The 57,671-nt window shown below is 46.9% G+C and carries 52 protein-coding genes, 1 tRNA gene and 3 pseudogenes (1 of these 56 running past the window's edge); 25 read left to right on the top strand and 31 right to left on the bottom strand.

Features of this window, described 5'->3' with window-relative positions:
• The 4 genes in view from Q0144_RS00590 to Q0144_RS00575 are tightly spaced (each overlapping or abutting the next) and all read right to left on the bottom strand, a layout consistent with a single transcriptional unit that may run on beyond the window.
• Positions 1-432, bottom strand: the 5' portion of a protein-coding gene (locus tag Q0144_RS00590) for a 2-oxoacid:acceptor oxidoreductase family protein (RefSeq protein WP_298060884.1). Its footprint begins 114 nt before the window's first position; only the first 432 of its 546 coding nucleotides appear in the window; the start codon lies at positions 430-432; its stop codon lies beyond the left edge, outside the window.
• Entirely contained in the window at positions 429-1,274 is an 846-nt protein-coding gene (locus Q0144_RS00585) for a 2-oxoglutarate ferredoxin oxidoreductase subunit beta (RefSeq protein WP_298060883.1), read from the bottom strand. The genes Q0144_RS00590 and Q0144_RS00585 overlap by 4 nt, the downstream gene beginning before the upstream one ends.
• Positions 1,275-2,396: a 2-oxoglutarate synthase subunit alpha gene (locus Q0144_RS00580; protein WP_298060882.1), complete on the bottom strand. Its 1,122-nt coding sequence runs from the start codon at positions 2,394-2,396 to the stop codon at positions 1,275-1,277. It lies immediately after the preceding gene.
• Entirely contained in the window at positions 2,396-2,707 is a 312-nt protein-coding gene (locus Q0144_RS00575) for a 4Fe-4S binding protein (protein ID WP_297943095.1), read from the bottom strand. The genes Q0144_RS00580 and Q0144_RS00575 overlap by 1 nt, the downstream gene beginning before the upstream one ends.
• A 198-nt stretch (positions 2,708-2,905) precedes the next feature.
• Here Q0144_RS00575 and Q0144_RS00570 point away from each other — a divergent pair, with 198 nt between their 5' ends.
• Positions 2,906-3,067, top strand: coding sequence for a hypothetical protein (locus Q0144_RS00570; protein WP_297990369.1), 162 nt, complete (start codon positions 2,906-2,908; stop codon positions 3,065-3,067).
• 33 nt (positions 3,068-3,100) lie between these two features.
• Here the strand turns inward: Q0144_RS00570 and Q0144_RS00565 are convergent, their stop codons facing one another.
• Both Q0144_RS00565 and mltG read right to left on the bottom strand, forming a co-directional pair.
• Positions 3,101-3,982 (bottom strand): malate dehydrogenase, encoded by an 882-nt coding sequence (locus Q0144_RS00565; protein WP_298060881.1) that lies wholly within the window; start codon positions 3,980-3,982, stop codon positions 3,101-3,103.
• A 108-nt stretch (positions 3,983-4,090) separates the two neighbouring features.
• On the bottom strand, positions 4,091-5,041 hold the full coding sequence (gene mltG, locus Q0144_RS00560) for an endolytic transglycosylase MltG (RefSeq protein WP_298060879.1): 951 nt from the start codon (positions 5,039-5,041) through the stop codon (positions 4,091-4,093).
• Between the two features lie 127 nt (positions 5,042-5,168).
• On the opposite strand from mltG, the gene Q0144_RS00555 reads away from it, so the two are divergent.
• Complete coding sequence (locus tag Q0144_RS00555) at positions 5,169-7,760, top strand: AsmA-like C-terminal domain-containing protein (protein WP_298060878.1); 2,592 nt, start codon at positions 5,169-5,171, stop codon at positions 7,758-7,760.
• On the top strand, positions 7,757-8,818 hold the full coding sequence (locus Q0144_RS00550; RefSeq protein WP_298060876.1) for a tyrosine-type recombinase/integrase: 1,062 nt from the start codon (positions 7,757-7,759) through the stop codon (positions 8,816-8,818). The genes Q0144_RS00555 and Q0144_RS00550 overlap by 4 nt, the downstream gene beginning before the upstream one ends.
• Positions 8,819-9,763: 945 nt before the next feature.
• Here Q0144_RS00550 and Q0144_RS00545 read toward each other — a convergent pair.
• The 4 genes from Q0144_RS00545 to Q0144_RS00530 all read right to left on the bottom strand — a co-directional run bounded on the left by Q0144_RS00545 (position 9,764) and on the right by Q0144_RS00530 (position 13,494).
• Positions 9,764-10,408 (bottom strand): ferritin family protein, encoded by a 645-nt coding sequence (locus tag Q0144_RS00545; RefSeq protein ID WP_298060875.1) that lies wholly within the window; start codon positions 10,406-10,408, stop codon positions 9,764-9,766.
• A 403-nt stretch (positions 10,409-10,811) separates the two neighbouring features.
• Positions 10,812-11,486: a histidine phosphatase family protein gene (locus Q0144_RS00540; protein WP_298060872.1), complete on the bottom strand. Its 675-nt coding sequence runs from the start codon at positions 11,484-11,486 to the stop codon at positions 10,812-10,814.
• A gap of 44 nt (positions 11,487-11,530) precedes the next feature.
• A complete protein-coding gene (locus Q0144_RS00535) occupies positions 11,531-12,088 on the bottom strand; it encodes a rhomboid family intramembrane serine protease (RefSeq protein ID WP_298060870.1) in 558 nt (185 codons plus the stop codon).
• 770 nt (positions 12,089-12,858) lie between these two features.
• Positions 12,859-13,494, bottom strand: coding sequence for an NlpC/P60 family protein (locus tag Q0144_RS00530; RefSeq protein WP_297895564.1), 636 nt, complete (start codon positions 13,492-13,494; stop codon positions 12,859-12,861).
• A 125-nt stretch (positions 13,495-13,619) separates the two neighbouring features.
• Here Q0144_RS00530 and murA point away from each other — a divergent pair, with 125 nt between their 5' ends.
• The 9 genes from murA (at position 13,620) to Q0144_RS00485 (ending at position 24,737) form a co-directional block, all read left to right on the top strand.
• Positions 13,620-14,888 carry a UDP-N-acetylglucosamine 1-carboxyvinyltransferase gene (gene murA, locus Q0144_RS00525; protein WP_298060867.1) on the top strand — a complete coding sequence of 423 codons (1,269 nt, stop codon included), beginning with the start codon at positions 13,620-13,622 and terminating at the stop codon, positions 14,886-14,888.
• A gap of 234 nt (positions 14,889-15,122) precedes the next feature.
• Positions 15,123-16,304, top strand: coding sequence for a molybdopterin molybdotransferase MoeA (locus Q0144_RS00520; RefSeq protein ID WP_298060865.1), 1,182 nt, complete (start codon positions 15,123-15,125; stop codon positions 16,302-16,304).
• Between the two features lie 61 nt (positions 16,305-16,365).
• A tRNA-Gly gene (locus Q0144_RS00515) sits at positions 16,366-16,440 on the top strand.
• Positions 16,441-16,516: 76 nt separating this feature from the next.
• On the top strand, positions 16,517-17,071 hold the full coding sequence (locus Q0144_RS00510; RefSeq protein ID WP_298060862.1) for a UbiX family flavin prenyltransferase: 555 nt from the start codon (positions 16,517-16,519) through the stop codon (positions 17,069-17,071).
• Positions 17,071-17,547 carry a pantetheine-phosphate adenylyltransferase gene (gene coaD / locus Q0144_RS00505; protein WP_177387474.1) on the top strand — a complete coding sequence of 159 codons (477 nt, stop codon included), beginning with the start codon at positions 17,071-17,073 and terminating at the stop codon, positions 17,545-17,547. The genes Q0144_RS00510 and coaD overlap by 1 nt, the downstream gene beginning before the upstream one ends.
• A 71-nt stretch (positions 17,548-17,618) precedes the next feature.
• On the top strand, positions 17,619-18,707 hold the full coding sequence (locus Q0144_RS00500) for a hypothetical protein (protein ID WP_298060859.1): 1,089 nt from the start codon (positions 17,619-17,621) through the stop codon (positions 18,705-18,707).
• Between the two features lie 830 nt (positions 18,708-19,537).
• Complete coding sequence (tmk, locus tag Q0144_RS00495; protein WP_298060857.1) at positions 19,538-20,164, top strand: dTMP kinase; 627 nt, start codon at positions 19,538-19,540, stop codon at positions 20,162-20,164.
• 315 nt (positions 20,165-20,479) lie between these two features.
• Positions 20,480-21,067: a hypothetical protein gene (locus tag Q0144_RS00490; protein ID WP_298060856.1), complete on the top strand. Its 588-nt coding sequence runs from the start codon at positions 20,480-20,482 to the stop codon at positions 21,065-21,067.
• 643 nt (positions 21,068-21,710) lie between these two features.
• On the top strand, positions 21,711-24,737 hold the full coding sequence (locus tag Q0144_RS00485) for a TonB-dependent hemoglobin/transferrin/lactoferrin family receptor (protein WP_298060855.1): 3,027 nt from the start codon (positions 21,711-21,713) through the stop codon (positions 24,735-24,737).
• An 887-nt stretch (positions 24,738-25,624) separates the two neighbouring features.
• On the opposite strand, the gene ychF is transcribed toward Q0144_RS00485, so the two are convergent.
• The 12 genes and pseudogenes from ychF to secA form a co-directional block, all read right to left on the bottom strand.
• Positions 25,625-26,728 carry a redox-regulated ATPase YchF gene (ychF, locus tag Q0144_RS00480; protein WP_298060854.1) on the bottom strand — a complete coding sequence of 368 codons (1,104 nt, stop codon included), beginning with the start codon at positions 26,726-26,728 and terminating at the stop codon, positions 25,625-25,627.
• Positions 26,729-28,189: a leucyl aminopeptidase gene (locus tag Q0144_RS00475; RefSeq protein WP_298060850.1), complete on the bottom strand. Its 1,461-nt coding sequence runs from the start codon at positions 28,187-28,189 to the stop codon at positions 26,729-26,731.
• Entirely contained in the window at positions 28,164-28,781 is a 618-nt protein-coding gene (locus tag Q0144_RS00470; RefSeq protein ID WP_005870565.1) for a DedA family protein, read from the bottom strand. The genes Q0144_RS00475 and Q0144_RS00470 overlap by 26 nt, the downstream gene beginning before the upstream one ends.
• 2 nt (positions 28,782-28,783) lie before the next feature.
• Complete coding sequence (locus tag Q0144_RS00465; RefSeq protein ID WP_291937052.1) at positions 28,784-29,332, bottom strand: adenine phosphoribosyltransferase; 549 nt, start codon at positions 29,330-29,332, stop codon at positions 28,784-28,786.
• Positions 29,329-29,571 (bottom strand): hypothetical protein, encoded by a 243-nt coding sequence (locus Q0144_RS00460; RefSeq protein WP_177388948.1) that lies wholly within the window; start codon positions 29,569-29,571, stop codon positions 29,329-29,331. The genes Q0144_RS00465 and Q0144_RS00460 overlap by 4 nt, the downstream gene beginning before the upstream one ends.
• Before the next feature lie 650 nt (positions 29,572-30,221).
• Positions 30,222-30,464: pseudogene (locus Q0144_RS00455) on the bottom strand (RpiB/LacA/LacB family sugar-phosphate isomerase); the annotation flags it as partial.
• A gap of 348 nt (positions 30,465-30,812) precedes the next feature.
• A pseudogene (locus tag Q0144_RS00450) lies at positions 30,813-30,977 on the bottom strand (RpiB/LacA/LacB family sugar-phosphate isomerase); the annotation flags it as partial.
• A gap of 9 nt (positions 30,978-30,986) precedes the next feature.
• The gene (gene lepB, locus Q0144_RS00445; protein ID WP_297882772.1) at positions 30,987-31,832 is read right to left on the bottom strand and encodes a signal peptidase I; all 846 of its coding nucleotides are present in this window, start codon (positions 31,830-31,832) and stop codon (positions 30,987-30,989) included.
• The gene (folD, locus tag Q0144_RS00440; protein WP_298060848.1) at positions 31,833-32,690 is read right to left on the bottom strand and encodes a bifunctional methylenetetrahydrofolate dehydrogenase/methenyltetrahydrofolate cyclohydrolase FolD; all 858 of its coding nucleotides are present in this window, start codon (positions 32,688-32,690) and stop codon (positions 31,833-31,835) included.
• Between the two features lie 222 nt (positions 32,691-32,912).
• Positions 32,913-33,104: a hypothetical protein gene (locus tag Q0144_RS00435; RefSeq protein ID WP_298060846.1), complete on the bottom strand. Its 192-nt coding sequence runs from the start codon at positions 33,102-33,104 to the stop codon at positions 32,913-32,915.
• Positions 33,105-33,157: 53 nt separating this feature from the next.
• Positions 33,158-34,348 (bottom strand): ABC transporter permease, encoded by a 1,191-nt coding sequence (locus Q0144_RS00430; RefSeq protein ID WP_298060845.1) that lies wholly within the window; start codon positions 34,346-34,348, stop codon positions 33,158-33,160.
• 756 nt (positions 34,349-35,104) lie between these two features.
• A complete protein-coding gene (secA, locus tag Q0144_RS00425; protein ID WP_298060844.1) occupies positions 35,105-37,723 on the bottom strand; it encodes a preprotein translocase subunit SecA in 2,619 nt (872 codons plus the stop codon).
• A gap of 120 nt (positions 37,724-37,843) precedes the next feature.
• Between secA and lolA the strand changes: the two genes are divergently transcribed.
• The 5 genes and pseudogenes from lolA (at position 37,844) to Q0144_RS00400 (ending at position 41,226) form a co-directional block, all read left to right on the top strand.
• On the top strand, positions 37,844-38,356 hold the full coding sequence (lolA, locus tag Q0144_RS00420) for a LolA-like outer membrane lipoprotein chaperone (protein ID WP_298060841.1): 513 nt from the start codon (positions 37,844-37,846) through the stop codon (positions 38,354-38,356).
• A 6-nt stretch (positions 38,357-38,362) separates the two neighbouring features.
• Positions 38,363-38,922: pseudogene (locus Q0144_RS00415) on the top strand (low molecular weight protein-tyrosine-phosphatase).
• A 65-nt stretch (positions 38,923-38,987) separates the two neighbouring features.
• Positions 38,988-39,440, top strand: a complete 453-nt coding sequence (locus Q0144_RS00410) for an FxsA family protein (RefSeq protein ID WP_298060838.1) — start codon at positions 38,988-38,990, stop codon at positions 39,438-39,440.
• Positions 39,437-40,366, top strand: a complete 930-nt coding sequence (hemC, locus tag Q0144_RS00405; protein ID WP_298060835.1) for a hydroxymethylbilane synthase — start codon at positions 39,437-39,439, stop codon at positions 40,364-40,366. Before Q0144_RS00410 ends, hemC begins: the two co-directional genes overlap by 4 nt.
• A gap of 95 nt (positions 40,367-40,461) precedes the next feature.
• Positions 40,462-41,226 carry a hypothetical protein gene (locus tag Q0144_RS00400; protein ID WP_298060834.1) on the top strand — a complete coding sequence of 255 codons (765 nt, stop codon included), beginning with the start codon at positions 40,462-40,464 and terminating at the stop codon, positions 41,224-41,226.
• A 247-nt stretch (positions 41,227-41,473) separates the two neighbouring features.
• On the opposite strand, the gene Q0144_RS00395 is transcribed toward Q0144_RS00400, so the two are convergent.
• From Q0144_RS00395 to Q0144_RS00370, 6 genes are all read right to left on the bottom strand, one after another.
• Positions 41,474-42,280: a hypothetical protein gene (locus Q0144_RS00395; protein ID WP_298060832.1), complete on the bottom strand. Its 807-nt coding sequence runs from the start codon at positions 42,278-42,280 to the stop codon at positions 41,474-41,476.
• Positions 42,281-42,322: 42 nt separating this feature from the next.
• Positions 42,323-42,679, bottom strand: a complete 357-nt coding sequence (locus tag Q0144_RS00390) for an MmcQ/YjbR family DNA-binding protein (protein ID WP_298060829.1) — start codon at positions 42,677-42,679, stop codon at positions 42,323-42,325.
• Positions 42,676-43,878: a replication-associated recombination protein A gene (locus Q0144_RS00385; RefSeq protein WP_298060827.1), complete on the bottom strand. Its 1,203-nt coding sequence runs from the start codon at positions 43,876-43,878 to the stop codon at positions 42,676-42,678. Before Q0144_RS00385 ends, Q0144_RS00390 begins: the two co-directional genes overlap by 4 nt.
• A gap of 703 nt (positions 43,879-44,581) precedes the next feature.
• A complete protein-coding gene (gene cysK / locus Q0144_RS00380; RefSeq protein WP_298060825.1) occupies positions 44,582-45,496 on the bottom strand; it encodes a cysteine synthase A in 915 nt (304 codons plus the stop codon).
• Between the two features lie 9 nt (positions 45,497-45,505).
• Positions 45,506-45,919 carry an Rrf2 family transcriptional regulator gene (locus Q0144_RS00375; protein WP_298060823.1) on the bottom strand — a complete coding sequence of 138 codons (414 nt, stop codon included), beginning with the start codon at positions 45,917-45,919 and terminating at the stop codon, positions 45,506-45,508.
• Entirely contained in the window at positions 45,919-47,190 is a 1,272-nt protein-coding gene (locus tag Q0144_RS00370) for an aminotransferase class I/II-fold pyridoxal phosphate-dependent enzyme (RefSeq protein WP_298060822.1), read from the bottom strand. Before Q0144_RS00370 ends, Q0144_RS00375 begins: the two co-directional genes overlap by 1 nt.
• Positions 47,191-47,382: 192 nt before the next feature.
• Between Q0144_RS00370 and Q0144_RS00365 the strand changes: the two genes are divergently transcribed.
• The 7 genes from Q0144_RS00365 (at position 47,383) to Q0144_RS00335 (ending at position 54,088) form a co-directional block, all read left to right on the top strand.
• Entirely contained in the window at positions 47,383-47,742 is a 360-nt protein-coding gene (locus Q0144_RS00365; RefSeq protein WP_298060965.1) for a hypothetical protein, read from the top strand.
• On the top strand, positions 47,743-48,657 hold the full coding sequence (locus tag Q0144_RS00360) for an HAD family hydrolase (protein WP_298060820.1): 915 nt from the start codon (positions 47,743-47,745) through the stop codon (positions 48,655-48,657). It begins immediately after the preceding gene.
• A gap of 127 nt (positions 48,658-48,784) precedes the next feature.
• Positions 48,785-49,000 (top strand): hypothetical protein, encoded by a 216-nt coding sequence (locus Q0144_RS00355; protein ID WP_298060817.1) that lies wholly within the window; start codon positions 48,785-48,787, stop codon positions 48,998-49,000.
• A 593-nt stretch (positions 49,001-49,593) separates the two neighbouring features.
• Entirely contained in the window at positions 49,594-49,839 is a 246-nt protein-coding gene (locus Q0144_RS00350; protein ID WP_291936998.1) for a DUF2018 family protein, read from the top strand.
• Between the two features lies 1 nt (position 49,840).
• On the top strand, positions 49,841-50,833 hold the full coding sequence (locus tag Q0144_RS00345; RefSeq protein ID WP_298060814.1) for a polyprenyl synthetase family protein: 993 nt from the start codon (positions 49,841-49,843) through the stop codon (positions 50,831-50,833).
• The gene (gene hemA, locus Q0144_RS00340) at positions 50,833-52,389 is read left to right on the top strand and encodes a glutamyl-tRNA reductase (RefSeq protein ID WP_298060813.1); all 1,557 of its coding nucleotides are present in this window, start codon (positions 50,833-50,835) and stop codon (positions 52,387-52,389) included. The genes Q0144_RS00345 and hemA overlap by 1 nt, the downstream gene beginning before the upstream one ends.
• A complete protein-coding gene (locus tag Q0144_RS00335; protein ID WP_298060810.1) occupies positions 52,379-54,088 on the top strand; it encodes a proline--tRNA ligase in 1,710 nt (569 codons plus the stop codon). The genes hemA and Q0144_RS00335 overlap by 11 nt, the downstream gene beginning before the upstream one ends.
• A 96-nt stretch (positions 54,089-54,184) precedes the next feature.
• Here the strand turns inward: Q0144_RS00335 and Q0144_RS00330 are convergent, their stop codons facing one another.
• Together Q0144_RS00330 and Q0144_RS00325 are read right to left on the bottom strand one after the other, a co-directional pair.
• Positions 54,185-54,601 (bottom strand): cyclophilin-like fold protein, encoded by a 417-nt coding sequence (locus Q0144_RS00330; RefSeq protein WP_298060808.1) that lies wholly within the window; start codon positions 54,599-54,601, stop codon positions 54,185-54,187.
• 54 nt (positions 54,602-54,655) lie between these two features.
• On the bottom strand, positions 54,656-55,675 hold the full coding sequence (locus Q0144_RS00325) for an alpha/beta hydrolase (RefSeq protein WP_298060805.1): 1,020 nt from the start codon (positions 55,673-55,675) through the stop codon (positions 54,656-54,658).
• A 226-nt stretch (positions 55,676-55,901) separates the two neighbouring features.
• Here Q0144_RS00325 and Q0144_RS00320 point away from each other — a divergent pair, with 226 nt between their 5' ends.
• Complete coding sequence (locus Q0144_RS00320; RefSeq protein WP_298060802.1) at positions 55,902-56,807, top strand: AraC family transcriptional regulator; 906 nt, start codon at positions 55,902-55,904, stop codon at positions 56,805-56,807.
• Between the two features lie 90 nt (positions 56,808-56,897).
• Here the strand turns inward: Q0144_RS00320 and Q0144_RS00315 are convergent, their stop codons facing one another.
• A complete protein-coding gene (locus tag Q0144_RS00315) occupies positions 56,898-57,476 on the bottom strand; it encodes an NAD(P)H-dependent oxidoreductase (RefSeq protein WP_298060799.1) in 579 nt (192 codons plus the stop codon).
• Positions 57,477-57,671 lie beyond the last annotated feature (195 nt).

Below are 57,671 nucleotides of genomic sequence, written 5' to 3'. Positions count from 1 at the left end.
ACAGCGGCTAAGCTCTACTGCGATCGCTAGAGCCACGACACTTTGAGTGATGACATTTCCGACTTCGTATTTTGCGATGGTGATAATTGGAATTTCATAAATTTTAAAGTTTATCCTATCCTCATCGCTCGGTGCTACTAAATTCGGCTCGATTACGATCACGCCGCCTTTTTTCACGCCGTTTTTGAAAGCATCGTAGCTACTCTGCGCCGTTGCGAGCATGAAATCGATCTCGCCCTCGCTTGCGTAAGGATATAGAATTTCTTCATCGCTTAAGATAATATCCACTTTCGTAGGTCCGCCGCGTACCTGAGAGGTATACGTAGATGCCTTGATTCCATAGCCACCGTGCGCGATCTTTGCCGCAGCTAGAATCTCACCTGCTAAGATCACGCCTTGACCGCCCACTCCCACAAATCTTAATTGATTCATCTTAGTCCTTCAAAATTTATCGCTTCGCCGCTTTGTGCCGCGTCTATCACCTTTTGATACGCCTTTGTGTATTCGGTATGCTCATTATCTTCATGTAAAACCCCAAGCGGAAATAGCCCTGCACGCTCATCCTCGCTAAGAGCGTCAAATTTTGCTTTGGAAATCGTGCGCGAATCAAGCCACTTTAGCATTTGCACTGCCTCGCTCATTTTATTTTTACGACCCAAATTTACGTGGCAATTGCTAAAAATATCAAAAAAACTATAACCCTCGTGCTCAAAGCCCTTGGCTAGAAGTCGCTCGATTTTTTCGGGATTTGTCACGCTCTCGCGTCCGACAAAAGTTGCTCCGGCAGCGATCGCAAGTTTCGCCGCATCAAAGCTGGGATCGACATTGCCGTATTGTGCCGTAACCGTCCAAAACCCGCGCGGTGTCGTAGGACTCGTCTGCGAGTTTGTAAGCCCGTAGATGAAATTGTTTACTAAGATATGATTTAGATCGATATTGCGGCGGCATCCATGGATCGTGTGATTGCCCCCTATCGCAAGCCCATCGCCATCGCCAGTGACTACGATTACGTGTTTGCCTGGATTTGCAAGCTTGATACCCGTAGCATAAGCTATCGCGCGTCCGTGCGTCGTATGGACGGTATTGCAGTCTATGTAACTCGACATCCTGCCACTACAGCCGATACCGCTTACCACGCACACATCGTCCATGCTCCAGCCTATGCGGTCAATCGCGCGGATGATCGCTTTTAAGATTACTCCGTCGCCGCAGCCCCAGCACCAAAGCGTAGGCATCTTGTCCGTTCTTAGATATTTGTCGTAATCAAACGCCATTTAAAGCTCCTTTACTTTCTCGATAATCTCGCTAGGGCTGATCGGTCTGCCGTTTGCCTTAAGAAGCGTCTTAAAATCATCCCTCAAGCAAGCGCGTTGCACCTCTAGCAGATACTGCCCTAAATTTAGCTCGGCGATTAAAATTTTATTAAATCTCTCCCCTAGCTCCCTTAGCTTGCGCGCAGGGCTTGGCCACAGCGTGATCGGGCGGAAAAGCCCCACACGCACGCCTTGCCCCCGTAGCTTTAAAATCGCGTCTTTTGCTGCCAGGCTAACGCTGCCATAGGCGATGATGCAAGCATCAGCGTCATCTAGCATAAATTCCTCATATTGCACGATCTCATCTTCATGCGCCGAAATTTTATTAAAAAGCCTTTTTATAGAGCGATCCACGATCTGCTCGTTTTCGGTTGGAAAGCCCTTCGCGCCGTGATGCAGCCCCGTTATGTGATAGTGATATCCCCTAAAAAATGGATTTAGCACCGCAGGCTTATCGGGTGCAGCGTCGTAGGGCTCATAATCTTTCGGACTACCTTTAAATTCCACCCTACGCTCGATTTTTAGATCCGAAATTTCAGGCAGCATCGCCTTAGCCTGCATATGCCCAAGCGTCTCATCAAGTAGCAAAAATACCGGCGTCATAAACCGCTCGGCTAAATTGAAGGCGCGCACGGTTTGCGTATAAGCCTCCTTTAGTGAGCCCGGGCACAGCGCGATGCTTTGAAAATCACCGTGAGTGGGATTGCGAGCTTGCAAAATATCGCCCTGCGCCACTCGCGTAGGAAGCCCGGTGCTAGGACCTCCGCGCATAACATTTACGATTAAAAGCGGAATTTCAGCGATAAAGCTAAGTCCAATCTGCTCTGATTTTAGCGAAATTCCAGGACCGGAGCTTGCCGTCATCGCCTTCGCACCGCTCATAGACGCGCCTAAAGCTACAGAAATGCCCGAAATTTCATCCTCCATCTGGATAAATTTACCTCCGACCTTAGGTAGCAAGCGACTCATCTCGTGCGCGATCTCGCTGCTTGGCGTGATCGGATAGCCGCCAAAAAAATTACAGCCGCAATCAATCGCTGCGCGCGCAATTAAGGCGTTGCCTGTGGAAATTACCTCTTTCATTATGCGTCCTTGGGTTTCATAAAATTATTGTTTTTGATTTTTTCAGCCATCTCTCTAGCCTGCGAGCTTAGACGAGCGAATTTAAAGCCTTTGGGCGCAACGAAAATCGCAAAATCAGGGCAGTGCAACTCGCACTCCCTACAGCCGATACAGGCGCCCTCATCCACCACGTCGATCATCATGCCTTGCACGGCGCCCTCGTCCTGTCTCATCGCAATCGCGCCGCTAGGACAGACGCTTACGCAGATGTTGCACGCCTTACAGCGGCCCTCATCCGTCCAGACGGCGCGCTGGCTCTCATTTTCGCTCATATTTTCTCCTTAATTTATCAAAATCTGCACTAAATACCGCCTCGCGATTTAAAATTTGAAATTTTGCGGCGCAAGCCCGCTTTGATCGCATTAAAGTCCTCTCGTTTTTAAATTTTGCAGAGTTTAAATTTTAAAATTTTGTGGCGTTTAAAAATTTTACGTCACGCAAAATTCTGCGCCAAAGTAAAATTTTAATCTATGAAATTTCACAGCGGGCAAAATTGCGCAAATTTTAAAATTCCGCAGCGAATGAAATTTTACGCTACACAATTCCGCGAGCTTAAATTTCTTACCAAAGTGAAATTTGATGCTGCAAATTCTATCGCAAGAATTCTGCGCTTTAAAATTTTAGCTCTGTAAATTCCGCATCGCGTCGAATTCGCTTTATTTCCACTAAAACTTCAGTTCCGCTATCCGCTCACGCATCCGTTCAAGCTGCTCGTAAAACTCGCCCGAGTAGGCGAAATTTCTCTCTATCGCACCCATTTTACCGACGCTTACGAAGCGCCCCAAAGGCACTCCCGATCTATCCGCGACGCAGCAGGCGAGCGTGCCGCAGGTATCAAAAAGGATATATTTTATGATCTTTACGATCCCAGCAGCGGGCGCCAAATACGCCGACGTGCCCAGCAGCTCGCCGATCTGCGCGCCGGCGCGTTTGGTATTTTGCATCGCGCGCTCGAAAATTTCATCCGAAATTTCAAATCCCAGCTCGTTTTTAAGCGCGATCATCTCTTCGCTATGCGGGCCCACGATCGCGCTTCTCATCGATGAAATTTCCTTGCCGCTCGCTCGCGCGAGTTCAAATTTAAGCCGCGCGCCGTCTAGCTCGCCCGCCATGCCGATGACGCGCTCTTTCGCAAACCCGCTAGCCTGCAGCGCCGCATAGACCATCATATCAAGCGGATTGGTAACGACGACGATAATGGAGCTAGGCGCGTATTTTGCGGCATCTCGCGCGCATTGCGCGACGATGGCGGCGTTGCTGCCAAATAGCTCCTCCCTGCTCTGCCCCGCCTTTCTTGCGTGCCCCGCCGTGATCACGACGATGCCTGCCTCCGCTATGTCGCCGGGCTCCGTGCTGCCGCTTATGCGCAGGTCGCGCTCATAGACCGCCGCCGTATGGGCTAGATCGAGTGCCTTGCCGCGCGCGATCCGCTCTACAGCATCCACAAGCACGATGCTATCTATCTTTTGGCTCAAAGAATCACTTACGATAAGATCGTTCGCTACCGCTGCGCCGATGTTTCCCGCGCCAAATATCGCTATTTTCATTGTTATCTCCCAAATATCGGCCCGCATTTTTATAATTGCGGGGTTTAAATTTTAAAATTTAAAGACGAAATCTCGTTTTTAAATTTAATACCGAAACGGACTTAAATTTTACCTCTGCGCCTTTACGTTGCGCTCGTGCTCGGCTTGCGTGCGCGCAAAATCGTGAAGCCCCGTCTTTTTATTTCGCATAAAATACAGATACTCGCTCTTTGCGGGCGCGAAAACGGCGCGTATCGCATCGCGAGAGACTACGCACACGGGCTCTTTGGGAAGTCCGTCGTTGAGGTAGGTGTTGTAGTGGCTGGTGTCGGTGCGGATGCGCTGCGGAGTGATTTTGACGTGCGAAAACTCGCCGTAATTCAGCGTGCCGTCCATCTGAAGGCGCATATTTTTGGCTAAGCGGTTGTCGATGACGGAGGCTACGAGGGGCATTTCATCTGCGTTTGCGGCCTCTTTTTGAATGACCGAGGCCTTGATCAGCACCTGCTTCCACGCCGTGGCGTTATAGTCGCCGCTAAGCTCGCGCGACAAGTCTTCGTGGAATTTTTGCGCGCTTGAGATGAGATGATCGATGATATTTTTTTCGCTTTCGTTTTTGCTAATTTTGTAGGTTTCAGGCACCAGAAAACCCTCGTAAAACGGCGCCGTGGCGTTGTATTCGCGCTCAAGCTCGCTAAAGCTTAGCCCGCGATCTTTTGCAAGCTGTTTTAAAAACACGATCGTCGTTTCTCCTGGGATCAGCTTGATCTCGTTCATCACGGGCTTTGCGACGCTTAGCTCATACAAAAATTGATATTTGGGCAAATTTTCGCCGCTAAGCTCCAGCTCGCCGGTTTTTGCGCCGCCGTAAAAAGAAAGCAACCTCGCGTCGAATTTGCTAAATTTAGGATAGCTCTTAGAGAGTTGCGATAAAATTTTGGTTGAGCTGCCTTGTCCTATCTGCACGGTTGCCGCGTTGCCGACGCGCTCGTGTAGATCAAAGCCCACGGCTAAAAGCACGATAGCCGCAAGCTCGATACAAATGCACGCCGCTTTGATGAGCTTTATAAAGAATTTCATGCGTTCCTTTCAAAATTTAGCTGAAATTATAGGCAAATAAGCCAAAATTTTGAATAAATTTCATATTATAAGCGCAGTTTTTCGGCACGCCCGATTTGATTTTGGGGCGGAGTTTTTTAATGAGGCGATGATGTTTAGAACTTTGGCTAGATTTTTTTTGTGCATAACCATACTTTTTATAATCTGTGCGGTAGGCCTAAAGCACGGTATTGCGATTTCGCAGCTGGACGTGGGCTTTGCAAAGCTTGAGGGGTTTTATCTCAAGCTAAATAAAAGTCTCGTGCTGCGTATCAAAAATCTTGAAATTACGCAAAATAATACACAAAATTTAGAGCAAAATTCCACCGATCTGCGCACGCAAAGCGAGAAAATTTTAGAATTTAGCAAAAAAATCTCGCTCATCAACTCCTTTTTTGAAGAGATCGACGTAGACAATATGAAAATAAAAGGCGAAAGCCTGAAACTAAAATACAAAAGCGACGTTTTTTACGCCGACACGCAGTTTTTTAGGCTAAGCTCAAAGATCATGCCGAGCGCAAACGGGCTGAACTTCGATCCGATCGAGCTTGAGCTAAATGATTTTAATCTCACTCTGCACGGCACGGCACGAGCAAATTTCAGAGCCGATACGTATGATTTTAACGGCACCTTCGCTTCGCACGAGATCGCGGGCGAGCTTGACGTGCACAATATCGGCTCGGAGTTAAATATCGAGATAAACCGCGCTTCGGCCTTGAGTCTGAAAAATTTTATGAATGAGCTGGGCGCGCTTACGGGGCTAAATCCTCTTGCGAATGAGTGGATCTACGGCAAGGCGGTCGCGCAAAACTACTATATCGAAAACCTCCACGCCAAAATTGATCTGAAAGATCCGCGCCCGATCGCCGAAAACGTCAGCGCCACGGCCTACGCGCAGGATCTTACGATAAAATTTCAGCCGCAAATCGAAGCCGTAACGGTAAAAGACGCAAACATCACGCTCAAAAACGATTATCTAAGCTTCACGCTGAACGAGCCTAAATTTAAAGGCAAAAGCCTGGAGGGAAGCGGCGTGCGTATCGGCGGTCTTTTTGAAGAAAGACCGATCGTATATCTGGATCTGCGGACTAAAGAGAGCTTGGGCAAGGACCTTGTAGATATTTTGCAAAGCTACGGCATAAACGAGCCCGTATATCCGCTAAGCGGCGGGATCGATGCGCGCGTGCTGATAGACGTGGATGTCGAAAAGGAAAGCGCCAAGGTCGATGCGAACGTAACGCTAAAAGATGCCGATCTGATGATCTCAAAGGCAAAATTTCACTCCAAAGCCGCGCGGGTGCACATCACCGAGAAAAAAATCGATATCAAAGACGCGAACCTGCAAAATGAAATTTTTAACGCCACGGCAAGCGGCAGTATCGACATCGCCACGCGCAAAGCTAAATTTAACGGCATAATCCATAGCTTTAATCTCTCCCCGAACGGCAAAGAAATTTTAAAATTTGGCGACGCGCGAGATAATATGAGCCTTGATTTTAGCGGCAAAGCGCCAGTGCTGAGCTCGCAATTTTTAGGCGCAAAGATGAGCTTCGGCGAGCGGATCGAGATTAGCTCGCCCGATATTAGCGGAATTTTGCCCTTTTCTAAGACGCTTAAAAACGCGGGCATTAGCGGTGGAGACCTTAAAATTTTAACCAGCGATTTTACAAATTTGGATATCAGCAGCAACAATCTCATCTTTGATTTCGGTCTGCTGAACAAGGACGGAAGCCATTATAAAAACGACTCTTTCGCGCTTCGGGTGCGCGGAGGCGATCTGGACGGCTCTAGCGGAAGCGGTAAAATTTCTCTCAAAATCAACAAAGGCGGCAACTTCGTCGCTCTAAAAGACGTGGACGTCGCGATCAATACAAGCGTGCAAACCAGCGAGTTTAATAGCGGCACGAAGGAGCGCTCGCCGATAAATTTCAGCGGGCAAAACTCTTCCATCGTGCTATCCGATCTTAATAAGACGCTAAAATTTACGCACTTTAACGGCGTGCTGGACGGCAAAAATATGAACCTAAACGCGAATTTCAAACGCGGCGACGTGAAGTTGATCTTTAAAAAGAGCTTGCTTCAAATTTTTGCGCAAAACATCAGCGGCGAGGCGCTCAATCAGTTCCTAGGCTCGCAGAGCTTCGACGGAGGGGTATTTACGCTAAAAGCAAGCGGCATCGATCCGCGCAACTATCGCGGCGAGATCAACGTGCAAAACACCTATCTGAAGGACTACATCATCTATCAAAGGCTGCTTAGCTTTATAAACTCCGTGCCGTCGCTACTTACGTTTAAGACGCCTGATTTCAACGATCGCGGCTTTAGCGTGCAGAAGGGTAAAATTTACTTCCGCCGCAGCGGCGATAAAATTTATATAAACGCGATGAACTTTACCGGCAGTAGCGCAGACATCGCAGGTAACGGCGAAGTGGATATGAAAAGCGGTGCGCTAAATATCGATCTGGAGCTTAAATACCTCAAAGACGCAAGCTCGATAATCTCAAAAATCCCGCTGCTAAATCATATCATCTTGGGCGAAAACAACACGATCTCAACGATCATCGAGATTCGCGGCACAACGAAAAAACCCACCTACTCGACCGGCGTTGCGACCGACGTGCTAAAAACGCCGTATAATCTCATCAAAAACACGCTGATGCTGCCTTTTGTGATCTTCGGCGACAGCGAGGAGAGCAAATGAAATTCCCGCTCGATTATAAGGATAGCTTTGAAAAATCGCTGCTGTTTTGGCTCGTAAAATTCGTGCGCTACAAGCTAAGCGCGCTATCGAATAAGGAGCTGAAAAACGACGCGCTGTTTCGCCGCGCAAGCCTGGCGCTAAATCACGAGGTCGCGAATATCAATGAACTCGAGCGGCTCGCAAAAGACGCTCGAAACGCGGGCCTTACCGGCATCAACACCTATTTTAATCCGCTTAAAAAATTTTACGAAGCGATAGTAGAGTACGGCCTTGAGAGTATGAAAAATATCGATGAGGAGCTTTTGAGCGAAATTTTAGCCTCGATTACGGGCGGACTGAGCGATGCAAGCAAAAAAAACTACCGCATCGCCGTGATAAATTTTTTCGGCTTCATCGACCGCCAAAACGAGCAGGACGGCACCTCGCACAACTACGGCATCGAGCTTAAGCACTGGGGCGGCGTTAGCGGCAGCCGCGGCACGAAGCTTCCGGAGTTTATGAGCGAGGAGGAGCTGAAGCGGTTTTTGGACGCGATAAATCTAAGCGAGTTTCCCTCCTTTGCCCACCGCAACCGCCTGATCGTAAAAATCATCGTCTACACCGGCATCCGCGTGGGCGAGGCGATAAATCTCAAGCGCAAAGATATCGCGCCCGAGGGCGATCTTTTCGTAATCCGAATCCGCGGCAAGGGCAATAAATACCGCATCGTAATGATCAAGCGCCACCTGATCGAGGAGCATCTAAACGCGCTGGAGACGAACTTCGCTAACAAAGAGGGCTATCTTTTCGTCACCAAAAACGGCGCGCCGCTTACCCAGGCCTACGTCAGCGGCATCGTGGAGAAAATTTTAATGAGCGCGGGCATCCGCAAGGAAAAAAACGGCGCTCACATGCTGCGCCATACCTTCGCGACGATGCTTTACAAAAAGCAAAAGGACCTCGTGCTCGTCCAAGAAGCCCTCGGCCACGCGAGCCTCAATACTTCGCGCATCTACACCCACTTCGACAGCGACAAACTGCGCCTTGCGGCAAAGGTCGCGGAGGAATTCGAGGAGTGAAATTTTAAAATTTGAGATGGCGCGAGGCTTGCTTGAGCGAGATTTTTTAAATCTCGTTTTGATGCGACTTTGAAATCGTTTTTTATGAAATTTATTTTCTAAAAAATTAGAATTTTACTTTGAAAAATTCTGAAATTTGTTTTTCATACTCGCATAACAAAACCCAAAATTTTACCTTCACACTTTAGAATTTAACTCATTAACTCGGCAAAATTTAAAATTAACGCGCGAGCCTTAGAGCTTGATCGCAAAAGAATCTAAAATTTTACTCTTTTGGAATATAGAATAATTTACTTTTTAGATTTTCTCATGTGATTTTGCCTAAAATTCCAGATAAATTTAGTGCAAAATTTCATTTAAATTTTGACGATACGGGATTTCATCCGAGGATTTTATAAGCAAAAGATAATCGACATATTAAGAGGTAGCGGATATAAAAATTTATCTGCAAATTTCACAAGGATAGAATTTCTGATTTAAAATTTAAACCCTCGAAATTTTATAGTTTGATTTGCTTTCAAATTCTCATCGCACCGTATTCGCCTTAAAATTTAAAAATGCAAAAGATTTGCCACCAAAGTTTGCTGCAAAATTTACCGACGCGAAGCTTGTTTTGTAAACAGCGCAGGAATCATATAGAAATTTCTAATAAAATTTAAAGAGATAAAATCATCGGCATGATTTATTTTAGATTTATTTTACGACAGAAATCCCGCTCTTGCGAGCAGGATTTCATTTCTTAGGGGGATAAGAAAAGGAGTTTAGGCTAAATAAATTTAGCCCGAGATTTCGTCTAGCCACGGAATTCGCGGCAAAAAGGAGCAAAAAGACGAAATCTCGCGCAAAATTTTAAGTCGAGATTTAAGCGATCGGCTCGCGACAATAAACGAGATTTGCGACGGCTTCAAAAACTATCGCAAAAAACGCTGTGCCGCAAGCGTCAAATCAGACAAGCCTTTGTTTTTTGAAATACTCGCGCGGAGCCTTGCAAAGCGGACAGGCGCCTGGAGCTTTCTTGCCGCGATGAACGTGCCCGCAGACCTCGCACACCCAAACTTCCTCATCAAAGCTCTCGAAAAAGCCCTCCTCTAGCAGGATCTTTTGAAGCTCGTTGTATTCGCGCTCGTGCTCCTCCTCGACCCTACCGATAGCGTTAAAAAGGCGCGCGACCTCTTTTTTGCCCTCTTCAGTCGCGATTTTAGCGAAGCTCGGATACATGCTCTCGTGCTCGTAGCGCTCGCCAGCGGCGGCATCAAGCAGATTTTTATCCATTTTATCAAGCGGAATGCCTGCGACCGCGTGATGTGCCTTTAGCTCGGCTCTGGCGTGCCATTTTTCGTTTTCGGCAGCCTCGTAAAAATGTCGCGCAATGGCGTGAAAGCCCGCCTCTTTGGCTAAATCACCGTAAAGATCGTATTTGTTGCGCGCCTGAGACTCGCCTGCAAACGCTTTCATCAAATTTACCTGCGTCAGATCCTCGGTGATACATTTCATCGGCTCGCCGCAGCAGCTAAGCGCGCCGCCGCCTACTTTTTGCACCTCGACCTCCGCGCCGCATTTGTCGCATCTGTAAGTTTCGTACTGTCTCATTTTAATTCCCTATCAAAATTTTTAGGGAATGATACCACGGCTACTATTAAATTTTACTTAATAAATTTTATTCTTCTCAATAAATTTATGTTTTTGAGAAAATTTTGGCACGAAATTTCCATTCGCAAAATCTAAACTTAAGGTTTTTCAAAGCAAATGAAATTTCAAGCAAAAGCGCTAGCGCTCGATTATCTAAAAATATAAAATTTAGTTTTTTAACTCATTTAGTCTACGATTTTCAAGGCAAGCCACATCATTGGAAATTTTTAAAATTTAAAGTTATCTCAAAAACAATTTGCTATTTTGCCATATGGTCTTATTTCGCGAGTATATGACAATGCCGGGCAAAAAGCAGCCTTAAATGCAGCCGCCCGATTGTAATTATGAAGCGTTAAAAGCGTAATTAAGGGCGTTGTAACATTACCATTTTGCCGCTATGATCGGTAATATCTGAGAATTTATGAATGTTAAATTCTAAGCCGCAAATCGAGCAAGGAGGAAATTTATCGACTTCCTTCTTGCCTAAAAGCGAGCAAATTCCGCCTATTGCCGGATTATGTCCAACGATAAATACGCATTCCGCGCTAGCTGCGTTAAAATTTCGCATAACATCTGTGCTAGAAATTTCCACATCATTGCAAGATAGCGCATTATTTTCGCTAATGCTAGCGGGAATTTTAGCGCTCTTAAAAGCAGAATTTTCCGCGTTTGCGTCGCGAGGTTTTTCGCTACTCAGACCAACCGCATTGTATTTTTCAACATTCACACTGCACCCAAAAAATCGTTTCTCATCCAAGCTGCGAACAAACTTTGCCAAATCCCATAAGCTTGCGTCGTATAACTCTCGCAATGACGCTACCCTTTTTATCGCATCCAACGCATTAGCGATAATTTGCGCCGTATGGAGTGCGCGTATAGCCGAGCTTGTAATAATTAAATCAGGCGTAAGTCCCAAGCTACGCAGCTTTTTTCCTAGTTTAATTGCGCAAAGTTCGCCCGCATGACTTAATGTCCGCTCAAAATCGCTTCCGTTGCCGCTTTGCGCCTCGGCATGTCTTATAAAATATATCCGTTTCATCTGCATCCTTTCACAAAATTTTATGTAAAATTTAGCGTTAAATTCTATAAAATTCTAAATTTTTTCTGGATCATTCCAAAGCCATAACCGACCACAAATCCCGCTATGTGCGCATACCACGCCACATTTATGCCCATTAGCATCGGTGCAAAGCTCATTATCAAAATCGCGACAAAAATCCCACCCGCATTGCGTTCATCAAAATAAGCAATCACGCCTAAAAGCACGCAAATAGCGCCGCTAGCGCCTACGATATTGACGATTTCTCCCATGTTCATGGCATAACGGATATAAATCAGGCACAAAGCGCCGCTCAGCAGCCCGCCTACGATGTAAAGTAGCGTAAATTTTATCCCACCGAACGCTCGCTCTAAAATCCCACCAAATTGATATAAAACCGCCATATTCATCACTAGATGCATCACTCCGCCGTGCATAAAAAATGAACTTAGTAGCTGCCACGGCATCCCTTCGAAAAAATATGGATTGAGCCCAAAAAATAGATAGGACTTAAAGCCAAAAAAATATTCTAATGCGAATGAAATCACGAAAAATAGGACATTCGCCACAATGATCGCGAGCGTAAATTTGCCTGATTGCATGAAACTCCTTAAATTTTTCACGCATAGTAGCGAAATTTTGATTAAATTAAAGGCGTCGTGTAATTTTATAGGCTCGAGATAAATTATAAATAAGCTAGCATCAAAATTTCGGCGAATAGTTTTAATTGCAAGCGCCTTATCAAAATAGCTGCGCTAAAATTTAAAATTTAGATATAAAACTTTAAACTAAAATTTCCTTAATAAAATTTAGATCGTAAATCTTTTTTAAAACTTTACGGAATTCATAGAGTTTATCCGACGTAAATTAAAAAGCAAACACGCTGTAAATTTAATGACGATAAAATTTCAGTTATATAAAGCTACTTTGTAGAATTTTATGTAAAATTATAAGTATAATTTCACTAGAAATAACAAAAATTTGAGTTCAAATTAATTTCAAAATAAATTTTTAGAGTAATATTTTATTAAATGCTTGTTATATATAATTACGCGTTAAAAATGCTAATTTGATTTGCCATAACAGCATCAAAGTGAGTTTTTATTCATAAGTTTTTGCTGCAGGAGTTTAAAAGCCATAAAAATTTTAAAATTTGATTAGAATTTTAGGAATTTAATAAATTCTATAAAGCAAGTCATAGCTAGAATTCCAAGCTAAATTATCTGCAAAATTTTACTTGAAATTTTAGAGCCTAAATCAAACCGCCGCGAATTTTTAAAAGGTCTAACAAAATTCTATAAAATCTAACAAATCCCAATTCAAAAGTTATAAGAAATTTTTCAAAAAATACGGCGAAAGAATTTTCAAAATTCTAGTTATTCACCCGTCCATATCCTGCGAAGCGGTTTGATGCTAGGCAGCTTATGCGGTCTTTACCGCAGCGCACGATATAGCTATTTTCCATCTTTTGCCCCGCTACGTGGACGTTTTTCTTATTTAAATTTACGAAGTCCGCTTGATTTCTACCACGAGTATTGTGGACGAATTTCACGCGACCGTCGGCATAGATTTCGCGCACGATACCGATATGACTGATTTCGTTATTGACCTTGCCTTTGTTAGAACGCAAGGTGTTTTGAAAAAACACCAAATCCCCCACTCGCGGCGTATTGCTGAGTAAATTTCTACGGCTGTAATAATTATATATTGCTTGGGATTTGCGTCCGTTTGTGAAATATTTCGGCAGATCTTTTGAGTTAAAAAATAGATCATCGTATTTATCATTTAGCACGGTGATAAATCCGCTGCAGTCCCCTCCTGCGCGAGTGCCAGTGTAATCGTCTACAGATGCGATTAGCGGGCGATTAAACTCGCTTCCTGGCACCGAAGTTATTCCTTCTTCATGATCGTTTAAGACATACGCTTGCTGGCTGCCAGCAGACGGGGCTTTTGAGGAGCAACCGACCAGCAAAAACGCACCCAAAGCGCAAATAATTAGTTGTTTCATATAAAAAATCCTTATAAAATTATGTAACGATTAAATTTGGGCGTAATTTTAGCGCTCAGTGGTAACAAAATGGTAACTTTAAAGCTAAATTCTGTATAATCGTCGAAATTTTACACGGAGAAATCATGCATTATCTACGAATTAACGGGGGCAAAAAACTAAGCGGCAGCATTAAAATAAGCGGCGCAAAAAACGCCGCATTGCCGCTCATAGCCCTATCTATCCTTTCAAAAAACGAAGTCGTAATTAAAAATTTACCTGCAGTTTCCGATATCCACACGCTAATTCAGCTGCTTTCAAATTTAGGCGCAAAGTGCGAGTTTCTTGACGCCAATATCACCAAAATCGATCCGCGCGAGGTAAACTCGACCAAAGCGATCTACGACATAGTACGTAAAATGCGAGCTTCGATCCTGGTGCTGGGGCCGCTTTTAGCGCGGTTTAGACACTGCGAGGTAAGCCTTCCGGGGGGCTGCGCGATCGGCGCAAGACCGATCGATCTACACCTTAGCGCGCTTGAAAAGATGGGCGCGGAGGTTAAGATCGAGCAAGGTTACGTCGTTTGCACCGCAAAAAAGGGGCTTAAGGGCGCGACTATAAATTTTGACAAAATTACCGTCACCGGCACTGAAAATATCGTAATGGCGGCGGCCTTAGCAGGCGGCACCACTCATATCATAAACGCGGCAAAAGAACCCGAAGTAATCGCCGTTTGCAACGCATTAAAAAGCGCAGGCATCGACATAGAGGGCATCGGCACGAACGAGATCCTCATTAAAGGAAGCGGCGGTGAGCTTTTAAGTTTGAACGAAATTTCGATTATTCCCGATCGCATCGAGGCGGGCACCTATCTGTGCGCAGGCGCGATCACGGGCTCTCGTATCACGATCACGCACGCTTGCGCGGCTCATCTTGGCGCCGTGCTTGCAAAATTTGAAGATATGGGCTTTAAATTTGAAATTTCAAACGGTGACGACGAAATAACGATCCTGCCCGCCTCAAAGATCAAACCAGTAGAGATTATAACGAGCGAATATCCGGGCTTTCCTACCGATATGCAGGCGCAGTTTATGGCGCTAGCATGCATCGCCTCGGGCGTCAGCACCATCGACGAGAGGCTTTTTGAAAACCGCTTCATGCACGTTAGCGAACTCTCAAGAATGGGCGCGGATATCCGTTTAAACGGACACATCGCGACGATTAGCGGCGGCAAGCTAAACGGCGCGGACGTTATGGCGACCGATCTGCGCGCCAGCTCAGCTCTCGTTTTAGCCGCCCTTGCAGCGCACGGCGAGAGCAAAATACATAGAATTTACCACCTGGATCGCGGCTACGAGAGACTAGAGGCTAAGCTTGGTGCGCTTGGCGCGGACATACAGAGGCTTGAGGAATGAAGACTTCGGAATAAAAATCTTGCGCAAGCAAGCAAAATGGAATTTTATGAGTGATATGCTTTGAAATTTTAAGCAACGCTCGCATTAAAATAAGGCAAGTTTGAGCCCGTGAAATTTTGCGCATTTATTTGGGTAAATTTTGCTTTTCAAGCTTTGGCGCAACATAAAATTTAAGGCTACACGAGGTCTTTACTATGCGAATTTTAAATATAAAAATGATAAAAAGGACTTAAAATGATAGGAATAAATGAGGCTATAGATTTGGCTACGGCTAGAATCACATCAAGCAGGCGGAGCGAAATGGTGCCTCTTCCCAGCGCTCTAGACCGCATCCTTTCTAGCGATATTTCAGCGCTTAAAAACCTACCCTGCTTCGATAATTCGGCGCTTGACGGCTATGCCTACGCGGCGGAATTCAAAGACGAAAAGCTAAAGATCGTAAAGCCTACGATTTTTGCGGGAGATGAGAAATTCTACGAAATCAAGGCTGCGCAAGCGCAAAAGATAATGACCGGCGCGCCAATGCCTGCAGGCGCGGACTCTGTCGCGAGGCTAGAGGATGTAGACGCGCAAGGTGGAACTCTAAAAATCCCTGCTTCCGTTCATGCCCACGACGGCTTTCGTAAAAAAGGCGAGGAGGTGCGCGCGGGCGAGCTTTTATTGCGCCGTGGCGAAATTTTAAACCCTGCCAAAATCATGCTTCTTGCCGCGCAAGGAATTTACGAAGTAAGCGTTTACGCGCGTCCTAAAATCGCCCTATTTTCCAGTGGAAACGAGCTAAAAGAGCCGTGGCAGAGCGCAAGCGAGCGCGAAATTTATAACGCCAACTCTAGCGGTATTGCTGCATTGCTGCAAAAATACGGCTTTGAAAACGAGTATTTAGGAATTTTAAAGGATGATTTTAGCGCGGTTTGCGAGGCGCTAGATACTGCTACGCGTAAATTTGACGTGCTAATTACCAGCGGTGGAGCAAGCGCTGGGGAGGCGGATTTTATGCAAAGCGCTATGAGTGAACTTGGATTTTTGCAGGTTTTTGATCACATTGATATCAAGCCCGGCCGTCCCAGCAAGTGCTTCGCAAAAGACGGCAAATTCGTCTTTGCAATGGCAGGCAATCCAATGGCTGCTTTCGTGCTTACGCGCGCAGTCATACTGCCGATCCTATTTAAGCTTAGCGGCGCAAGCGAGGCTTTTAGCGCAGAAGCGGCGATCTATGCCAAGCTCGCAAGCGATCTGAAGCTAAAAAGCGGCAGAGTAAATTTAACCGTAGGCGCATATGAAGGCGGAGTTTTTACGCCTATGCCGTCGCCTTCTGGGCGCATCAGACCGCTGGCTGCGGCATCGCATTTTTTCTTGGCTGATCCCGAATGCGACAAAGTTCTCGCTGGAGAAATCGTAAAAATTTATGAAATTTAAGCGAGAAATTATTGACAAATGAAAATTTATAGGCTACAATCGCGCTTTATTTTTATCGCATGCGGGAATAGCTCAGTGGTAGAGCGCAACCTTGCCATGGTTGATGTCGCGAGTTCGACTCTCGTTTCCCGCTCCATCTTAACTTCAAATTTTAAAATTCCTTCCGCCGCGTTTGTTTTTAAACCACAAAATTTCGATATGAAAGCCTTGAAATGAAAATTTTAGTTTGCGTAAGCGGCGCCAGTTTTTGCGAGATCGGGCTTGATCTGCTTAAATTTCTTGCCAGCTCACCGCATGAAATTCACGCCGTGCTTACGCAGGGCGCGCGCCGCGTTCTACGCGCTGAAAGCGGCATAGACGCGGACGAGGTCTTAAAATCCACGGAATTTATGAGTGTAAAATTTTATCCCGATACCGATCTGGGTGCGCCGCCCGCTTCAGGCTCCTTTGGCATTGATGCAGTGATCTTTGCGCCCTGCTCTATCGGCTCTTTGGCTAAAATTTACGGCGGGCTTTGCGACAGCCTAAGCACGCGCGCCGCCGCAGTCGCGCTAAAAGAGCAAAAGCGGCTAGTTCTTGGCGTGCGTGAGATGCCGCTTTCTGCGATCAGCCTGCGACAAATGAGCGAGCTAGCCGCGCTAGGCGTCATCATCGCTCCGCCCGTGATCGCAGGCTACTGCGGCGTGCAAAATTTAAAAAATTTCATAATCGGCAAGTGGTGCGACGCGCTGGGCGTGCAAAACGAGCTGTTTAAGAGGTGGCAATAATGCAAAACTCAAGAAAATGTATCTATCCGGGCACTTTCGATCCTATCACGAACGGCCATCTGGACGTCATCAAGCGTGCGCTAGGGCTTTTTGATGAAGTCATCGTCGCAGTCGCGCTAAACGAGAGCAAAAAGCCCTACTTCAGCCTAAAATCCAGACTAGAGATGGCGCGAGCCGCGACACGCGGGCTTCGTGGCGTGAGCGTGCAAAGCTTTGATAATCTACTCGTGGATTTTGCTAAATCTTGCGGCGTGCGCTTCGTTATCCGTGGACTCCGCGCGGTTAGCGACTTTGAGTACGAGCTGCAGATCGGCTATGCAAACGCCTCGCTATGGGAGGAATTTGAGAGCGTGTATTTGATGCCGACGCTCAAAAACGCCTTCATCTCAAGCTCGATTGTCCGCTCCGTTCTAAGCCACGGCGGCGATGTTTCGCACCTGGTGCCAAGCGAAATTTTAAAATTTTTAAAAAAATGAGCTTGCAAGCGACTGAAATTTAGCCCGCAGGCGCGGCTAAATTTAAAATTTGAAGCTGCATGGGAGATAAAATGAACGAAGCAATGGATGAGATAGAAAGACTGCGAACGTTTTTAAAAAGCGCGAGAGATGAATACAAAGCCTTAAATAAAATAGCCGAAGCGCAGGTCGTAAGCAGGCGCTGGGCGTCGGGTAGTTATATCAATTTAGAGCCGTTTTATTTCGAATATAACCGCTTCTCAAAGGGCAAAATTTTAAAAGCTAAACCAAAAAAGATCGCAAACGCCTACGAATACGGCTTTGACGCGCAAGATCGCGTCGTTTTTGAGAGGCAGTATGACGACAAAAAATCTTCCTGGGATAATTTGTATTTTTGGGGGCGGGACGAAGTTTTAAAATATCACTTCGGTTGCTACAACAAAAAATGCTCAAGATGCTTCAATATAAAAAGATTTATCTATGAAAATGGCGAGCTAAAGTCCATCTACTCGGCCTTTGACAACAACGCCTATGGGATAGAAAATTTTACTTACGAAGGCGGCAAGCTCGCACAAAGACGGGAGTATGTAGAGCACCCTCGCGCAGGCAGAAGGAATGACGTAACAAACTATGAATTTGACGCAATGGGCGAGCTAAGCTTAATAACCGAAAATGGTTATGTGCGCTATCAAAAGCCCGATAAGGATATGAGCTACAAAAAGCTCTATGAGCTCGCCGCTCAAAGGCTGCTGCCCGCGATTAAAGAGACGATCAAAAAGCACGCGCCGAATTGCAAACTCTACTGCATAAATTTAGCTTGCGACAATAGGAGTTTGCCGCCGATCATCGGATTCGGCTCGCAAGAACAGCGCGCGCAGTGGCTTGTGCGAAAAGATGGCTGGCTTCTTTGGCTCGTTCCTGATTACGAGTTTCGAGCCGAGGTCGAAGTAGACTACGAAACGGCGAAAATTTTCGATCTTTTCAATCAGGAAACGCAACTAAACGATAAATATGCGCAGGCTAAAAAGCTTATTTGGGGGTGCGTGAAGCAGCTTAAAGCAGGTCTTGGCGAATTTGCGCTCGATATGACGGAGGATTTTACGATCACGGCTACCGATTGCGATCTTAGCGATCTGCGGAAAAATTTCATAGCAATAAATCCCGAGCCGATAAACGTATAGGGCAAAATTTAAAATTTCATCTTTCGGCGCGTAGGACGAGCTTTGCGCCTTCGCTCATTGCGGCAAAATTTCATGATCTGCGGCGGCTAAAAATTTTATCGGCGCCGCGATTTTATATTTTGTCATCGCACGCGGCGTCCGCCCGTCGCCGCATCTACTGCGTTATCGGACAATATACCATGCTTTATACGGCGCCCGATGCCTTCCAGACTCGCTATCTGTTTTACTAAAAAACATACGCTACCTCACACCGCCTTCTTCACCGACGCGCCGCCTTTCGTTTATCTAGCGCCCGTTGTTCTGCCGGGCGCATACCCCGCTCCGTTTCCACCTCGCATGACGCGCGCCATGTCCCGTATAACGCCCTACTTCGCTCGGCACGCCGCTCTGCCGACATATACTCTCTCGCCCTACTGCGTGGCGCATTGCTTTGCTCGCTTCGATACGCCGATCCAATTTGCCCGATGTGTCGTCCCGCTTCGTCCGATACATACCCTATGCGTCGCTCGACGCGCTGTCCGCCTCATCTACGCGCGCCGTCTTTATCGACCGGCGCTCCGCTCGGTACATGTCCGTAAGTGCAAAATTTACTCGCCTGCTGTTATGCGGCTCATCCGCCCAAGCGCTAAATTTAACCGCGAGCCGTGCCGCAAAAATCAAGAACCGAGCAAAAAAGCGCCCGATAAAATTTTACACCGAAAGATCAAAATCGGCTAGTACAAGCTCGCGCAAAAGTCCGATTTTAAGGCGAAATTTTACGCCCGGCTATTTAAAAAAGCCGCTATTTAGCTATAAATTTGTAAAATAACGCACAAATTTAAAGGCGAAAAATGTATGTAATATTCGAAGGTATCGACGGCGTGGGCAAAAGCACGCAAATAGCGCGGCTGGCGGCGACTTTCCCGCAGGCGATCGTGACCAAGGAGCCGGGCGGTACGAAGCTCGGCGAGGCGGTACGAAGCCTCGTTTTGGGCGAGGATTTTAAGTGGCGGCGCGGCAGCGTAAATCTGCGCGAGGCCTGCGGCGAAATTTCAAAGCGCGCCGAGCTGCTTTTGTTCCTCGCAGACCGCGCCGAGCACTACGAGCGCGTGATAAAGGGCGGCGCAGATAGGCTCGTGCTAAGCGATCGCGGCTTCATCTCAGGGCTTGCCTATGCGCTGGCAAACGACAAAAACGCGGATCTTAGCGAGCTTATCGCGCTTAATAAATTTGCGCTTGGAGGCAAATTTGCGGATAAAATCGTGCTGTTTTCGGCGGACGAACAGCTCGTCATGCGGCGGCTTAAAACGCGCGCTAGCAGCGATATAATCGAGGCTCGCGGACTCAAATACCTAATGCGCGTGCAGGAGTTGATGGCGCGGGCATGCGCGGCGTGCGGCGTTGAGACCCTGCAAATCGACGCCGCACAGTCTGAAGAAGCGATCTGCGATCAGATAAAAAATTTCATACTTTCTTAAAATTCTAAGACGCGGAATTTTGCCGCGGGAATTGATTTCTGAGGCTTGCCGTGAAATTTTAGCTATGGAATTCCGCCCATAAAATTTCATCTTCGAATTTCGTTTATGGAATTTTACAGGCGTGGTTCTAGGTAAAATTTCATGGGCGAAATTTGTTTTATAATTTCGCGGCAAAATTTCGCCATAGAATTCTGTCTTAAAATTCCGCCATAGACCGAAAGGGCGTGGGATTTCATAAGCGAAATCTTGCACGGAATTTTAAGCCACGGATTTGCGGGTGGAATTCCGCTTAAGCTTTAGATTGAAAGGATAATGATGAAGACGTTAAGGTTTGTTTTACGCAAGGTTTTTAAATTTATATTTCTGTTTTGGGTGGTCATAAGCTCGCTTTTGGGTAGCTATATTATCGCGGATAAATTTTTCGGCCGCACCGTCGTGGCCTGGACGCTCATCCGTGATTTTAGCAGCGCTTCGCTGGATCTGAAGGATTTTAGCATCAGCGCCCGCTTAAGAGCTACCACTATCGGCGGACGATCATGGCGCGACGAGCGCGAGCCAAAGCCCGACTTTTCGGACGACAACTCAACCGGCGCCCCGTATGAACTAAGTATAAATTTTGAGCACGTGAGTGCGCCCGGGATCGTGCTGAAAAACATCAAGCTCGAGCAGGTGCAAAGCGGACGCATCGTGTTTGAAAAGGATGAGCTAGAGGTGCCGATAGAGATGGGCTATAGCGGTTACAAAAGCGGCGAATTAGAGATACCTGATCTCGATTCTGCGCATGTCAAACACAGACTGAGCGTCGAAATATGCGTGTCTGGGGGCGCTTGCACAAACTTCGTGCATTATTTCTTGCCATACAGGCATGTAGAGGGCACAGCGGCTCTGCGAGGTATCTTTTAGCCGCGAAAGATTCGGCGCGAAATTTTAAAACATAAAATTTGCGGCGGTATGGGTTAATTTGGCTGAATAAACGAGTAGATTATTGATGCCCGTAACGTGGCGGTATAGTTTATTTATGTGGTGGGATTTTGCCGCTCGCCAGGAATTTGTGATTTCGGGGCGCATAAAATTTATAGCGCAGCGTGAAATTCTACCCGGCAAAAATTTATGCCCTATTCCGGCACCGATAAATAAATCTGCTAACAAATCCCGCGAGGCGTCAATCTATTAAGATCCTAAATTTATAACGCAGCGATATGGGTATAAAATTTTAAAATTACCGGCAAAAATATCATAATTAAAAAAGCGTGTTACATATTATAAAATGCGCTTTATTATCATTCGCCCTTTTATAATTTTCAGTATTTTTGCTAGCCGTTTCAAAAACGCTTTGCAAAATTTAGCGCTATATTAAAGCTTAAAATGCACCTATTACGTATTTTTCGACCTATTCAAAATTTTATACTTCTTAAAAATCAAAATTTTAGCCATTTAAAATTTATACTTGAATTTAAACTGCAATTTAATTAAACATTAAAAATCTTTGTATTATTATTCGCCGCGTTAATAATCAATTCTATAATCATTAAGTAAGGAAATATAAATGTTTAGAAGATTCTCTCTCTCTCTCTATGTCTCGCTGCTCTTTTATGGCTCGCTTTACGCGGAAGAGCCGGCCAACTCACAAGAACTGGGAACTATCCAGGTAACGGGCAATGTCGATTCGCAAAGCGTAGCCGAGCAAAAGGTCGGCGAAACTAAAACTACCGCGCAGACTATCAAGAAGCAGCAGATCACCGATAGCAGAGACTTGGTGCGATACCAAACGGGTATCACAGCGGTCGAGACGGGCAGATTCGGCGCTAGCGGATACGCCGTTCGCGGTGTGGACGAAAACCGCGTGGCTATCACAGTGGACGGACTTCGCCAAGCAGAGACCTTGAGCTCGCAGGGCTTTAAAGACCTCTTTGAAGGGTATGGAAATTTTAACAACACAAGAAACGGCGTAGAGATGGAAAACGTCAAAACGGCCAATATCACCAAAGGAGCCGATTCCATAAAAGCGGGAAGCGGCGCACTCGGCGGATCGGTTATGTTTGAAACCAAAGACGCCAGGGATTTCTTGACGGAAAAGAACTATCATTTCGGCTTTAAGCAGGGCTATCAAAGCGTCGATAGTCAAAATTTTCACTCCTTCACCGGTGCAGCTAGATACGGCTGGTTTGATCTTTTGGTTATAAATACCGATAGGCACGGACATGAAAGAAAAAACTATTTCTACGACATATATGATAGTAAAGAGGACAAACTTCATATAGGAAAAACTCGCGAAAAGGCAGACCCATACACCATAACCAAGAAGAGCACGCTCGTAAAAGTGGGATTTCAGCCGAGCGATAACCATAGATTGTCTATCGCGATAGATGACTCGAAGCAAAATTCCGACGGCGAGGACCTTTCTTATACGTTAAGAATGGGTAGCCGTCCGGATGCTCCGGAACGATATGGAAATAGAACAAACCACGATAGCTCTACCAGAAAAAACGTGCAGTTTAGCTACGAATATGTCGGAGATACTCCACTTTGGGACAGTGTCAAACTTTCGTATTCTTGGCAAAATATTAAGAACCGTGCAATAAATAAAGAGGGTTGCCAAGGCAATAGATGCCAGAATGTGCAAAATCCTTCTGGGATGCATCTAAATGAAAGCTCAAGCGGTTATGATATCGTAGATAAAAACAATAGACCCCTAAGCGTTGATCCGCGACCTGTCGAAGAAGGCGAAGAAATTATTAAAGATGGTTCGGGCAATATTCTAAATAGGGGCAGCGATTATAAAAAAAGGGATGGTGAAGGATATTATTTGGATTGTTCCAAAGTAAATTGTAATAAAAAATTCAAAGTATTAAAAGAAACATACGATGGAGATACTTGGGAGTATAATTACGAATTAGTGGAAAGAGAGATAGAAAAGCATACTCTTCCTGACGGCAGAGTTTACGGGACTATAAAAAGAGATCCGAGCGATATGGACACTATGACAAAGGCTTATAAGCTATTTCATTTAACTCCATATACCGATGGTTACAATTCCGTCCAATACACTGATAGGACTCTAGAAACTAAGACATTTCAGGTTAATCTAGATTTAGAAAAAGAATTTAGTCTATTTAATTTGATAGATAATTCTATATCATACGGCGGACTTTTGGATCAAACAGATAAATCTATGACTAATAAAGATGGATTTTACTCGGGTGATTCACAATGGTGGGATAATATACTCTTCGGTAGAACTCCTGGAAGTGGCGTGCCAAACCCTAATTACCATATGAATGGTAGTCAAAGAAGCAATACCACTGCGGTGAGTACCTATCTGATCCCAGTGCAAACTACGACTGTAGCAAGCTATATCGGGGATGAAATTCAAATAACTAAATACGTAGGCTTCGATCTCGGTTATCGCTTAGATTTTGTAAACCATAAACCAAAATATACCGGCCATCCTGAAGTGCCAAGAGGCATCATAACCGGTCTATGGGTGCCGTATCCTTACAACCCCTATGACGGAATACATGGTTACTACACTCCTTATGGAGAGGAAAATTATCAGCAAAATTTAAAATTCCTGCTAAGAGAGAAGGAATACAAAAGCGGCTCATATAAACTAGGTCTAAATTTAGACCCGCTGGATTGGATGAGGATACAACTAAAGGGCTCCAAAGGCTTCCGCGCTCCGACATCAGATGAGGCGTATATGACCTTTAAGCATCCGGACTTTTCTATCCGTCCTAATATATTTTTAGAACCAGAAATTGCAAGGACGAAAGAGATCGCTCTTACTTTTTATAGCGAGAGAAGCCGCATAACTTTCGATGTTTTTAAGACGGATTATAAAAATTTTATCGATCTTGAATTTTTGGGAAATTTACAAGTCGTAGATCAGCAGATACCATATCCGTTTTATCAAAACGTAAACCGAGATAGCGCCAAAGTGCATGGATTTGAGATAAATACCCATCTGGAGCTCGGCGATGTATCGGAGAGCCTGGAGGGATTTAGGCTGGGATATAAATACAGCAAACAAAAAGGCAGAATGTCGTGCGCCAGTAACGGCTCAAACGCTAATAATTCGAACTCAGGATGCAGTAGGGGCGAAGAGGTGCCGATGAATGCGATCCAACCGCCTACTTCCGTCTATAATATCGGCTATTCTACGCCCGGCGACAAATATGGCATTGATCTTTTCATCACCGACGTAGGAGCCAAGAAGCGCAAAGATACCTACAATATGTATTGGAAAAGCCAAGTCGAAAGAACGGATCCGTATTGGGGGCACATCGATGCTTCTATAGTAAACGGAGAGCCCGTAACCGATAATACCAAAGGTTGGCGAAGCGGTGATTATACGGTAGTGGACGTTATTGCTTATGCAAAGCCGCAAAAAAATTTTAACTTTAGTCTAGGCGTTTACAACCTAACCAACGCCAAATATATAACTTGGGATAGTGCGCGCTCGATCAGGGCTTTCGGAACGGTCAATATGATCGATCAAGCGACGGGTGCGGGCATCGGCAGATTTTACGCGCCGCGCAGAAATTTTAGATTTAACTGGGAGATAACGTTTTAAATCGGCTGCTTGCTTAGACGCTAGCGCTAAGCACGATTAAAATTTATCCAATAGGCTCAAGCAAATCCAAGCTTGCTTGAGCTTCCGCAAGCTTTAAAGCAAACGAAAAGCAATCGGAAAACTTGGGATGCGGATTTTGAAAAACATAAAATTTGTAGCGGCATGATTTCTTGACGCGACGGGATTTTATCGCTTGTCGTATTTCTCCATGAGACAGAATTTTGCGATTTAGCGGCACATAAAATTTATAGCGCAGCGTGAAATTCTGCCCGGCAAAATTTAAAGAGACGGAATTATGAAACTCCGCACAGCGTATTTGTGCGGCGGAGTAGCGCTATTTTCTTGCTTTTATGAAAAGTTTACGCCGCAACGCACGCTTTGATAAATTTTACGCGCGTAATATCCGCGCCGCGCGCTAAAACATCCACTAAATTTGAAGTCATGAAATTTAAAATTTGCTAAATGCCAAGTTTGTAAGCCGCAAATTTAAACGCAAAACTCAAATACTATCGCGCGCAGATACAGCTTTGAGATCTTAGTAAAATTTTACCCTTTAAATTTACGCGCAGTTTTCGCCGTATATAAATTTTGGCGCGATTTTGGAAGTATTTCTTAGACGTATTTGCTAGGCGAATTTAAGCGCAAATCCAGCGCAGTGCAACTTTTTGCTTGCGTAAAATTTTAACGCAAGCAAAGCCGATTAAATTTGACCTCGAAATTTTAACGATATTTTAGCGCACAAGTTTCGTTTTGTTCTAGCGATACAAATTTCAGCTAAAATCCGCTGCTCGCAAAAATCAAAATTTTATTAAACCCGCGTTTGAACCAAAATTTACTAAATTTTGAGGCTAGCGCAGACCAAATTTCAACGCACCTAAAAATAAATTCTAAACGTTAAATCTAAAGTGCATCACGTCGCCGTCTTGCACGACGTAGTCTTTGCCCTCAAGACGCATCTTGCCCGCTTCTTTCGCCCTGCCCTCGCCGCCGAACGCGATAAAATCATCAAATCCGATCACCTCGGCTCTGATAAATCCGCGCTCAAAGTCGTTGTGGATAACGCTCGCGGCTTTCGGAGCCTTCCAGCCTTTCGTGATAGTCCACGCGCGAACTTCCATCTCGCCGGCGGTAAAGTAGCTGATGAGGCTGAGCTTTGCGAAGGATCGCTTGATGATGAGTTCCAGCCCGCTTTGCTGCGCGCCCAGGCTTTGCAGCATCTCGTGCGTCTCCTCGTCGCTTAAGCCTATCAGCTCCTCTTCGATCTTGGCGCAGAGCTTGATCACCTCGGCGCCGCGGGCGTTTGCGTATTCTCTTACGCGCGCGACATATTCGTTATCCTGCGCGATTCCGTCTTCGTCCACGTTTGCGCCGTAGATTACATCTTTGGCGCTAAGCAGGCGCAGCTCGCGATTTAAAGCGACGTAGCTTTCGTCCTCTTTGAGCGTGAAATTTGAAGCGGGCTTGCCGTCGTTTAGATGCGCCAAAAGCTCGTTTGCTACGGCTAGCGCCTCTTTAGCGCCCTTTTGATTTGTTTTGGCTTCCTTGCCGAGACGCTCGATTTTGCGTCCAAGCTGCTCTATGTCCGCTAAAATAAGCTCGGTTTCGATGATCTCGATGTCGCGGATAGGATCGACGCAGCCTTCGACGTGGGTTATGTCGCCGCTTTCGAAGCAGCGCACGATATGAAGGATGATCTCGCACTCGCGGATATTTGAAAGAAATTTATTCCCCAGCCCCTCGCCTTTACTTGCGCCGCGCACGAGGCCTGCAATATCGACGAACTCGATGGTCGAATGTACGATGCGACCGGGCTTAACGATCTCCGCAAGTTTGCCTAGCCTGGCATCGGGCACGGGCACGACCGCTTTATTAGGCTCGATCGTGCAGAACGGATAGTTCTGCGCCTGCGCGTTTTGCGCGCCGCTAAGTGCATTAAAGGTGGTGGATTTACCGACGTTCGGAAGCCCTACGATTCCTACAGAAAGCCCCATCTACGCGTCCTTTAGCTCTTTGGCTAGAGCCTGTAAAAAGTACAGGCTGGCTCTCACGCCCGCGCCAGTCGCGCCCGCGGCGTAATAGCCCCACGCCTTTTCCAGATACGCGGGCCCCGCGATGTCGAGGTGCAGCCACTTGTCTTTATACTCGTCTTTTATAAATTTGTCCAAAAACAGCCCCGCGGTTATCGCGCCGCCGTATCTGCTGGAAGCGCAGTTGGAAACGTCTGCGATACTGCTTTTGATTAGCTCGCGCAGATAATCGTTAAATTCCAAAATGCTAAATAGCTCGCCGCTGCAGCTGCTAAGATCTTTAAATTTACGCTTTAGCTCCTCGCTGTTTCCCATGATACCGCTCGTGTATTCGCCAAGCCCCACGACGCAAGCGCCTGTAAGCGTAGCCATATCGATTAGCAGACCTGGCTCAAGATCCTGCGCGTAGCTTAAGCAGTCGGCGAGCACGAGCCTGCCCTCTGCGTCGGTGTTTCGCACCTCGATACTCACGCCGCTGCGGCTAAGCAGTACGTCGTCGGGCTTATAGGAATCGCCACCGATCATATTTTCAGTAGCGCCGATGACCGCATGTATCTCAAACGGTAGTTCTAGCTCGGCGGCGCCCTTGATGATGCCCATCGCAGCAAGCGCGCCGCTTTTGTCGCTTTTCATCGTAAGCATATAATCGCTCGGCTTCAGACTTAGTCCGCCGCTGTCATAAGTAAGCCCTTTGCCCACGAAAACGACGCGCTTTAGGCAGCGCTGCGGTTTATAGATCAGATGAATTAGGCGCGGCGGATGAGCGCTGGAGCGATTGACCGCCAAAAACGCATTCATATTCTGCTCGCGCAAAAAGTCCTCGTCGTAAATTTTAACGCTCACGTCGTCGTAGTTCGAGGCTAAAATTTCAGCCTCGCTCGCCATCTTTTCTGGCGTGTAAATTTCAGGGATCTCATTGACGCCGTCGCGCGCGAAATTTGCGGCGTTTGCCATCACGGTGCCCTGCTGCACGCCGTAGTTCATCTTTTGCACGTCGGGGCTACTGCCGCCGTACTCCTGCGTCGAGATTAAAATTTCATTCAAGCTGGAGTTTTTTTTATCGCTTTTGTATTTGTTAAACTCATAACCGCCCAAAAGCACGCCCTCTACCATCGCCATCGTGCTTCTGCGGTCGCAGCCGCATTTGTAAAAGGCGATTTTGAAATTTTTAATCGCGTAGCCCTTAAGCGCGTTGTATGCGCTCGCAAGTGCTGTGCGGATGTGGTCATATTCTAGCGCCTTAACGCCGATGTACAGCCGCCCGCTCTCGGCAAGCAGCAGATTGCCCTCGCCTTTGTAATTAAAAAGCGCAAACTTATCCGTGTCTTTAATAAACTCGTGATTTAAATTTTTATCCACAACTAAAATAACTTCAAAATCCGCCTCTATCTCGTTAATTTTACGATCTAGCAGTTTTACTTTCATCTCGTTCCTTTCGTGAGTTCATAAAGTGATTTTCCATACGTTTAAATAGCCTAAAAAATAGATATAAAATTCCGCCTATGATAGGTATCGCAAAATACCAGTGTTGCTCGATTAGCCGCAGCCCGCTCCAGATCTCCTCGCCAAAATACCACGCCAAAATCATCGTCGCGCCCGACCAGCACCAAGCACTAAAAAGATTGATAATCGCAAATTTCTTTGCGCTGTAGCGAGTGATACCGATACTCATCGGGATGATGACGCGGAAGCCATACATATAGCGCTGCATTAAAATTATCGGCCAGCCGTAGCGTTGCAAAAGCAGGTGCGCGATCGCAAATTTTCGGCGCTGTGCCGCGAGTTTTTTACTGATATATTTTTTGTTGTAGCGCCCGATATAAAAATAAAACTGATCGCCGCAAAATGCCCCAAGACCCGCGACAAAGATACCTAGCGGCAAATTTATGTGCCCCTCGTGCGCCATGATACCGCCCAAAATCAGCGCGATTTCGCCTTCTAAAATACACCAAACAAAAAGCACGATATAGGCGTATTGGTGGTATTCTTGCAGTAAATTTTTAAGTAGCTCTTCCAAAATCACGCCTCTAAAACGCAATAAACGTTTGTGCGTCGCGAAAACTCGCCTAGATCGTTTAACTCGCGCAAATTTAATAAAAAGCACGCCTCGACGCACTTAGCCTGCGTCTGCGCGATGAGATCTAATGCCGCTCGTGCGGTGCCTCCGGTGGCTATTAGATCATCGATTAGCAGCACCTTGGCATCCTGCACGCCGGAGAATGCATCCACATGCATCTCGACCTGATCGAAGCCGTATTCAAGGCTGTATTTTTGCGAAATCGTGATATAAGGAAGCTTCTTTGGCTTTCTAATTGGCACAAAAGCAACCCTCAACCTCGCAGCAAGTGCCGCTGCAAAAATAAATCCACGACTTTCTATGCCTACTATGTAATCAAGTCCGTAATCGGCGTAGCGCTCGGCTAGATGATCAAGCAGAAAATTAAACGCCTCGCGATCGCCTACGAGCGTCGTGATATCGTAAAACAAAATACCGGGCTTTGGGAAGTCACGCACGGTACGGATCGAGCGAAATAAATAGCTTTTTTGCTCGCTGCTTAGGCTTTTCATAGCTTACCTCTTTTCAATCTTGCGTTTTGGATTTTTAAGCTGCAGTTTTCGCTCTCCTCATTTTGCAGGGCCTCAATGCCGAAGCGAAGGGCAGTTTTGAGCTTTTCGTTATCGCTTTTAAGCTTTGAAATTCTTTCTTCGCTCTTGCGAAGTAAGGCGTAAATTTTAGAATTTTTTCGGATCGATAGAATAAGTAGTGCTGCAAAAAATAGCGCTAAAACACCCAATGCTACGCTCATTGCTCGCCTCCTTTATTTGAATTTGCAAAGCGCATAGTAACGGGAGTCGCGCTGAAATAGACAGAATTTAGGCTTTTAAAATACGCGCTAGAAAGATTTGCTCCCTTTAAATTCACGCTCGCAATAGCAGAATTCTCATCTTTTAAACCTGCACTAGCGCAATTTGCGTTTTTTGGCTTAACGTTCATGCAGACGGAATTTGTAGTCTTGAAATTTATAATTGTGGGGTTCAAACCGACAAAATCTTTGTGGCTAGTTTTTTGAGCGAAATTTTTCTCGCAAACACTCTCGCGCGTAAAATTTAACGTAGAATTTACACTAGTGGAATTTTTATCTAGCGGATTTTTCTCATTAAAGATTATCTTTGCGTGCGTAGAATTTAAATTTATATGATGTGCACCACCAAAGCTTATCAAGGAATTCTCGCCGGTAAATAAGGAATTTTTATCGTTAAAGCTCCGTGCAAAATTTGATGCGGAATCCGTGCCGATGGGATTTTTGTCGGAAGGATTTTTACCACCGAAGCTTAATTTGGAATTCCGCCCATTTAAATTAGCGCCATAGCTTTGTTCCGTAAAATTTTGAGCGGAATTCTGCATGAAATTCTCCCCATCAAATCCATGCGCGCAATTCGAACTACCGCAAGCGCCTAGCTTTGCGACGCGCTTAATGTGCCTACCGCCCGCAAAATCGGTACTAAAAAATGCCCTAATCATATCTCCGATCACCAGCGCGCCCATCAATCGCTCGCCGAAGGCTAGGACGTTGGCGTCGTTGTGCTCTCTAGCTAGTCTAGCGCTCGTCGCGTCATGACACAGCGCGCAGCGGATGTGAGCGTGGCGATTTGCGGCGATGCTGATACCGATGCCCGTACCGCAAATCAAAACGCCGTAAATGCCGTAACTGGTAGAATTTAAAATTTTATCTTTGCTCGCGTTTGCGGCAGCTATGCTTGCGCAGGCGGTCGTATTTGCGTCCGCATCAAAATTCTTGCTGTAGCCGCTCTTGACGGCGTTAAAATTTTCACCACTGCCGTTATTGCCGGCGCTAAAATTCTTACCTTTTTCGCCGCACTGTGCGGTACCATTAAAATTCCCGCTACCGTTTATACTCGCGCTGGAATTTCCGCTGCCGCCTCTACCTCGCGCACCGGAATTTTCTGCGGTCGTGGCGGAATTTTTGCCGCTACTTTCTTTAAAATTTTCGCTCCGCGCGCAAGCTTCACATTCGGCTAAAATTTTATCCGCCAACGTGCCTGCAAAATCGGGATAATCCACGCTCGCTTCGGCACTATGAGTGCCAAGATCGACCGCTTCGTAACCTAAAGTGGCGAGCGCTTTTTTGGCTTGCTCTTTGGCATGAAAGCCCGCATGATCGCTCGCTATGAAAATTTTATTTATTTGCATTACCGCTCCTTATTTTTGCTCGTAGATTAAACTCTCATCGTTTTGCAAGGTATCGACGAAACGCCCGATTCGCTCCCAGCGGATCTTGCGATCGGCGTCGATACTAAAATATGTAAACCACGGCTTACCGACGATCAGACGATAAGGTACCGGACCCCAGAAGCGGCTATCGGCGGAATTATTTCGATTATCGCCTATCATAAAATACTCATCCTGCGGCACTTTGATGTAAAAGGCATTGAAGCTTATCCCCGCAGCTTCGAAGCTATGAGGAATTTCACTTAAACTAATGGGCTTCATAGAAAATTCACCCTTCTCAAGTGCGATTTTGACATTTGTTAGCATCGAGTTTCTAGCATTAGGGTCGTAGTGAATGCCCTTAAATTTATACGGCTCTTTGACATATTTTTCGCCACCTAAAATCACAATGTCGCGAGCATCGTAGTTTGCAGCAATGAACTCGTCGCCTTCATGCGGACGAAGGTAGAAATTATTCAGATCAAATATCACCTCGTCGCCGCCTACGGCAAAATTTCGCTTTACAAAGTGCATTTTTTCATTAAGCGGATAGCGAAAAACCACGATGTCGCCGCGTTTCGGACCCTCGCCGCGGATGATATGTCCATCTCCGTCGCTATCAGGAGCTACCTGCCACTCTACAAAGGGAATATGCGGAGTCGGGATACCGTAGCTAAATTTTTTAACGAATAAAAAATCGCCCTCCAAAAGCGTAGTGCGCATCGATCCGCTGGGGATCACGAAGGCTTGCGCAACAAAAAGAATGACGAATAAAACGACGATGACCGTCCCCGTCCAACTTGATAAAAAGTGATAAATTTTGCTTAGTATTTTCATTTAAGCTCTTTGTTTTAAGCGATTTTTCGCCGATTTTATCGTATTGCTAAGAAGCATCGCGATCGTCATCGGTCCCACGCCCCCGGGTACGGGCGTGATGAGCGAGCATTTCGGCGCGACCGCGTCAAAATCGACGTCGCCTCTTAGCTTGCCATCCTCGCCGCGATTGATCCCCACGTCGATTACCACCGCACCCTCTTTTACCATATCTGCGCTCACAAAGTGTGTCCTACCGACCGCCGCTACCAAAATATCGGCGTCCGTGCAAAGCTGCTTTAAGTCTTTCGTCTTGCTATGAGCGATAGTGACGGTGGCATCGGCATTTAGAAGCAAGCTCGCCATCGGCTTTCCGACGATATTACTGCGACCCAGCACAACGGCATTTTTGCCCGCGATCTGCACGCCGTATTCCTCAAGCAGGCGCATCACACCAAGCGGAGTGCAAGGCACAAAACCGTCCGAAAGCCCGCTAGTAAGCTTGCCTACGTTTATCGCACTAAATCCGTCCACGTCCTTTTGCGGGCTTATTTTTTCTAAAATTTTATTCGTATCAATGTGCTTTGGAAGCGGCAACTGCACCAAGATGCCGTCAATGCTTTCGTCTTCGTTTAAATTTTCTATCAGTTCTAAAAGCGCCGCCTCGCTCACGTCGGAGCTCAAGCGGTGCGCTACGGATCGGATCCCACAGGCGGCGCAGGCTTTTTCCTTGCTCGCGACATAGGTCTTACTCGCCGCGTCCTCGCCTACCAAAATCACCGCCAGCGCGGGCTTTACGCCCTTTGCGGCAAGATCCGAAGCGTCCGATTTGATCTCATCTTTTACCTTCGCACTTATGCTTCTGCCGTCAATTAAAGTCATTTAAAGCCTTTTTGAGAAATAGGGAATGTTACCCTAAAATTTATAAAATTTAGATTTATTTCGCGGATTTTACGGGAATTTTAAAGCGATTTTTAAATGAAATTCCGCAGCTTTAGACTAATGACATCTTACGTTAAATAGAATTTTAAGATAGCAAAATTTAAAACCGGCGGAATTTAAGCTAAGCAAAATTCCGCCTATTGAGCTATGAATTTGCAGGATTTATCGGAGCTGAGATTTCATAACGGGGCGAATGCCTTGACGCTGTTGAGCCTTTCTTACGGCATCCATACAACCACCGGTAGAGCAGCTTTGAGTGGGTTGCATCATAGGCTCTTTTTGTGGCTCTTGTTTATGCGCTTGGCAGCCCGCTAGTATCGTTGCTGCAGCAACACATAATATAAAATTTTTCATTTTGGTCCTTTCTTTAAAATTTTATAAAATTTTAACTGCGATTTCTAAACGGCTTACTCGTTGCGCAGCGTTTGCAGCACGTCGATCTGCGTGGCTTTTTTGGCCGGATACCATGACGAGAGCGCCACGATAAGCACCGCGCCGATTAAAATCATCGCCAAATCGCCTAGCGAGAGCTCCATCGGCAGCTTCGAGCTTCCGTAAACGTCGGCCGGCAGATTTACGATGTCGAAGCTTCCGAGTAGCCACACGCCGAATAGGCCCAAAATGAGCCCGAATATGATGCCGCCGCCGCCGATCGTGGCTCCGAGCGCAAAAAAGGTCCTTTTAACCTCCTTTTTGCTAGCGCCCAGGCTAAGTAAAAGCGCGATCTCTTGGCGGCGATTCATCACGGTCATCAGAAGCGAACTTACGATATTTAGGCTCGCGACCAGGATTATCAGCATCAGCACGATGAAAAGCGCGCGTTTTTCAAGTGCAAGGGCGCTGAAAAAATTGCCGTTTTGCTGCCACCAGCCCACGGCGCTAGTACCGCCGGGGAGGCTTTTTTTGATGCGCTCTAGATCCTTAAACGGATCGTTTGAAAAAACATGCACGCCGTCGAATGTCCCCTCGTCGTAGCCTAAAATTTTGGCTAGATCGTTTGCGTCCGCGTAGGAATACGCCTTGTCGTAGGCGATCAGCCCCGAGCTGAAATCCGCACGCACGTCAAAGCGCTTCATCTTGGGGATCAGCGCAAAGCCGCCCGGATCGCTCTTCGTAAAGATCATCGTGATCTTGCCGCCCTCATCCAGCATAAACTCGTCCTTGATCCCGCGCCCTATCATGATGCCGTAGTCCGTTAGATTGGCGTCTTTGGCGCCTGCTGCGACGACCGAATTAATACGCTTTTCATCGTTTAAATTTACGCCGAAAATCAGCCCGCCCTCGAGCTTTTCGCCGCTTTTGGCGATGACTTGCGAGCTGATGTAGGGGCTAAAGATCAGATCGGGAAAATCCGCTCGCAGCCCCTCCACGTCGTCTTTTGAAATGCCGCCGCGAAAGTGGCTGTGGATCGTGATCGGGTAGTTCATCGTAAAGAGCTTGCGCTCAAATTCCTTATCAAAACCGTTCATTATCGCCATTGCGACGATGAGCACCGTAAGCCCCACGCCGACGCCCAAGAACGCAAGCAGCGCCGAAAGCGTAATGAAGGGCTGAGAGCGGTCGAATCTGAGATATTTGAATAATAAATACTTTACCAAAAAAGCCGTCCTTGTAAAATTTCACATATAATTTAGCGCTAAATTATATGTGAAATTTTAAGTATTTTAGAATTTTAAAATTCCAAAACAAGTTTTATGCCTTCAAATGTGAAAGCCACAGCTGGCTTTTAAAATTTAAAATCACGCCGAAGTCTATTTATACGCAATAAAATTTGTCCCAAGAGATATCGGGTACGGCAAACCAAACAGATCGTCTTGCCGAGACCTTGAAATTCTAAATCAGAATTCTAAATTTTAAAATTTCAAACGCCTCAAAATTTTAAAATTTTAGAAATTTAAAACTTTTTAGAATTTTGAAATTCTTAAAATTTAAAAAGCGGATTTCGCTTAAAAAGCTCTCCCACAATCGCATAAATTTAAAATTTTAATGCCGCGCAGTGTCCTAGCCGCGCACTGAATTTAAGCACCGTGCGCCGTTCGCGTTTTGCCGCACGGCGCACCGTAACGGCGCTGCGAAAACAAGTAGCCAAAGGCACCAAGTGCGCTTTTAAATTTTAAAATTTCAAAACCAAAGTTCCGCTCCATCGCGCAGCTTTGCTCACCGTCCGCGCGGCCTCACAATCAAGCTCTTTTAAAATTTCTGTCCACGCCGCCTCGCGATCAAGATCCTTTAAAATTTTATGACGCCGCCCTCGACCGATCGCTAAATACAAAAGCAAGATTGAAAAGCACCAATTACACAATGCTCGCAATCGAGATCACCGATCGCACGATACTTACGACCGAGCGCTGCGCCTACCTCGCAAAGCCGCCTTTTTTAGGACCGCCCTTGCCGTGGCAGTCTTTGTATTTTTTGCCGCTGCCGCAAGGGCAAGGATCGTTTCGCTTAGGTTTTTTGTCGCCGAACTCGTCTGAGCCCTTTAGCTGCGCTTCATTCGTGCTTGCGGCGGCGAGTTCTTTGGCGTTTGAGCTCTCCATACGCTCCTGCATCGCACGCTGCTCGGCTTCGATCTCCTCCTGTGATTTGAACTGGATCGAATGCAGCAAGCGGATGCTGTCGGATTTGAGGCGCATTACAAGCTCCATAAAGAGATTATAGCTCTCCTTTTTATACTCCGTAAGCGGGTCTTTGTGGTTGTAGCCGCGAAGTCCGATGCCCGCCTTTAGGATATCCATCTGATACAGATGTTCCCGCCAGTCGCGATCGACGATCTGCAGATAAAGCATCTTTTCGATACTTTTTCGCTGCTGCGGATCGATCGGCGCCATCTTATTTTCATACGAAACGGCAAGCGCGCCGATGATCTTTTCTTTCAGCTCCTTGAAATCATCGACCTTCTCAAGCTCGCTATTTTCGAGCACCTCGCCCGTTTCTTGAGCGATTTTGGCGACGATCGGGAATTTATCGACCTCTTTGATATTTGCGCCGTCGAAAATTTCAAGCTCCTCAAGCACGCTAGATATATACTCTTCGCGGTTTTGGATGATTTTATCTTTCAGATCGTAGTCGGGGTCCAAAAGCTCGTTGCGATATTTATAGATCGTCTTGCGCTGCTCGTTTGCGACGTCATCGTATTCTAAGATATTTTTACGCGCTTCAAAATGCAGGCTCTCGACCTTTTTCTGCGCGTTCTCTACTGCGCGCGAAACCATGCCTGATTCAATATGCTCGCCATCTTTCAAACCTAAGCGATCCATGATATTTTTGATCTTGTCGCTGCCAAAAATTCTAAGCAGATTATCCTCCAAGCTCAAGAAAAATCTACTCTCGCCCGGATCACCTTGGCGCCCGCTTCGTCCGCGTAGCTGGTTATCAATGCGGCGGCTTTCATGGCGCTCGGTACCTAAAATATATAGCCCGCCCAAAGCGCGCACTTCATCGTCTATACGGATATCCACGCCACGTCCAGCCATATTTGTAGCGATCGTTACGGCACCCTTTACGCCAGCGTCTTTGATGATCTGCGCCTCGCGCTCGTGATTTTTGGCATTTAGCACGGAGTGCGCGATGTTTTCTTTGACCAAAAGCTCGTGCAGCTTCTCACTCTTTTCAATCGACGCCGTACCCACTAGCACGGGCTGACCTTTGGAATTTAGCCGCTTGATTTCATTGATGACGGCGTTAAATTTCTCGCGCTCGGTTTTGTAGATAAGATCATTTTGATCCTTTCTGATAACCGGCACGTTTGTAGGGATCGAGACTACTTCGAGTTTGTAAATTTGAGAAAATTCCGTTGCTTCCGTCTGTGCCGTGCCCGTCATACCGGCGAGTTTTTCGTAAAGACGGAAGTAGTTTTGAAAGGTAATGTCGGCAAGAGTTTGGCTCTCCTCCTGGATCTGCACGCCCTCTTTAGCTTCAAGAGCCTGATGCAAGCCTTCGCTGAATCTGCGACCCTCGCTAAGACGACCCGTAAATTCATCCACGATTATGACCTGCCCGTCGCGCACGACGTAATGCACATCCTTTTCAAATAGATAATTTGCCTTAAGTGCTTGATCAAGGTAGTGGCTAAGCACGGCATTTTCGAGACTATAGAGGTTATCGACGCCAAAAAGCTTCTCGGCTTTTGAAATTCCTGCCTCCGTAATCAAAACGGCGCGGTTCTTCTCATCTACGGTAAAATCGCCCGTAGCTTTGCCTTTCGGATCGGCTGGCGCCTCGCCGCGGATCATTTGGCGAGCTACTTCATTTGCCTTGATGTAGCCGTCTAGAGTGCGGTTCGTAGGGCCAGAGATGATAAGTGGCGTTCGTGCTTCGTCGATCAGGATGCTATCTACTTCATCGACGATTACGAAATGATGCCCGCGCTGCACCTTTTCATCCGCGCTAAATTTCATATTATCACGCAGATAGTCAAAGCCGAACTCGTTGTTTGTGCCATACGTAATATCGCACGCGTATGCAGCCTTGCGCTTGGCGTCATCGTATTCGCCGCCTACGATCACACCGGTGCTAAGCCCTAAAAATTCATATAGCTCGCCCATTTGCGCGGCATCGCGCTTAGCTAGGTAGTCGTTTACGGTCACGACGTGAACGCCCTTGCCCTCCATCGCATTTAGCACTACCGCCAAAGTCGCTACGAGGGTCTTTCCTTCACCCGTTTTCATCTCGGCAATCGCGCCGTCGTTTAGCACCAAACCGCCTATTAGCTGAACGTCGAAGTGACGCATATTTAGCACCCTTTTGCCAGCCTCTCGCACGATAGCAAACACTTCGTTAAGCACGTCGTCCGCGCTCTTTTCGCCTGCGCGAACTTGCGCTCTTAACGCTTCAAATTCCGCCTTAAGCGCCGCATCGTCCATCGACGCGTAGTTTTCCTCGAGCGCACTGATCTGTGCTGCACGCTTGGCGTATTGTTTGACGATCCTATCGTTTTTAGTACCGAAAATCCCGTGGATGACCTTTTTAAACATCTCAAACCTTAGTTTTAAAATTTTAACCGCGCATATTAACATATTTTTAGTTTCTATTTAATTAAATCCTAGAAAAACGGCTATAATACGCGCAAATTTTCAAAAATAAAGGCAAAATTTATGAAAAAAACTCTTATTTCTTTAGCGGCAAGCTGCATTTTTGCATTCGCAAGCGGGATAGAATTCGATACACTGAGCGCAAATTTTTCGCAAACCGTGCAGAGCGACGATGCGAAAATCAGCTACGGCGGCGATTTTAGCGCCACGAAAGAGCACGCCGTGTGGCATTACAAGACCCCTACGATAAAAAATATATTTTTTAGCTTCACAAAGGTCGTCGTAATCGAGCCCGAACTTGAGCAAGCTATCATCACGAATATCAAAGAAACGCCAAATTTAACCGCTATCCTAGCGAATGCAAAGCCAAATAAAAACGGCGTTTATGAGGCGAGCTTCGACGATGTGAAATATCTCATCGAGCTAAAAGAAGGTCTGCCGAGCAAGATCAGCTATACTGACAAAATGGACAATAAGGTCGTCATCAATCTAAGCAATGTCCGCAAAAACGCGCCGGTAAACGAGGCGATCTTCAAGCCGGCAATTCCGAAAAACTACGATATCATCACGCAGTAGGCGCGCATGAGGCTACTTTTCGTCTGTCACGGCAACATCTGCCGCTCGCCGATGGCGCAGTCCGTGATGCAAAATTTTATTAATCAAAGCGAACTTAAAGCGCGCGTGAGCGTAATTCCGCGGCGACGCACACCGACGAGATCGGCTCGCCGCCCTATTACGAAACGCAGCGCGTGCTAAAAGAGCAAAAGGTGCCGCTCGTAGTGCATCGCGCCGTGCAGGTCACGCCCACAGACTACGAGCACTACGATCTAATTCTTTGCATGGATGATGAAAATATGCGCTCGCTGGGGCAAATTTTTCGCGGCAAGGATATGGCTAAGGTAAAATTTCTTTTGGAATTTGCAGGGGAAAATTTTACAGACTGCGATGCGCGAAATTTCAAAGGCTCAGCAAAGCAAACCGACTTAAATTTAAAAGACGCCGGTTCAAATTTAACCGGCTCCGAACGCCTACAAATCGCCGATCCATACTACACGCGCGATTTTGAGCGCTGCTACGCAGATATCAAGCGCGGCTGCGAGGGGCTCTTACGATACATTAAAAATTCAGACGGAATTTGCTAAAATCCGCGATTAAATTTTAGCGTCTTTAAAGAGGCGCGATTTAAAGCGATAATTCAAGGAAAAATATGTTTAGGCTCTTGATCGTTCCATATCTGATAATTGAGGCATTTACGACCTATTATTTCGTAAGCGCAAACGGATTTGCGGCGTATGCGGTGGAGATCGTCATAAGCGCGATTTTAGGCGGATACGTCGTGGCAAATCGCTCGTGGATGGGCTTTTTTAATCTAATGAAAATCTCGCCGAAAGAAATTTTAAGCGGCGTAGGCTTCGTCGTAGGCGGCGTTTTTCTCATTGCACCGGGTATTTTCGGCGATATTTTAGGCGTTTGCATAATCACCGCGTCATTTTACTGCGTCACCAGCGACGTGCCTAAATTTAACGCTAGAAGCGAAAATTCCGAAAAAAGAGAGCGAAAATTTTGGCGACGTAGCCGCGCAAACGACGACGTCATCGACGTAGAAGTGATCGAGGAGAACGAAATCGAGATTCGAAAAAGCATAGGAGAGGAAAAATGAAAAATTTGATTATCGCTACGCGCGGCAGCGTCCTTGCGCTGTGGCAGAGCGAGCACATCGCATCGCTACTTAACGCCCGCGGCATCCAAGCGCAGCTAAAAAGCATGAAAACCAAAGGCGATAAAATTTTGGATACGCCGCTTGCAAAGATCGGTGGCAAGGGGCTTTTTACGAAAGAGCTTGAGGAGAGTATGCTTCGCGGCGAAGCACACATCGCAGTGCATAGTCTAAAGGACGTGCCCGTGGAGTTTCCACAAGGGCTCGTACTGGCGGCGATCTGCGCGCGCGAAGATGTGCGCGATGCGATGATCAGCGAAAAATACTCTAAATTCGGCGAGCTGCCCCACGGCGCGAAAGTCGGCACTACGAGCCTTCGCCGCAAGATGCAGCTGCTTAGCATGCGCCCCGATTTAGAGGTTATCTCCTTGCGCGGCAACGTCCAGACCCGCCTACGAAAGCTCAAAGACGGAGAATTCGACGCGATCATCTTGGCGATGGCGGGCATCAACCGCCTAAATTTACGCGCCGAAGTGAGACACGTAGCGCCCTTTGAGGTCTCGCAGATGATCCCTGCGATGGGACAAGGAGCGCTCGGCATCGAGGCGGTAAACGAGCCGCAAATCCTGCGCGCGATAGAATTTCTAAAAGACGAACGCGCGATTATCGAAACGACCGTGGAACGGGATTTTGTCAGGGTTTTAGAGGGCGGCTGCCAGGTGCCGATCGGTATCAACACGCGCCTTAACGGCGAAAATATCCACATAAGCGCGATCGTGGGCCTACCCGACGGCAGCGAAAGCATACGCCAAGATATCGTTGCGCAAAAATCGCAATACCAAGGCGTAGGCGCGGAGCTCGCGCGCGTTTTTATCGAAAAGGGCGCAAAGCAGCTCCTCGCGCGCGCCGAGGAGATGGGGAGCCTATAAAAGGTGAAATTTACGGAGTTTTAAAATTTACAAAATTTTAAAATTTCTAGAATTTATGGACTTTTTAAATTTATAAAATTTCAAAAGGCTAAATTTTGAGCTTATTCAGATTTTTTAAAACGGCAGGATTTTCAAAAATTTTTGCTCCTCTAATACTTTGCGCAAGCTGCGCGTTAAGCCTAAACGCCAGCCCCAATGAGGAGCTCGTCCGCTCGCTGTTTAGCGACACAAACTTCGATAAAAATCTTTATTTTAAAGGCGAGATGAGAAGCTATTTAAAGCGTAAATTCTACGCGGCGGATAACTATAGCGAAATCACGGTTGCTCCGCTTGGACGAAGCGACGAATTTAGCGAGATTTTTCACGTATTTTTGGGCTCTAAAGAGAAGCACTTCGATCTTTACGTCTATACTAAGGAGGACGGGATCTACGCCGTGCGAGTTTTAGCGCAAACCGCCATTATTGAGGCTATCGTAAGCGAATATGAAAAATTTAGCGAGGCGCAAAAACGGGAGTTTGAGCAAAGAACTGATGCAGATATCGTAAATTTAAAGCTAATCTTGGCGCCCGATAAAGAGCTTGTGGGGTTCGGCAAACAAAACCTAGCGGCATTTGAAAAAATTTACGAGCTTTACGCTAGCGGTGAGTCCGAGCGCGCTAAAGCAGAGATCAAAAGCCTGCATCTCTCTCACGCCGAGACGAGCGGCAAAAGATTTATGCTACTCATCGGTGGGGTCACCGATAACTCCGTGGGCTTTTTGCGGGTGCAAGATGAGGCGGATCTGCCGCAAATGAGCCCTAGCGAGTTTATAATGATAGAAAAAATTGCGCCGAATTGGTATCTTTTTAAAACCACATAAAAAGCCGCGCCGCAAGCGGGTTTGAAGCTTCGCGGCGATCTAAATTTAAAAGCAGTACCCGCACCTTAACCATACCGCCGATCAAAAATCGCGCGAATTTTAAATTTAAAAAGACGATCTGTAAATTCCGCACGCCGTAAATTTTTAAAGAATTTTAAAATTTTTTGAAGTCTAAATTTAAACAAAATATCGCCAAAGCGCACCTCGTCTCACTAAATTTAGAATCAAAAGGCGAGATGGCGCAGCCTTAAACGCCACCCGGCCCAGGCTTAAACTGCGCAAAGTCCACTCCCGTCGCGTCCAAAACCACCCGCGAATAAAAATAGAGGCTGTAAAATAGCTCATCGTCGTAAAAGTACTCCTCCCAGCGCTCCTCGTCATTCTCATCGCTCTGCGGCCACAGATATTTTTCCGCAAGCATATCCGAAAAGTTCGCCAGCGGCGCTGCGTGCGAGATCTTATCGGCATCATCGCAAATCTCAATCATAAACGCAAAAAATCCGCCGAGTTTGGTCGCAATAAACTCGGCCGCTTCATTTTCGCCGCTTCTGCCCGCCGCAATGTTTCGCTTTTTGCCCGCTACAGCGTGTGCTTGCATAAAGATGCGCGCCAAAAACAGCAGCGCAAAAGGGGTTGCGTGCCAAAACGAGCTTTGATGCTCTATCTTGTTAAAAATCTTGCTAAGCGCGTCCTGGGCGGCTTTAATATCAAATTTCTCCCGCTCGCTCGCATCCGAGCCCTTATCCGCCGCGCTCGTTTTAAATTTACTCGCCGCACTCGCTTTAAATTTTATCGCCGCGCTATCCGCACTCTTAAATTCCACCTCGCCGCACTTCGCCGCGTCTGTTTTAAGCTCCGTCTCTCCGCCCGCTTTAAATTTCGCAGCCTCGTTATCCGCCTTTTGAAATTTGGACTCGCTCGTTTGCGCTAAATTTACGGAATTTTGCGCCGCGCCGCATCTTGCTGCATCCGTAGAATTTTGCCAGCAACCGGGCTTGCTTTTTAAATTTTGCCCTGCGTCGGGCTCACTTTTTAAATTTTGCTCGCCACCCAAACCGCGCGCCGAATTTCAAGAGCCAAGCTAAAGCGCAAAATTCTACCTCGTAAGCTCCCTACTTTGCTCGATTAGATCCTCGATCTGTTCGCGCGGCACCGCATCAAGGCAGACGCTAATCCAGTGCTTTTTATTCATATGATAGGCTGCAAAAATTCCTTTTTCATCGCGCAAGATCGCCGCCAAATCAGGCTTTATCTTTAAATTTATCACATCGCTTGAGCCAGGAAGTGCGCGACCGAGCTTTTCGTTTGCAAGCCCGCGCATCAGAAGTGCAAACCACTTGCGCTTCCCTCCTGCGTGACGGAAAACCGCAAAATTCGGATATCCATCCCACAGATACTCGCCGTCCGCACCATAGCGCTGCTTCATTAGTTTTAGGACGCTGCTGAAGTTCATTCTCGTTCCTTAATATCGATCTTTTCTCTGCGCAATCGCGCCAGCCACTCATCCAGCGTCTTTTCAAAGCCGATCCCCTTGCTTTCGTAAAATTTCGCCGCCTCGCTCATATAGGCCTGCTCGACCCAGCCGCCGAAGTCGTGCGGGTATTTGTAGTCTGCGATCTGCTTGTCCGAGTTGATGAGATAGCGCGGCGTAGGTAGCGGAGCGGCGGAGCGGACGAACTTCAAAGCGGCGTTGATGCCCAAATACGCCGCATTTGATTTGGGGCTGTGCGCCAGATAGATCGCGCATTGCCCCAAGATAATGCGAGCTTCGGGGTAGCCGATCTTGCTGACGGCAGTTAGCGTGCTGGCGGCGATATTTAGGGCGTTTGGATTGGCATTGCCGATATCCTCGCTAGCTAGGATCACCATCCTACGCGCGATAAAATCCGCGCTCTCGCCCGCATCTATCAGCCTCGCGACGTAATACAGCGCGGCGTCGGCGTCGCTTCCGCGTAGGCTTTTGATCATCGCGCTTGCTAGCTCATAATGCACGTCGTCGCTGCTAACGCCTGCAGCTACGGCATTTGCACGCAGCGTGCGAAGCGTATCCAGCGTAATGGCGCTGTCTGCCAAAAGTGCAAATTCCAGCAGATTCAACATACTCCTTGCATCGCCGCTGCTGGAGTTTAGCAGGTATTTTCGCGCCTCCTCGTCCATCTCAAAACCGATCTCGCCCTGCACCCGCGCCAGAAGCGCCTCCAAATCCTCATAGCTAAGCGGCTCGAACTCAAAGATCATCGAGCGCGAGCGGATGCCGCTACTTAGCACGAACTGCGGATTTTCCGTCGTCGCGCCGATGATAATCGCGGCGTAGTTTTCCATCGGGATTAGCAGCACCTCCTGCTGCGTCTTACTGAGGCGGTGGATCTCGTCGATGAAAATGAGCGGCTTGATGAGCGAGCCGGCGTGCGAGGATAGAATTTTGCGGATATCCTCGACTTTCAGGCTCGTGGCGTCAAGCTCGTAAAAATCGTAGTTCAGCTCGCTTGCGATCACGCGCGCCATAGTCGTTTTACCGCTGCCTGCGGCGCCGAAAAATATACTGTGCGGGATGCTGCCTGCGGCGACGAATTTTTTAAAAACCGCCACGATCTTGCCCTGCCCCACGATCTGCTCTAGGCTTTTGGGGCGAAATTTCAAGCTCAAACTCATTTTGCAACCTTAAAAATTTTGCCCCGATGATAGCGTTTTTATGATTAAATTTTAAAATTCGGCTAAATTTAAAGAGCGGGATTTTGAAATTTTATTTACAGCGGAGTTTAGAATTTATGCACGGCGCGGACTTAAAATTTGCGCCGCGTCGTGAGCTTTAAAATTTCAGTAGAATTTTAAAATTTTATGCCGCGCGTACGGACGGCGATTAAAATTTTGCTTCAAGAACGGATCGCGCAGATTTGGCGAGCTTGGCGACTTTAAATTTAATGCCCCGCGCTACGCGGTCGCGCCGTCATACATAGCGCGCCCGAAATCAGCTCGGCGCGCAAGATAAAATTTTAAAATTTAGCCCTATTTTAGGGCTAAATTTTATCTCGCGGCGGGCGGCGAGCTGATAAATAAACAAATCAATAAACGTAAAATCGACAAAGCAAAAAAAATCGCGATGCTCACATAAACTCATCGCGCAACCATCGCAACTATCGCCGCGCCCGCGCAGAAATTATCGCATAAATCTATCGCCTACGTAACGCAAAAAATGTAAAATATAATCGCGCATTGTCGCAATAACCCGCGCGATCGCGCAAAACTCATCGCGCCGATTCTAGTACCTGCGTAAAATTTAATCTCGCGAAGCTGTACGCCAGCGTAAAATGCGTAAAATTACCGCGCTAACGCCGCACTGGCGCAAAACTGCTGTCTATTTAAAAAGCTCGGTAGAAAGATACCTCTCGCCGGTATCGCAGAGGATCGTAACGATCACTTTGCCCTTGTTTTCGGGCTTGGCGGCGATCTGCGCGGCTGCGTAAACGTTCGCACCGCTTGAGATGCCCACGAGCAAGCCCTCTTTTTGTGCCAGCTGTCTAGCTGCCGCAAACGCATCGTCGTTCTCAACGCTCAAAAAGCCGTCGATGACGCTTCTATCAAGATTATCAGGGATAAAATTTGCGCCGATGCCCTGAATTTTATGGCCGCCCGCACTACCGCACGTAAGAAGCGGCGAACTAGCAGGCTCCACGCCGTAGGCTTTTAGGTTTGGATTTTTAGATTTTAAAAATTTCGCCGTGCCGCTGAGCGTGCCGCCGGTACCAAATCCCGCGACTAAAATATCTACCTTACCGCCGCTTTGCTCCCAAATTTCAGGTCCAGTGCTTTGAAAATGCGCCTTTGGATTGCTCGGGTTATCAAACTGGCTCGGGATGAAGCTATTTGGAGTGTTTGATGCTAGCTCATTTGCTCTATCTACCGCGCCTTTCATTCCAAATTTCGGGTCGGTCAGCTCGATTTTAGCGCCGAATGCCGCGATGAGCTTTTGGCGCTCGATACTCATCGAGCTTGGCATCGTTAAAATTAGCTTCATACCGAGCTTTGCCGCGATCATCGCAAGCCCCACACCCGTGTTTCCGCTGGTAGGCTCTATCAAAACGCTATTTTTGTCGATCTTGCCCGAGCTTAGCGCGTCTTTTACGATCTGCCACGCGATGCGATCCTTGACCGAGTGGCTTGGATTTAAAAATTCCGCCTTGGCTAGGATGAGGGCATTTTTGCCAAACGTATTGATTCTGACTAACGGAGTATTGCCGATGAGCTCCGTAACATCGTTTGCTATTTTCATATTTTTCCTTTAAATGCTGAAATTTAAATACTGGACGCTTCGCGCCATCATCTCCTCGTAGCTGCTTAGAGGCTCGTTAAATATCTCTGCCAGCTTGACGTCAAATTTCTCAAAAAACGCCCGCAGTCCGGGATCACTCATCTGAATGCTAGTCACCCGCAGATCCTTTTCAAGAGCGGTAAAAATTTCACCGAAAGTAATCTCGCTAGCATCTCTGGCTAGGTGATAGCCGCCATTTTTACCTTTGATGCTACACACTAGCTTCTCGTTTCTAAGGGTATTTAGAATTTGCTCCAAATAATTCTTAGAAACTCCCGTACGCTCGGCGATCTCTTTTATACTTATCGGCGCTACTTCGCTAGCTTTGGCGATCTGCAAAATCGCAGCCAGCCCATAAACGCCCTTTGTGCTTAAAAGTGCCATTATTTCAGTGCCTCACTAAGATCGGAAATCAAATCATTCGCGTCCTCTATACCCACGCTTAGGCGGATTAAGCTCGCAGGCACGCCAGCGCGGTTTAGCTGCTCCTCGTTTAGCTGCGAATGCGTCGTGCTCGCAGGATGAGTGATGATCGACTTCGTATCGCCGATATTTGCTACGACGGAGAAAATTTTAACCTTACTAACCGCTTTTAGCGCTGTTTCTTCGCTATCTACGATGAAGCTCATCAGACTGCTTGCATAGCCGTTTTTAAATTTTGCTTTGATTGCGGCATTAAACGGCGAGCTTGCAAGCCCCGGATAATTAACCTGCTTTACCTTCGGATGATTTTGCAAAAATTCTGCTATCTTTAGCGCGTTTTGCGAGTGTTTTTGCATGCGAAGCGGCAGTGTTTCAAGCCCCTGGATAAGCTGAAACGCGTTAAACGGCGATAGCGTCGCACCAATATCGCGAAGCAGGGACAAGCGAATCCTAAGCGTATAAATGTCGAAATTATCTACTAAATCTGCATAAACTAAGCCGTGGTAGCTCTCATCGGGCTCGTTGAAATGTGCGTAACGCGGATTGCCTTTGAGTTTGGAATTTAACCCCTTGCCCGAAACGATTGCACCAGCGATACTAAGCCCCTGTCCGCTTATATATTTGCTAGCGCTGTGGATTACGACATCGGCGCCGTCATCAAGCGGATTGTAAAGCGCAGGGCTTGGGATCGTGTTATCCGCAATCGTTACTACGCCGTGCTTATTTGCGATTGTAGCGATTTTAGCGGTATTTGCAACCGAAATTTGAGGATTTGAAAGCGTCTCAAAAAAGATCGCTCTAGTCTTATCGTCGATTAAACCTTCCAAATTATCTGCCGTTTCGGAGTCAAAAACCCTAGCTTCGATGCCGAAACGCTTGATCGTATGCGCCAAAAGCGTAGTTGCGCCACCGTAAATTTTCTCGGCGATGATAATATTTTCGCCCGCCGCGGCTAAATTTGCCACCGCAAAAAATATTGCCGCCTGCCCACTAGAGACCGCGATTGCGGCTTTGCCGTTTTCCAGCGCCGCAAGTCGCGCCTCAAAAACATCAGTAGTAGGATTTGTCAAACGCCCATAGATCGGTCCTAGATCGCGAAGTGCGAAGCGATCGGCAGCCTTTTTGCTCGTGCCAAAGTTAAACGCGGTGCTTTGATAAATGGGAACTGCCATCGTGCCGTAGCCTGCGACGGAGTCGTAACCGAAGTGAGTTGCGAGGGTTTCTTTTTGCATTTTCGTCCTTTGTAAAAAATTTGGTGAATAATAGCTAAATTTTAAAATAAAGTCAAGTATTTTTATATGGTTTTAAAATGCCTATAATAACGGGATTTATAGAAAAAATATTATTAAAATATAGTTTTACAATATGCGTAATTTTGCCAAAATTTCGAATTTTGCTATAATGCGCGCTTTAATTAAGGAAAGATCATGCAAATCAAAGAAAAAGATGAGCGCGTTAAATATATCCGCGCGTTAGAACGCTTCGTAAAATCCGCCGTAGCACTGCTAAAGCGCGAGGATTTCGACGCAGAGCTTTTTACGAAGCGAATAGCTAAAAACTACGAAATTTTATCTAAAGCGGCCGCTACAAATCTCGATAGTCCCTACACCAAAGCGCTTGAGAGCTTTGCTAAAAACGTCCTTGATGCTAGCGAGGCAGGACAGATCAGCGATGCTGCGTTTAGATCGGCGCTACAGCATGAAGCAAACGCCCTGCAAAAGCTCAAAAACAATAAAAGTTACAAAAAAGACAAGCATAAAATCGATTTTTTAAAGGATTATTAGATGAAAACCGTGATTTTTGATATGGATGGCACGCTGCTCGACTCCTCGCGCGCGATCGAAATCAGCGTCAATAACACTCGCCGCGAGCTCTATGGCCTAGAACCACTGCAAAAGAATTTCATCGTCCACACCATCAACGATCCAAGCAAAAACGCCTTTTTGGAATTTTACGGCAAAACCGAAGCGAGCGCCGAGGAGCTTGCGTTTTTCGAGAAGGAATTCGTAAGCAATTACCGCGATCTTGCCGTGCTTTACGAGGGTATCGAAGATCTTTTGCACTCGTGCAAAAAAGCGGGATTTTTTCTCGCAGTCGCCTCCAATGCGCCTTCCTACACCCTAAGCGCGATCTTAGAAAAAACGGGCGTGCACAGGCTATTCGATCTGGTCGTAGGCGCGAACGAGCAGATGCCATCAAAACCCAACCCTGCGATGCTGCTACACGTAATTGCATGCTCGCCGCACAAAAACGCGATTTTTTTAGGCGATAGCAAAAAGGATGAGTTGGCCGCGATCCGTGGCGCAGAATTTTTACAAAATTTAGAATTTCAAGGCGGCAATGACGGCGAGAGCTTAAATGCTAGCCGTGGCACTAATAAAAAGAATTTTAGCGCTAGCAGCGGAAGCTTAAGCTCTTGCGGCGAAAATCTTAACGCGGATGAAAAATTCCGCCCTAACGACTCGGGCGCTGGCGAGGCGGCAACGCTAAGCTTTAAAGGCGCTAAAATTTCCGCAAAAGCAGAAGCGACGGAGAACGCACAAGCTGCGGCAGTACGATGCTTTCAAGCAAATTTGGCAGATCTAAGAGGCGCAAAACTTGAGTATTTGCAGGTATGCTGGGGGTTTGGCGAGCCTAGCGAACTAAGTCGCAATGCCCTAAGCATCGCGCAAGCGCGCGAAATCATCGGCGGAATTTAAAGCAGCCCGGCTTTTGAGGCATAGCTAAATTAAAAGTAGTATTGCAGCAGGGCAAAATTACGCTTAACTCTTAAAACGGAGCAAATTCCATCCTCGCGCGCAACGTAAGCGAAATTAAAATTTAAAAATGATCCTTGCGCGAAAAATTCCACTAGCACGAGAAACTGGGATTTCATCTGCGCGAGTGGAATTTAAAATTTTAAAAGTAGCTTTTGTAGTGCGCGATTTTATCTACGTGAAAAATGAAATTCTATCTGTAAAAGGTGGCGGAATTTTAAAATTTAAAGACGCCCTCTCGCGGCTTAATTTAAAATTTGCCTCGAAAGCTAGACTTAAAATTTAATGCAAACGCGATTTTAGCATTCTACCGCGTCCATGAAATTTCAAATTCTCGCAAAGCGGCGGAATTTTAGAATTTTAAAAAGCCTGATCTGTGTTATGCACGCGATTAGACTTTGTGAGAATAGAATTTATCCGCCGCTCAGAAATCAAGATTTTACCGCATAAGCAAAGCGAAAATCCTCTCCGCCTACGCGAAATCCAAGAATTGTAGCGCTCAAACAAAGCGGAATTCTATCCACTCACGCGAAATCCAAAATTTCACTCGCGCCACAGAAGTTTAAAATTTTCGCAAAAAAATAAAGCTGCTTATCTGTAAATTTAAAATTCCGCCTTCTGCAAAGCTTCGCGTTTAATCTGCCACGCAACCAAGATTAAATTTTTAAATTCCGCTCGCTCTGCCTATCTCGCAAACAAGTAAAATTTTAAAATTTATATATTCAAAGCCCAAAATCCCGCGCTTAAGCTTAAAATTTACCGCACGCAAGCACAAGATCTGCGTAATCGCCCTTGTTTAAAAGCCCCCGATAGTTTGCCGCGTCCTAACCTAAATTAAATTTTACATTTGCTATAATCGCGAAATTTTAAGGAAGGTAAATGGATATTTTTGAAGGCAGCCCAAGAGAGAAATTTTTTGAAATTTTATCCGCTGCAAGCCCTACTTTAGTGCAAAACGAAATCGAAGAAGCTCTAATCCGCCTCATCGCCTGTGAGCGGCTCTGCGAAGCGCGCGGCATTAGCGAGCGCGAGATCGAAAGCTTCATCGCGCAGCAGGATCTACAAGACGAGCTAAACGACAAATTTTTGCAAATAAGCGGAAATATCCTAAGCAACGACGAGTAAAATGCAAGATCAAATTGATTTAATCATGAAAAGCTTCATCGCAGACTGCGGCTACGAGCCCGCTAGCGAGATGTTTGATAGGCTAAGCCCCGGTAAAAAATTGCGCTCCAAGCTGCTACTAAACATCGCGCAAAAGGATGAAAAATCGCTACGTCTGTGCGCGATCATCGAGCTCATTCAAGCCGCAAGCCTGCTGCACGATGACGTCATCGACGAAAGCTCGGTGCGCCGCGGCAAGCCCTCGATCAACGCCACCTACGGCTCCAAAAACGCCGTGATGCTGGGCGACATACTCTATTCCAAGGCATACTTCGAGCTTTCTAAATTTGAAAGCCGCATCGCCGCCGCGCTTTCGGGCGCCGTCACGAAACTAGCCGTGGGCGAGCTGATGGACGTGAGCTTAAGCAACGATTTCAACGACGATGCGAGCAAATATCTGCAAATGATCTATCTAAAAACCTCCGCTTTGATCGAAGAGGTCGCGCGCTGCGGGGCGTTTTTAAAATTCGGCGGCGCAGAAAATCGCGACGAAATTTCAGATATGAGCGGCGCAAAAAACGAGGGCGAAATTTCAAGCGCCGCGAAAGATCATGATAAAATTTCAAGCGCGAGCGCGAAATTTGGCGAATACGGCAAAAACCTTGGGCTTGCTTTTCAGATAATCGATGATATTTTAGACGTAACGCAAAGCTCAGAAGCGCTCGGCAAGCCGAGCCTGAGCGATTTTGCGGAGGGTAAAACCACCCTGCCCTACATCTATTTGTATGAAAATTTAGATGATTCCGGACGGCAAAAGCTAAAATCGTTTTTTAAAAAACAGCTGCGCGAGAGCGAAATTTCATGGATCAAAGCGAAGCTTAGCGAACACAGCATCATCGAGCGCTGTATAAACGAAGCTCGTGCCTACGGGCAAAAGGCGCTCGAAGCCGTGGCGGAATTTAAAAACGACAAGCTGGAGCAAATCGTGCGAGATATGATAGATAGGGAGTTTTGATGGCGTATATGAGCGTGAGCTTCACCCATAAAAACACCGACATCACGGTGCGCGAGAAACTTTCGTTTTCAAACGACGTGCGCAAGAAAGAAATTTTGCGTCTTTTGGCTTCAAATTCTGCAATAGAGGAGTGTTTGGTGCTTAGCACCTGCAACCGCGTAGAAATTTTTACTGCAGTGGACGACTTCAAAGCAGCCAGCAAATTCGTGCTTTTGGCGCTTTCACGCGTAAGCGGCGTGAGCTACGACGAGCTAGCCGAGCGCGCCGATATTTACGAGGATTACGGCGCGATACACCACCTTTTCGCCGTTGCAGCCTCTCTTGACAGCCTCGTAGTGGGCGAAACTCAGATCGTAGGCCAGCTCAAAGACGCTTTTAAATTTGCCAAACAAAACGCCCACGCGGGCGCGCAGATCGAAAGAGCGATAGATGAAGCGCTAAAGTGCGCGGCGCGCATCCGCAACCAGACCGAAATTTCAAAAAACCCGATCTCAGTTTCAAGCGTCGCCGTGGCGATGGCAAAGGACAGACTGGGCTCTTTGCAGGGCGCGGATGCCGTAGTGCTGGGCGCGGGAGAGATGAGCGAGCTAGCGTGCAAACATCTGCTCGCAAGCGGCGCAAATATCACGATCTTAAATCGAAATTTAGCCGGCGCGCAGAGGCTAGCCGCCTCGCTACTTGGCGATAATTCCTTGGATGCGAAAGATTGCGCGGATGAAAATCCTGGTGCAGGTAAGGATTCGGACGGCTTAAATTCCGGAAATGTCGCGAATTTCGCGGGCGAAAATCCCACGCAAAAACAAAATTCCAAAGACGGCGTAAATTTTAATAAAGAGACTTTTACAGACAGCAATGAATCTCGCATAGCAGGCGAAAATCCCAAGGACGATAAAAATTCCACCGCCTGCGCAAATTCCTCCGCGCAGGTACAATCCCGTATTAAAATCGATAGCCTTGATAATCTCAAAAAATATCTAAACGTAAATAGCCTATTTTTCAGCGCTACGGGCTCGCAGGAGCCGATCATTATCGATAGCTTGCTTGAGCCCAAAAGCTTTAAGCGATATTTTTTCGATATAGCCGTGCCGCGCGACGTAGAGCTTAGCCAAAGCGAGGACGTCGAGGTTTACAGCGTCGATGATCTGGAGGAGATCGTAAAGAAAAATTTGCTGCTTCGCGAGGAGCAGGCGCAGATCGCCTACTCGATCGTGGCGAAATGCACGAATGAATTTTTCAAATGGCTCAAAGCAGCGGCATCCACGCCGATCATCAAAGCTTTGCGCCAAAGCGCGAAACAGGTAGCCGAGCTGGAGCTAGCCAAGGCGCTTAAAAAGGGCTATCTAAAGCACAGCGATGCAGAGGAGGCGCGCAAGCTGATCCATCAGGTTTTTAAAGCGTTTCTGCACGTTCCGACGGTAAATTTAAAAAATCTTGGCGACGCGGATAATGCCGATAACGCGGTAAACGCGCTGGTCGAAATTTTTGAACTGCAAGAAAACTACGAAAAATTTTTAAATCAAGAAAACGAGAAAAAGGACAGACAGAATGAAATTTAGCAAGCTTTTCGCTCCGAGCCTCAAAGAGGCCCCTAGAGACGCGGTACTACCTAGCCACGCGCTTTTGATCCGCGCGGGATTTATCGAGCAGCTGGGCAGCGGGCTTTATAATTTTTTGCCGCTAGGAAAGATAGTGCTGGAGCGGATCTGCGCCGTCATCAGGCAGGAGATGGACGCTACGGGCGCGCAGGAGGTCTCTTTTAGCGTCGTGACGTCCGCGGATGCGTGGAAAAAAAGCGGCCGCTACGCCAAATACGGCAAGGAGCTGCTGCGCTTCAAAGATCGCAAGGATAACGACTTCGTGCTAAGCCCTACCAACGAGGAGGCGGCGGTTTTGATGATCGCGGATAAGATCACGAGCTACAAGCAGCTGCCGCTAAATATCTATCAGATCAATACGAAATTCCGCGACGAGGCGCGCCCTCGCTTCGGACTTCTGCGCGGACGCGAATTTATAATGAAAGATGGCTATAGCTTTCACGCAGACGCTGCGGATATGAAGCGTGAGTTTGAGGTGATGAGGCAGGCGTACTCGCGGATCTTTACGCTACTTGGGTTAAATTTCCGCGCGGTCGATGCGGATAGCGGTGCGATCGGCGGCAGCGGCAGTAAGGAGTTTATGGTGCTAGCGGACAACGGCGAGGACGATATCGTCGTGTGCAAGCGCTGCAAGTATGCCGCAAATATAGAGGCTGCGCGCCGTGCGCCCAAAACCACGAACGCAGCCGCGCCCGAGACCGACGGAATGATGAAATTTAAAACCCCCGCGATGAAAACGATCGATGCGGTGGCGGAATTTTTCAAAGTGGATAAATTCTACACCATCAAAGCGGTGATCAAAAAAGCGCTATATGAGGATCGCAGCGAGATCGTAGCGTTTTTTATCCGCGGCTGCGACGAGCTGCAAGAGACCAAGGCGCAAAACGCCTGCGGCGCGCTTGAGCTAGTCGATGCTAGTGAGGAGGAGATCGCGCAAGCGGGCTTTACGGCGGGCTTTTGCGGACCTTTCGGGCTCGGCGAGGGGGCGAAATTTTATATCGACGCCGAGCTAAAAGGAGCGCGCGAGATGATCGCGGGCGCAAATGAGCCGGATTACCACTACGTGGGCGCTAGCGTGATAAATTTTAACGAATCGCGCTTTGCGGATCTCGCCGCTGTGAGCGAAGGCGACGCGTGTCCGTGCTGCGGCGGCGAGCTTAGCATCACGAAAGGAATCGAGGTAGGCCATATCTTTCAGCTCGGCACGCGCTATTCAGAGCCGATGGGAGCGCGATTTTTGGACGCAAACGGCAAGGCTCGTGCGTTTTACATGGGCTGCTACGGCATCGGTGCAAGCCGTCTCATCGCTGTGGCGATCGAAAGCAGCCACGACGAGCGAGGCTGCATCTGGCCGCGCGAGCTGGCGCCTTTCGAGCTTGAGATCATTATCTCAAATCACAAAGACGCGGCTGCGGTAGAATTTGCCGAGAAACTATACGAGCAGTGCCGTGCGCGCGGAGTTCGCGTGCTACTCGACGATCGCGCGGAGCGTTTCGGCGTAAAGATGAACGACTTCGAGCTGATGGGCTTTCCGTACGCGGTGCTCGCGGGAAAAGCCCTAGCGGAGGGAAGCGTCGAGTTTATTACCCGCACAGGTCTAAAGCGGCAGAGCGTAAGCGCGGATGAAATTTTAAAACTTATCGAGAAGAAATTAGCCTAGAAAAATTAGTAAGCGCGTAAAATTTAGCCCTAAATTTGGGCTAAATTTTGCCGCCTATTTTGAAATTTGCGAGCCGCTTTTGCGGTTACGGCGGATTTATTTTGCTGGCTCTATCCTGATCTGCTCGTCTTTTGCGACCAAGCTCACATCGCCATCTATCACGCCTAGACGTACGATGCCCTCGTAGTAGGGCTGATAGCCGTAGTAGATGACGAAGTTATTCCACGGAGCAAAGTACGAGATCTCGCCTTTTTTGCCATCGCGTCCTTTTGGCTCGCCGCTTACGTCAAGCGGTTTTGGCAGTTTGGCGACCTTTTCGTGTCCGCCGTAGTCGCTTAAATTTAGCGTTAGCGGTAGCTGTGCGGCAAAGCTCCTAGCCACCGCCGTGTCGTCTAAGACAGCAGTGGCTTCGCCGCTAGAGCTTTTTAAAACTATCTTTAAATTACGCATTTTCTCCCCAGCCACTAAATTTAGCCCTGCAAAAAGCATAAAGACGGCTAAAATTTTTCTCATTTTTACCTTCCTTATCTCTCGAATTTACCCCTGCAAAGCGCAGGGGGTGCTTGTTTATTTCAAATTTGCTTTGAAAAATTCCTCAAATTTATCGTATGGGATCTTATTGTTTTTATTGTCATATAGATCCGTATGCACGGCGCCAGGGACGATAACTAGCTCTTTATTTTTGTTGCCAAGCGACTTAAAAGCGTCCTCGCTAAAGTATCTTGAGTGCGCCTTTTCGCCGGCTACGATAAGAGTCGGAGTTCTCATCTCGCTTGCGTAAGCAAGGATCGGCATATTTATAAACGAGATAAGATTTGTAACGATCCAGCCGCTCTCTCCGCTGTTTGAATTTACAGAGCGTTTGTGATATCCGCGCGGCGTGCGGTAAAAGTCCGCATATTCAGCTATAAACTGCGGCGTGCTTGCGTCTATCTTTTTTGGATCAACGTTTATCGCACCAGTATATGCCGGTTTGCCATTTTTAGCATCGACCCAGCGTTGCTCGGCTAGCTTCTTTTTAGTTTTATATCTATCATCGGCGCCTATGCTATCGTTGTAGCCTTTTGCCATCACTCGCGTCATATCATACATCGTGCTGGTTGCAACCGCCTTTATGCGAGGATCGCTAAGAGCTGCGTTTAGAGCAAAACCGCCCCAGCCACATATGCCTAAAATGCCGATCTTATCTCGATCTATATTGCTCTGGGTGCCTAGAAAATCAACCGCCGCGCTAAAATCCTCGGTATTTATCTCTGGGCTTGCTAAATTCCTCGGCACGCCGCCGCTCTCGCCCGTGTAGCTTGGATCAAAGGCAAGTGTGATAAAACCGCGCTCGGCTAGCGTTTGCGCATAAAGTCCGCTTGATTGTTCCTTTACCGCACCAAAAGGTCCGCTAACTGCGATCGCAGCTGCTTTGCCTTTTAAATTTTTAGGCGTATAAAGATCGCCGACTAGCTCCACGCCGTAGCGATTTTTAAATTTGACCTTTTTGTGATCTATTTTGTCGCTTTTGGCGAAAATTTTATCCCACTCGCTAACCATAGAAACCGCCTCTAGCGGTGATTTTGCCACGTTTGCACCTGCCATTGCATTGCCTCCTAAAATAAAACTTGACGTCATAAGCGCCGCCACAAATTTCTTAAGATACATCTTTGTCTTTTCGGTTTTGATTTAGCTTTACAAGCTGTTTTGTAATGTGCATTCTAGCAGGATTTTAAATTTTGCGTTAGAACGATCCTCCAAATTTCATGCCTAATCCTGTAAAATTTCTAAAAAGGGGTATAATTTCATAAAATTTGAGGCGGAAAGCAAGATGAGCGAGCTAAATTTACTAAAAGAGCAGACAAAAGAGTTTTTACTAGATAGATACGGCGTAAACGGCCTTGTTCAAAGCGACATCGACTCGCTTGATTTTTACATCAGCGAAAAGACGCATGATTTTATCAATGTGATCTACAATCCATCTTTGTGCATTATCTTGCAGGGGGCAAAGTCGGTGGGCTTTGGCAATGAGATGAGCGGATACAACGAGCAAAGGTATCTACTCACATCGACCTATATGCCTCTAAGAGTGAGCCTAACCGACGCCTCAAAAGAGAGGCCATATATCTCGCTTACCCTTAATTTTAGCATGGATGAAATTTATGAAGTGCTAAAAAACGTAAAGATTGGAGAAGAAAACATGCAAAAGAGCCAAAAGGGGATATTTTTCGGCGATCTTACGGAGGAGATACTAGAGCCTGTTTTGAGGTTTGTTTGGTTGCTAGAAAAGCCGAAAGAGAAGATCAAATTTCTCTCAGACCTCGCTAAAAAAGAGATCCTTTATACCCTTGTAACAAGCGATAAAAGCGGCTACTTTTTAAATAAATTTGCTATGCAAGGAAGCGTCTCGAATAAAATTTTAAAAGCCGTAGCAAAGATAAAAAACGAATTTACGCAAAAGCTAAATATGAAAGAGGTCGCGCGCGCTTGCGATATGAGCGAGTCGTCGCTATACCATAACTTCAAAATCGTAACCTCGCTAAGTCCCATCGCTTTTCAAAAAAAGATCCGCCTTGAAGAGGCAAAAAATCTGCTCGCGACTAAAAATATCGGCGTAGCGCAGGTCGCCTTTGACGTAGGATACGAGAGCGCGTCGCAGTTTAGCCGCGAATACGCAAGGATGTTTGGCGTACCGCCTAAAATCCATAGCGAAATTCTACGCTCCGGCGTGGCGTGAGTTTAAATTTAGATCAAATTTAACGGCACAAAGGGCAGGGTAAAATTTCTACTGTCTAGCTTATAAATTTGCGCTAAAGTCTGCTTAAATTTAGCCGAAAACCCTTTTTAGATGCGCTTCGTAATCCCTCGTAAAACGCTCTACGTCCGGGTTTTTAATGACGTCGTTGCACATAAAAGTAGGCAGCCTTTTCGTGCCTAAAAACTCGTTGGCTTTATGAAAATGCAAATAAACGCCGTCCACGCCCACGCCCTCGAAAAAATCGCCCGGCTTCTCAAACGCCTGAAGCGGAGCATTCCAAGTAACGCTTAGCATGTGCGATTTGCCCTTTATCAGTCCGCCCGTGCCGTAGCCTTCGTTTGGACTTGCGCTGTGTCGCCCGTCGTTTGCCACTATCTTGCCTATGCCGCCCATAAACACCTCGTCCACGTATTTTTTGACTAGCCAAGGCTCGCCCATCCACCACGCGGGCATCTGCCAGATCACAGCATCCATCCATAGAAATTTTTCTACCTCGCCCTCTATATCGTAGCCCTCATGTATCGTAGTTTCGCGCGTTTCGTGCCCTAGGGACTCTAGCGTCCTTTTTGCTAGATCGTGCAATGTCTTGTTTAGTTTGCCGCCATTGCCGTTAAACGGCGCTCCGCCGTTAATCAGTAATATTTTCATTTTGATCCTTTTGATTAAATTTATCCGTTAGCAGCTTGCCGCGCCTAAATTTAAATTCTGCCTTGCGCCTTATACGCGAACGCAAGCGTAAATTTTTCGAAGCGCTTATTGCTAAATTTTACTTTCACGCCGCAGTTTAACGCCCTAAAATTTCAAATTTATCGCCGTGCACCGCGATCGCTTCGGCGTTATTTA

It is taken from the genome of uncultured Campylobacter sp. (assembly GCF_938045345.1).
GTDB lineage: Bacteria > Campylobacterota > Campylobacteria > Campylobacterales > Campylobacteraceae > Campylobacter_B.
Note: the sequence above shows the minus strand (reverse complement) of the source record. Positions and strands in the feature narration are given on the sequence as shown.

What these genes read in the sequence shown, in the direction of transcription:
- Q0144_RS00585 (WP_298060883.1), bottom strand. Translation starts at nt 1,274, where the DNA reads ATGGCGTTTGATTACGACAAATATCTAAGAACGGACAAGATGCCTACG.
- Q0144_RS00580 (WP_298060882.1), bottom strand. Translation starts at nt 2,396, where the DNA reads ATGAAAGAGGTAATTTCCACAGGCAACGCCTTAATTGCGCGCGCAGCG.
- Q0144_RS00575 (WP_297943095.1), bottom strand. Translation starts at nt 2,707, where the DNA reads ATGAGCGAAAATGAGAGCCAGCGCGCCGTCTGGACGGATGAGGGCCGC.
- Q0144_RS00570 (WP_297990369.1), top strand. Translation starts at nt 2,906, where the DNA reads ATGAAATTTCACAGCGGGCAAAATTGCGCAAATTTTAAAATTCCGCAG.
- Q0144_RS00565 (WP_298060881.1), bottom strand. Translation starts at nt 3,982, where the DNA reads ATGAAAATAGCGATATTTGGCGCGGGAAACATCGGCGCAGCGGTAGCG.
- mltG (WP_298060879.1), bottom strand. Translation starts at nt 5,041, where the DNA reads ATGAAATTCTTTATAAAGCTCATCAAAGCGGCGTGCATTTGTATCGAG.
- Q0144_RS00555 (WP_298060878.1), top strand. Translation starts at nt 5,169, where the DNA reads ATGATGTTTAGAACTTTGGCTAGATTTTTTTTGTGCATAACCATACTT.
- Q0144_RS00550 (WP_298060876.1), top strand. Translation starts at nt 7,757, where the DNA reads ATGAAATTCCCGCTCGATTATAAGGATAGCTTTGAAAAATCGCTGCTG.
- Q0144_RS00545 (WP_298060875.1), bottom strand. Translation starts at nt 10,408, where the DNA reads ATGAGACAGTACGAAACTTACAGATGCGACAAATGCGGCGCGGAGGTC.
- Q0144_RS00540 (WP_298060872.1), bottom strand. Translation starts at nt 11,486, where the DNA reads ATGAAACGGATATATTTTATAAGACATGCCGAGGCGCAAAGCGGCAAC.
- Q0144_RS00535 (WP_298060870.1), bottom strand. Translation starts at nt 12,088, where the DNA reads ATGCAATCAGGCAAATTTACGCTCGCGATCATTGTGGCGAATGTCCTA.
- Q0144_RS00530 (WP_297895564.1), bottom strand. Translation starts at nt 13,494, where the DNA reads ATGAAACAACTAATTATTTGCGCTTTGGGTGCGTTTTTGCTGGTCGGT.
- murA (WP_298060867.1), top strand. Translation starts at nt 13,620, where the DNA reads ATGCATTATCTACGAATTAACGGGGGCAAAAAACTAAGCGGCAGCATT.
- Q0144_RS00520 (WP_298060865.1), top strand. Translation starts at nt 15,123, where the DNA reads ATGATAGGAATAAATGAGGCTATAGATTTGGCTACGGCTAGAATCACA.
- Q0144_RS00510 (WP_298060862.1), top strand. Translation starts at nt 16,517, where the DNA reads ATGAAAATTTTAGTTTGCGTAAGCGGCGCCAGTTTTTGCGAGATCGGG.
- coaD (WP_177387474.1), top strand. Translation starts at nt 17,071, where the DNA reads ATGCAAAACTCAAGAAAATGTATCTATCCGGGCACTTTCGATCCTATC.
- Q0144_RS00500 (WP_298060859.1), top strand. Translation starts at nt 17,619, where the DNA reads ATGAACGAAGCAATGGATGAGATAGAAAGACTGCGAACGTTTTTAAAA.
- tmk (WP_298060857.1), top strand. Translation starts at nt 19,538, where the DNA reads ATGTATGTAATATTCGAAGGTATCGACGGCGTGGGCAAAAGCACGCAA.
- Q0144_RS00490 (WP_298060856.1), top strand. Translation starts at nt 20,480, where the DNA reads ATGAAGACGTTAAGGTTTGTTTTACGCAAGGTTTTTAAATTTATATTT.
- Q0144_RS00485 (WP_298060855.1), top strand. Translation starts at nt 21,711, where the DNA reads ATGTTTAGAAGATTCTCTCTCTCTCTCTATGTCTCGCTGCTCTTTTAT.
- ychF (WP_298060854.1), bottom strand. Translation starts at nt 26,728, where the DNA reads ATGGGGCTTTCTGTAGGAATCGTAGGGCTTCCGAACGTCGGTAAATCC.
- Q0144_RS00475 (WP_298060850.1), bottom strand. Translation starts at nt 28,189, where the DNA reads ATGAAAGTAAAACTGCTAGATCGTAAAATTAACGAGATAGAGGCGGAT.
- Q0144_RS00465 (WP_291937052.1), bottom strand. Translation starts at nt 29,332, where the DNA reads ATGAAAAGCCTAAGCAGCGAGCAAAAAAGCTATTTATTTCGCTCGATC.
- Q0144_RS00460 (WP_177388948.1), bottom strand. Translation starts at nt 29,571, where the DNA reads ATGAGCGTAGCATTGGGTGTTTTAGCGCTATTTTTTGCAGCACTACTT.
- lepB (WP_297882772.1), bottom strand. Translation starts at nt 31,832, where the DNA reads ATGAAAATACTAAGCAAAATTTATCACTTTTTATCAAGTTGGACGGGG.
- folD (WP_298060848.1), bottom strand. Translation starts at nt 32,690, where the DNA reads ATGACTTTAATTGACGGCAGAAGCATAAGTGCGAAGGTAAAAGATGAG.
- Q0144_RS00435 (WP_298060846.1), bottom strand. Translation starts at nt 33,104, where the DNA reads ATGAAAAATTTTATATTATGTGTTGCTGCAGCAACGATACTAGCGGGC.
- secA (WP_298060844.1), bottom strand. Translation starts at nt 37,723, where the DNA reads ATGTTTAAAAAGGTCATCCACGGGATTTTCGGTACTAAAAACGATAGG.
- lolA (WP_298060841.1), top strand. Translation starts at nt 37,844, where the DNA reads ATGAAAAAAACTCTTATTTCTTTAGCGGCAAGCTGCATTTTTGCATTC.
- Q0144_RS00410 (WP_298060838.1), top strand. Translation starts at nt 38,988, where the DNA reads ATGTTTAGGCTCTTGATCGTTCCATATCTGATAATTGAGGCATTTACG.
- hemC (WP_298060835.1), top strand. Translation starts at nt 39,437, where the DNA reads ATGAAAAATTTGATTATCGCTACGCGCGGCAGCGTCCTTGCGCTGTGG.
- Q0144_RS00390 (WP_298060829.1), bottom strand. Translation starts at nt 42,679, where the DNA reads ATGAACTTCAGCAGCGTCCTAAAACTAATGAAGCAGCGCTATGGTGCG.
- Q0144_RS00385 (WP_298060827.1), bottom strand. Translation starts at nt 43,878, where the DNA reads ATGAGTTTGAGCTTGAAATTTCGCCCCAAAAGCCTAGAGCAGATCGTG.
- cysK (WP_298060825.1), bottom strand. Translation starts at nt 45,496, where the DNA reads ATGAAAATAGCAAACGATGTTACGGAGCTCATCGGCAATACTCCGTTA.
- Q0144_RS00375 (WP_298060823.1), bottom strand. Translation starts at nt 45,919, where the DNA reads ATGGCACTTTTAAGCACAAAGGGCGTTTATGGGCTGGCTGCGATTTTG.
- Q0144_RS00370 (WP_298060822.1), bottom strand. Translation starts at nt 47,190, where the DNA reads ATGCAAAAAGAAACCCTCGCAACTCACTTCGGTTACGACTCCGTCGCA.
- Q0144_RS00360 (WP_298060820.1), top strand. Translation starts at nt 47,743, where the DNA reads ATGAAAACCGTGATTTTTGATATGGATGGCACGCTGCTCGACTCCTCG.
- Q0144_RS00355 (WP_298060817.1), top strand. Translation starts at nt 48,785, where the DNA reads ATGATCCTTGCGCGAAAAATTCCACTAGCACGAGAAACTGGGATTTCA.
- Q0144_RS00350 (WP_291936998.1), top strand. Translation starts at nt 49,594, where the DNA reads ATGGATATTTTTGAAGGCAGCCCAAGAGAGAAATTTTTTGAAATTTTA.
- Q0144_RS00345 (WP_298060814.1), top strand. Translation starts at nt 49,841, where the DNA reads ATGCAAGATCAAATTGATTTAATCATGAAAAGCTTCATCGCAGACTGC.
- hemA (WP_298060813.1), top strand. Translation starts at nt 50,833, where the DNA reads ATGGCGTATATGAGCGTGAGCTTCACCCATAAAAACACCGACATCACG.
- Q0144_RS00335 (WP_298060810.1), top strand. Translation starts at nt 52,379, where the DNA reads ATGAAATTTAGCAAGCTTTTCGCTCCGAGCCTCAAAGAGGCCCCTAGA.
- Q0144_RS00330 (WP_298060808.1), bottom strand. Translation starts at nt 54,601, where the DNA reads ATGAGAAAAATTTTAGCCGTCTTTATGCTTTTTGCAGGGCTAAATTTA.
- Q0144_RS00325 (WP_298060805.1), bottom strand. Translation starts at nt 55,675, where the DNA reads ATGGCAGGTGCAAACGTGGCAAAATCACCGCTAGAGGCGGTTTCTATG.
- Q0144_RS00320 (WP_298060802.1), top strand. Translation starts at nt 55,902, where the DNA reads ATGAGCGAGCTAAATTTACTAAAAGAGCAGACAAAAGAGTTTTTACTA.
- Q0144_RS00315 (WP_298060799.1), bottom strand. Translation starts at nt 57,476, where the DNA reads ATGAAAATATTACTGATTAACGGCGGAGCGCCGTTTAACGGCAATGGC.